Origin of the sequence: Photobacterium frigidiphilum, assembly GCF_003025615.1 — a bacterium.
GTDB lineage: Bacteria > Pseudomonadota > Gammaproteobacteria > Enterobacterales > Vibrionaceae > Photobacterium > Photobacterium frigidiphilum.
Genome location: NZ_PYMJ01000001.1, coordinates 173,015 through 230,685, shown reverse-complemented (window position 1 = coordinate 230,685; position 57,671 = coordinate 173,015). Strand labels below are relative to the sequence as shown.

Here is a 57,671-nt window from a genome sequence, read left to right as displayed (position 1 = left end):
ATAACGAGTTGTAGGTATTAGCGACTCTCAACTCGTTATTGATTCTGTGATAATTATATTGGCTTACTAAAGAATGACTGTTCTATTGCCATGGACAAACACATGATCATCAACCACTAACCCCAGTGCTTTACTGAGTACTGATTTTTCAACATCACGGCCAGATCGTGCCATGTCTTTGGCACTGAAATTATGATCAACAGGGATCACGTTCTGCGTAATAATTGGGCCTTCATCTAGGTCATTAGTGACAAAGTGGGCTGTTGCACCAATAATTTTCACGCCTCGCTCAAAAGCTTGTAAGTAAGGTTTTGCACCAATAAACGCTGGCAAGAAACTATGGTGAATATTAATGATTTGGTGTGGGAATGCAGCTACGAACTCAGGCGTAAGTATGCGCATGTATTTGGCAAGTACGACATAATTCGGTTCATATTGCTTAATGCATGCGAGCAATTTATCTTCATGCTCTTCACGCGTTAGCCCTTCATGGCTCACATGGTGAAAGGGGATATCAAACTTTTCTGTTAATTTACCTAATGTATCGTAATTACCCACAACAGCGGCGATGTCGATATCAAGCGTACCGTCATAGGCTTTTACCAGAATATCACCAATACAATGTGCTTCTTTAGTGACCATAATTACAATACGTTTACGTTCTGAACTGACTAAACGGCGGTGACTACCTATTGGAAGTGCATGATCTAGATCGGCTAAGAAGGTTTTATCGTTAAAATATCCTTCTAATTCGGTACGCATGAAGAACTGCTTGTTTGTGTTATCGACAAATTCATTGTTGTGCACAATGTTGAGTTGATGCTTATAACAGATGTTCGTGATTTTTGAGATAAGACCTATCGCATCGGGGCAATCGGTGAGAAGCGTTTTCTTTTCCATGGTCATCCTTGAACGGTATTTTTAAATTACACTCCCTTCTATGTACCGTGTATTTATAACAGGGTCAAAAGATAATTGAATTATCACGCCAGTGAATAGCCTTTGATATGCATTTGATTTCTATATTCCTTATGGCTTTACACTGGCAACAACGAATACTTGTATTAATTAATCATGGTCGCAGATTAACAAAGTTGGCATAATGCTCAATCTTATACTGTATAGATAACCATGAATGATAAAGTCATTTTTTGCCGCCAAAGGCGCTCTAGATAAAGCGATTCCGGGCTTTCAGGCACGACAACCTCAGATTGATATGGCACAAGCTGTAGACGATGCTATCTGTAATAAAACACAGTTAGTGGTAGAAGCCGGTACGGGAACGGGAAAAACATTTGCTTATCTTGTTCCTGCTTTAGCGCGTGGTAAAAAAACGATTATCAGTACAGGTTCAAAAAATTTACAAGAGCAGTTATTCCACCGTGATTTACCTTTAATGATGCGTTCATTAGGCTTTACGGGGCGTGTGTCGTTACTAAAAGGGCGTTCGAACTATTTATGTTTAGATCGTCTCAGTCGTCAAATGACAGAAAGCCATGGGGTACATGCCGATCCCACGCTGCTTAGCCAACTAATCAAAGTGCGTAGTTGGTCTTCTGCGACAAAAAGTGGTGATTTGGGTGAGTGTGATAGTGTGGCAGAAGATAGCCCTGTTATCCCAATGATCACCTCTACCAACGACAATTGTTTAGGGCGTGATTGTCCGTCTTTTGATGATTGTTTTGTTGTACGAGCTCGTCGTAAGGCGATGGAATCAGATGTGGTGGTGGTAAACCATCATTTATTTTTGGCCGATCTTGCGATAAAAGAAACCGGTTTTGGTGAGTTAATTCCCGAGGCTGAAGTATTTATTTTTGATGAAGCCCATCAAATGCCTGATATCGCGAGCCAATATTTTGGTCAGAGCTTATCGAGTCGCCAACTTCAAGAATTAGCCAAAGACGTTGAAATTGCTTACCGTACTGAAGCAAAAGATATGCGGCAGCTACAAAAGACGGCTGATAGATTAACGCAAGCAGCCTTTGATTTACGAATTGTGTTAGGTGAGCCCGGCTTTCGAGGAAACTGGCGTGATGCGATGAAAGCCCCTGCAGTACAACGTGAATTAACCCGTCTAAACGATGCGTTAGATCTCACCTACGATGTCTTAAAATTAGCCCTAGGGCGTAGCCAACTATTAGATGCAGCATTTGAACGTGCCACATTATTAAAAGCGCGCCTTAATCGTTTGTGTGATACCTCGATTCCAGGCTATTCCTATTGGTTTGAATGTACTCCGCGTCATTTTACTTTGCACATTACCCCGTTATCAGTAGCTGAAAAATTCAGAGAACAAATGGCGCTTCAAAAAGGGGCATGGATTTTCACATCGGCAACACTGGCCGTTGATGATGACTTCAGTCATTTTAGCCATCGCTTAGGACTTGAACCTAAACAGCAGTTCTCGTTAGAAAGCCCATTTGATTATCAACAACAAGCGTTGTTGTGTGTGCCCCGGTTTTTACCCGAACCCAATAGCTTTGGCACCGCAGATAAGCTGGTGGAGATGCTTACGCCACTGATTGAAGCCAATAATGGGCGTTGTTTCTTTTTATGTACTTCTCATCAAATGGTGCGAGACTTAGCAGAAGGCTTTCGTGCGAAGTTAGATTTACCTGTTTTAGTACAGGGGGAGACAACGAAGCAAAAGCTTTTAGCTGAATATTTAGAACGGGGTAATGCACTTTTAGTGGCGACAGGTGCCTTTTGGGAAGGCATTGATGTTAGAGGGCAGGCGCTTAGCTGTGTTATTATCGATAAATTGCCTTTTACTGCACCGGATGATCCGTTGCTAAAAGCACGTATTGAAGATTGCCGCTTACGTGGTGGTGATCCTTTTTCACAAGTACAAGTACCTGATGCTGTTATTACCCTAAAGCAGGGTGTGGGTCGTTTGATCCGCGATAAGCAGGATAAAGGTGTGCTCGTTATTTGTGATAATCGCTTGGTCACGCGTCCTTATGGCGCTGTCTTTTTAAGAAGCCTACCACAGATACCACGTACGCGTGATATCAGTCGTGTTGGGCAGTTTCTGTCGGAAGTTAACGGTGTTGATACGCCGTTAAATGATGACCACTAGCATTCAGAGGCTTGAATGAGCACCAAAATACTTGCAGTTGATACATCAACTGAAAACTGTTCTGTAGCCCTTATGATGGGTGATGAAATTATTTCACGTTGTGAATATGCACCACGTGAACATACAACTAAAATATTACCTATGGTCGATACTGTTCTGGCTGAAGGTGGCGTGAAGTTGACTCAACTTGATGCGCTAGCCTTTGGTCGAGGCCCAGGAAGTTTTACTGGCGTTCGTATTGGTATTGGTATTGCTCAAGGTTTAGCATTTGGTGCTGATTTACCTATGGTGGGTATTTCAACATTGATGACAATGGCACAAGGCACGTACCGTACACATCAATCAGAGCAAGTGTTAACGGCTATCGATGCCCGCATGGGTGAGATTTACTGGGGACAATACCGACGTCAAATCGACGGTGATTGGTTACTACAGGGTAAAGAGCGAGTTCTTGCTCCTGATGCTCTAGTACAAGAACAGAATGCAAATCAAACCGATTCAGGTATCTGGTTAACGGCAGGTACAGGTTGGGAAAGCTATGCTGAATTACGTAGTCAGCTGAATCTTAATGCTCAAAAGGGCGAGATTCTTTATCCTGACTCACAAGATATGGTTGTGCTTGCTCAATATGCATTAGCACGTGGTGAAGCGGTTTCTGCTGAAAACGCGAGTCCTGTGTATGTACGTGATACCGTGACTTGGAAAAAGCTACCAGGTCGAGAATAAAGCGTCTTTAGTAGCAGGCGAAATATGAAGTAATAAATAAGAAACGAACATTAACAGCAATCAGTACAACTGGTTAAATTATACATGTTAGCGCTCGTTTCTTTGTTTATCGGAGGCGTATTATGGTGTCAATTACTCGTTTACCACCTTCCATTCATCCACAACAAAAACCTCAGGCTTCAAAGCCTGCTGCAGTGGTGAATAATACACAATCTGCTGTTATTGCTAGTGGCGTTTCAAAGCTAGCTACAAGCCCTGATGTTATTCTTAATGCACGTGCCAATATTCAATATGATCAACCTGAAGGCATAAATCGAGAAGCGCTGGATTCATACCTCGGTGTGATGCATCAAAATAAGAGAGATGAATTATCAAATCTCGTTGGTGTCGATCTTTATGCGTAGTTATATCGACTCAAAGTCCATATAAAGTCGATTCACTATAAAATGCTACTGCTTATACCTATCGACGATTTTATGTCATTTTACTTACGATAAACTCTCTGTTTACTGATGTTATTAGTTGTTGAGCGTATATTGAACGTTATGACGGAGAACCTAATGTTTAGAAAGCTATTTCTTGGGCTGTTTATCTTCTTTGTGGTAGGCTGCGCCAGCTTACCAGATAGCCTGAAAACGCAGACTGAAACCCCAATAACTGACTTTGCGACGATCGTTGATGATCCCGCATCTGTACAGCATAAAGAGGTACGTCTTGGCGGAATTATTGCCTCGATTACCAATGAAAAGCATCGGACACGCATTGAAATGGCAAGCTTGCCTTTAACCTCTGATGGTCGTCCAAAATTGGATGAGAAGCCACAAGGTCGATTCGTTGCTTATGTTGATGGGTTTCTTGAACCACTAGAATATACCCAAGGGCGTTTATTAACGGTTGTCGGTACGCTAGATGGTAATGAGAAAGGTAAGGTTGGGGAATTTGAATATACATTTCCCGTAGTGACGGTTTCTGGTTCTCAAATCTGGCAGATTAAACAAGAAATACGCATTGATAATTTCGATGCGTATCATAGTTGTATAGGTACTCGCTGTTCGTTTATGAATTATGGTTTTGGTTCGACACGAGGTGAAGTAAAGCAACGTGTAACTAAGTAACCGGATATCATCAGTCATTAGAGACTTAAACTTGATGCACAATATTTTTATTCAGCTAGCTGAAAAACAGTTGGCTGGGCTTTGTTCGTTTAAAAACAGCAATAATAGCTTATCAGTGCCGATAGAAAAAAATAACGGTACAGAGAAACCAACGTTATTAATGCTGCATGGTTGGCAAGACAATGCCGCTAGTTTTGACGTGTTATTTACAGATTTAATTAAACACTATCATGTTGTGGCGCTTGATTGGCCAGGGCATGGCTTATCTGACCATCGTCATAGCGATAACTATTATCACTTTGTTGATTATATTGATGACTTGCATCAGGTTGTTGAGCTTCTGTCAGTACAAAATCTTTATTTGGTTGGGCATTCTTTAGGGGCTATTGTCGCGGGCTGTTATGCTGCTGCGTTTCCTGAAAAAGTACAAGGTATTGTGTTGATTGAAGGGCTAACACCACTTTATGAAATAACAGACAATGCCGCTTTACGATTAAAGCAAGGCATTACGAGTCGTCAACGTTATCGTCAACGAAATGCTACGCGTCCCAAACGAAAAATGGTGTCCTTTGAAGAGGCGTTAAATTTACGAAGTGTTGTTAACAAGCTATCAAAATCTGATCTGTATCCGTTAGTGAAACGAGGAACAGAAACGGATGGCGAACATTGGTATTGGCGTCATGATGAGCGATTGCGGTGTGATTCACTGTATCGAATGGCTGAAGAGCATGCACAAGCATTAATGTCGCAGATTGAATGCCCAGCTTTATCAATTGTTGGTCATAGTGGTTTTCAACAATTACAACGAAAAACCCCAGAAAGAACTTGGTTTCAGCAGCTTAAGCAGGTGAAAGTGACGGGGGGTCATCATTGTCATATCGACAGCCCAAATGATGTGTACCGTCATATTTTGACCTTCACGCAAGGTTTTTGATGTTGACTTCAAACTTCATATGGCTGGTTTAATCAGTCTATGTTAATTAATTATTTGTTGGTTGTGTTGTAATACTGAGCATAAACAATTGTTTAATGTGCTCATACAGCAGAGTTAGTGGCGAAATGCCATAGAAAAGAAGGAGAATACAATTGGATAAGGTTTGGCTTAACCGCTATCCGGAAGATGTGCCGGCTGAAATTAACCCGGATGCATACCCGTCACTGGTTGAAATGTTTGAGCAATCTGTACACAAGTTTGCAGATCAAACCGCATTTATTAATATGGGCCAGGTAATGACTTTCCGTAAGTTGGAAGAGCGCAGCCGTGCTTTTGCTGCTTATTTGCAAAATGACCTGAAACTAAAGAAAGGCGATCGTGTAGCGGTAATGATGCCTAACTTGTTGCAGTATCCAATTGCTTTATTCGGTATTCTTCGTGCTGGTTGTGTCGTTGTTAATGTTAACCCACTTTACACACCCCGAGAATTAGAACATCAACTTAACGATTCAGGCGCGAAAGCAATTGTGATCGTTTCTAACTTTGCACACACCTTAGAAAATGTGGTCAAGAAGACATGTGTAAACCATGTTATTTTAACCAGCCTTGGTGATCAGCTTTCTCGTCCGAAAGGTACATTGGTTAATTTCGTTGTTAAGTATGTGAAAAAGATGGTGCCTAAATATCATCTTCCACATGCTACATCAATGCGTGCAGCCTTAAAGAAAGGTCGTCGTATGCAGTACGTCAAACCCTTCTTATCAGGTGAAGATACCGCATTCCTTCAATACACAGGCGGTACGACAGGCGTAGCAAAGGGAGCCACTCTGACTCATCGCAATATGTTGGCTAACGTGATGCAAGCGAAAGGTGCTTACGGACCAGTGTTAACCGATAGTCGAGAGTTAATTGTTACGGCACTGCCTTTGTATCACGTGTTTGCTCTGACGGTTAACTGCTTACTGTTTATTGAAATTGGTGGTCAGAACTTATTGATTACTAACCCACGAGATATCCCGACGTTTGTTAAAGAACTGCAACGTTATCAATTTACAGCGATTACCGGTGTGAATACGCTGTTTAATGCATTATTGAATAATGAAGATTTCCATGAGTTAGACTTCAGTAATTTGCGTTTATCTGTTGGTGGTGGCATGGCTGTTCAGCGTGCGGTTGCTGAAAAGTGGAAAGATATTACAAAAACGTATTTGCTTGAAGGTTATGGTTTAACTGAATGTGCACCACTGGTGGCGGCTTACCCTCATAACTTAGTTGACTATAATGGCTCTATTGGCTTACCTGTACCTTCAACAGATGTGCGTATTGTTGACGACGAAGGAAATGTACTTCCGAATGATCAAACGGGTGAACTACAGGTACGTGGCCCTCAGGTGATGAAAGGTTACTGGCAACGCCCTGAGGCGACGAAAGAAGTCTTGACTGATGATGGTTGGCTTTCAACTGGTGATGTTGTTCGGTTTGATGATGAAGGTTTCCTGCACATTGTTGATCGTAAGAAAGACATGATCCTTGTTTCTGGATTTAATGTTTATCCGAATGAAATTGAAGATGTTATAGCACTTCACCCTAAAGTGCTTGAAGTTGCAGCAATCGGGCAAGAGCACGAAGTGTCAGGCGAAATTGTGAAAGTGTGCGTTGTTCCTCGTGATTCGAGCCTAACGCGCGATGAGCTTTTAACGCACTGCCGTGAGTATTTAACAGGGTATAAAATTCCTAAAATTGTTGAATTCCGCGAAGAGTTACCAAAGACCAGCGTAGGTAAAATTTTACGTCGTGCTTTGCGTGAAGAGTCGGAAAATGCAGCTAAATCTCAAGATGCATAACGAAGCTTTTGCTTTTGATGAAGCCTTTGTTTCTGATAATGTATTCGGGAGTTAAAAACCGAAATACGCTAGAGTTAAAAAAGGTTACAATTAAGTGCTGGCTATTATAGTTGGCACTTTTTATTTGAGATGATGATTGTTATACCCAGTTACTATAGTCTTAATTCGTTAAGGCGCTTAATAGTAAATTATCCATATCATTGGGTGTTGGCTCATTGCTATTTCGTATAGTAGCGATTAAATCGTAGTGAATAGCTCTTTTTTATATGGCTATTAATATCACTTCTATTTTTCGCTCTTGTACGAAATAGCTGTGGGCATAACATGACTGAATATCGTGATTCATTTGTGATAATGAATGAGTAGATATGACTGCCAGCTAAATAAGGTTTGCTGTGAATTTTGAAATAATAACGACAACTCAACGTTTAGACACAATCTGTGATCATGCCCGCACACATTCGGTAGTTATGCTTGATACCGAGTTTGTTCGCACTCGCACGCTTTATCCTAAGCTGGGTCTCATTCAAATGTTTGATGGTGATAATCTTGTATTGATTGATCCTATTGAAATTGAAGACTTAACACCGTTTTGGGATTTGCTGCGTGATCAATCTGTTATAAAAGTACTTCATGCTTGTGGTGAAGATTTGGAAGTATTCCAGCACCACGCAGGCTGCTTACCAACACCAATGATCGATACACAATTAATGGCGGCATTCTTAGGCCATGGTGTTTCAGCAGGTTTTGGCTCTTTAGTCAGTGAGTATGTTGGTGTCGATCTAGAAAAAGGCGAAGCACGTACTAACTGGTTAGCCCGCCCACTTACAGATAAGCAACTCGACTATGCTGCTGCAGATGTATTTTATTTACTGCCTTTGTATGAAACGTTACTTGAAAAAGTAAAAGCGAAAGGCTGGATGGATGCATTAGAGTTAGAGTGTGCAGCTTTGATGCAGAAGCGTACGAAAGGGATTGATTTAGATAAAGCTTATCGTTTAGTGAAAAATGCTTGGCAATTAAATCCTAAGCAATTAGCGGTATTGCAACAAGCTGCGAAGTGGCGAATTTTAGAAGCTCGTAAGCGTGACATCGCATTGAACTTCGTGGTGAAAGAACTACATATCTGGAAGCTGGCTAAATATAATATTCAGTCAAAATCGGTGATGTCGACTGAAGGTTTCGATAGTATGGAAATTCAGCGCCATGCTAATCGACTTTTAAGGATTGTTCAGGATGTAGAAGATATTCCAGTTGAACAGTACCCAGAAAAAATTATCCGTTTGGTCGATCTATCTGGTTATAAGCAGGTGGTGAAACATATCAAAGATGTGGTCACTAAAGTCGAGGTAGAAACTGGTCTTGCACCTGAGTTCCTAGCATCTAAAAAGCAGATAAATCAGCTAATTTCATGGGCGTGGAAATACCAAAAATCAGACGATAAGTTACCTGATATACTAAAAACATGGCGTAAACCATTGTTTGAAGAGCGCGTATTACCGTTACTGAATAAGAAATAGACAGTACGTTTTATTAGTTTTAAAAAAGCCCTGAAAGTGTCTTTCAGGGCTTTTTTATTATTTGTCTTCAGGCAGCGTAACGTTCAGCTCAAGAACAGACAAGTCCTCGTCTTTCTGATCGAGATTGACACTCACTTGATCTGGATTGATATTCACGTATTTTCTAATTACCTCTAGAAGATCAAGCTTCAGTTGAGGTAAATAGGATGGAGCACCTTGACCAGCAGAGCGACGTTCAGCAACAATTATTTGTAGCCTTTCTTTCGCTACGCTTGCCGTAGTTGTCTTCTTTGGACGGAAGAACTCTAGCAAAGCCATAATAAATTAGCCTCCAAATAAGCGTTTAAGGAAGCCTTTTTTCTCTTCCTCTAAGAAACGGAATGGGCGTTCTTCACCCAGTAAACGTGCAATAGTATCGCCATATGCCAACCCAGCATCAGATTCTGTATCAAAGATAACGGGTTCACCTTTGTTTGATGCGTTGAGTACTGCTTGGCTTTCAGGGATAACACCTAAAAGTGGAATGTGCAGAATGTCTTCGACATCTTGAACACTCAGCATATCGCCGCTAGCAACGCGCGCTGGGTTGTAACGTGTCAACAACAAGTGTTGCTTAACTGGCTCTTCAGCTTGTTCTGCTCGGCGAGACTTCGAATCTAGAATACCTAGAATACGGTCTGAGTCGCGAACTGAAGATACTTCAGGGTTTGTTGTAACGATGGCTTCATCGGCAAAATACAACGCCATTAAGGCGCCTGTCTCGATACCTGCTGGTGAATCACAAATAACAAACTCAAAACCCATTTCATCAAGATCATGTAGAATGCGCGCTACACCTTCTTTTGTTAGCGCATCTTTATCTCGTGTTTGAGAGGCCGGAAGCACAAAAAGGTTATCAACACGTTTGTCTTTTATTAGAGCTTGATTCAGGCTAGCTTCGCCATTTATGACATTGACAAAATCATATACAACACGACGCTCGCAACCCATGATTAAATCAAGATTACGTAAACCGATATCAAAATCGATTACAGCCGTTTTTTTTCCAGCTAAGGCTAAACCGCATGCGATTGCCGCACTGGATGTGGTTTTACCAACACCACCTTTGCCTGAGGTAACAACGATAACACGCGCCATCTATTAAATTCCTTATCAAACGTTATAGAGTTAAATGCTCTATGTTTAAATTATTTTCTGCAAGTGAGATAACGACACCTTTACCCCAGAACTCTTCCTTGATTTTATCACTAAGCCAGTAGTTACCAGCAATAGATATCAATTCAGACTGTATATTCTGACAAAAAATTTGCGCTTGATGCTGACCGCTAGCGCCTGCAATTGCACGGCCTCGTAGGTTGCCATAAACATGAATACAACCATCAGCAATAATTTCGGCACCAGCGCTGACATGGTTCATAACAACGAGGTCACAATTTTTCGCATATATTTGTTGTCCAGAACGTACCGGGGTACGAATAATTCGTGTTGGTTCGACAGTAACAGGCATATCCTTAGCCTGTCGTGCAGCATTCATAATAGCAAAACCTGCTGATTTTGCTTCATTTTGCATGCGAGCGTCTTTACAGCCACTAACACCAACAGGAATCATCCCTGCATCTTTTACATCATCTTTTAACTGCTTAAAATTAATTTCACGTCCTGCTTGGGTTATATCAATTACAACAGGTGCAGACGCAAAGAAGTTAGGTGCTTGATTTACTTTTTCTTTTAAGTAATCAGTCGCCTTTTTTATATCCCCATCAACTAAGTGTAGGGCGGAGAGCGTAAAGGAGCTCCCTTTTAATTCTGCCATTTTGGTCATGTTCATTATATGACTTAAACTGAATTAGCCAATTAGATACGTTATCACAAAGGTACTTGCATGGTATATTCCTATAGGTATATCGGCAAGCTATCCTTGCCTTAGCGTTGGAAATTCAGACAAGCTTCTCATCCGATACCTTATCAAATCGGTATTTCATGGAATGATTAAGCAAAATAGTTGTCCGAATTGAGTGAAGCTTTAACAAACAGGCGGTTTTTGATGTTGTGTTCAATTTATAAAAGTTCAAAAAAAGAAAATACGTACTTATATATTAATAAAAAAGACGACTTTTCAGATGTGCCTGATAGTTTAATGGGAACCTTTGGAGCGCCACAGTTTGTTATGGTGTTAAAGCTTGAAGGCCGTAAGTTGGCATTGGCTGATGTAGAAAAAGTGAAGGAATCACTTGTTACTGTCGGTTATTATTTACAAGTACCACCCCCAATAACCAATTTATTACATCAATATAAGGCAGAGAAAGCCTCACAAACTTCGTAAAGGTGAATATGCACAAGCGACTGATATCGGCCATGGTGGTCATTGGATTAGGGATATCTTCATCAGCTTTTTCTGCTAATGAAGGTTTTGATGAATATGTGAGTGGATTAAAAGTTGAAGCTCGTAGTAATGGAATTTCAGAGTCGATTATCAATTCAGCTTTCGACAATATTCAATATACGGAACGTGCGGTAAAGGCTGATAAAAATCAGCCTGAGAAAAAGTTGACGCTTGATGAATACATTCCTCGTGCGGTACCTGATTGGAAGGTAAAGCAAGCGAATCGTTTATATAACGAGCACAAAGCGGCCCTAGACCGAATTGGTCGTGAATATGGCGTTCAGCCACGATTTATTGTTGCCTTATGGGGGGTCGAAAGTAATTTTGGTCGTCTTATGGGGGATTATAATGTTGTTGAAGCACTTTCTACTTTAGCTTATGACGGGCGTAGAGAAGCTTTCTTCCGTAAACAAGTTATGGCTGCATTACAAATATTGAATGAAGGCCATATCGCGCCCGAGAATATGAAAGGTTCTTGGGCTGGTGCAATGGGACAGCCACAATTTATGCCGACTTCTTTCCTGACTTATGCTGTAGATGGAAATAATGATGGCAAGATTGATATTTGGCAAAATGTTGATGATGTCTTTGCCTCCGCTGCCAATTACTTGAAAATGTCTGGATGGAATGATGAATATACATGGGGACGACAAGTTAAATTAGTCTCTCCTATGAGTTCAGATTTAAAAGGCGTTGAACGGGAAAAAGGTAAATCATTAGCCGATTGGCAGAGCATTGGTGTTCGAAAACTTAATGGCGAACCATTACCTGATGTTGCAATTAATGCTTGGTTGGTTCAACCAGATGATAATCATGGTCGAGCGTATCTAGTTTATGGTAATTACCAAACATTGTTAAAGTGGAATCGATCGCATTATTTTGCTTTGGCCGTTAGTCATCTAGCAGATAAAATTCGATAGTCGACGTTATTAGTATTAGGTTAATTTCTTACTTATAATCGCTTTTCAAAGCCAGACATTAATGTCTGGCTTTTTTGTGTTGAATTGCCGTAACACTATATAGGTAGATCCTACCCTGCGTATTTTGTAATGTAATCGAAACTGAAGATTACATCTTTGTTGTTATTTTGTATTGGGATAATGACTTAGATAGGGAACTATAAATAAGAATATTGTTATAATCTTAGTATAGATGAAGCTTTATGTATTCCCTATCGCCCTTGGGTTTAATTGATTTAAAACAGTAACTTACTGCGATCGCTATTGGTTTGGTTGTCATTGGGTTACATTGGGTTACATTAGGTTGTGAAAGTGTTTTTATTACTATAGATTTAACAGGGAAGAGTGTCGAAATGGTATATGGCGAGAATAAGATTTATGTTTATTTCTTATATTGAAGGGTATAATGTTTTGGATTAAGTATAAAAAACCCAGCGTTAACTGGGTTTTATTCAGCTTAAGTTCAGCTAAATTATAATTCGAAATCTTCTAAAGATTTACCGTCATCTAGTGCTTTCTTAAGTGCACTTGGAGTACGGCCTTGACCTGTCCATGTTTTTTCTTCACCGTTTTCATCGATGAATTTATATTTAGCAGGACGAGCAGCACGTTTAGCTTTAGGTGCTTTAGCTAGGCTAGATAATAATTCTTCAGGATCGATACCGTCAGCCATTAGCAATTCACGGTAATGGTCGAGTTTTTCTTTACGCTCTGTTTCTTTAGCTAAATCTTCAGCTTCAGCATCAGTACGTTCTGAAACGACACTTTGTAGCTTTTCAAGAGCTTCTTGTAGTTGTTCTACTGTATATTCACGAGAAAGTGCGCGAAGGCTACGTAGGTTTAATAGTACTTTCATTACGTCAGACATTTTTATTTCCTGTTAGTTTTAAACTAGCTGTAAATAATAATAGCAGTCAAAATTCATTTACAGCAATAGTAATACTTTTATATGTAATGTGCCAAACAATTTATTTAATTACTAATTAAATAATGATTGTTTTTCAAAGATGTTCTCATTTTTGAAAAATGTAATGGAAGATTTTGATGAGAAGCCATAATACATTTTCAGTTCATATCTATTTATTAATGTGTGTGATTTCATAATAAAGAAGAGAAGCATTCAGATTTAATGGTTAAAAAATCACCATGCTGGCAATATTATTCACTATTTCTGTTAAAAAATGCACTAGAACTTGTTGCAAATGAATTGTCAGTCCGTAGAATGAACCATTCCTTAACTAAGGGTAGAGGCGCATTGTCTATAAGTAACAAGCTGGAGGGTGATTCCTATGATTGCTTGTGAAAGGAGCCAGTGCCGAAGTAAGAAGGCGTTAATCGAACGTTCTTGCTGGGGTTGTATCGAATAGGTGCAACACTGCCATAGTATATAATGACATTAACTATGGAGCGCTACTGTGAGGGTGGGAGAGGGTTTACCTTCTTTCCTTAAACTCTTCTAACTGCGGTATTACACCGTATTAACAGTAGATCTCCGACCAGAACTGGTGTAGTAGAGATCATGAGTATTGTAGATTTTTCCCATTCAGCTATATCACTTTTACCACCATTGGTGGCACTAGGTTTAGCTATTCTTACACGTAAAGTACTTGTTTCGTTGGGTGTAGGTGTTCTTTTAGGTGCTGTATTACTTACAGACTTCTCCGCAGGTGCAACTGTCGGTTACTTATCAACGACAGTATCAAGCTTATTCATCGATGATGGCGCAATTAATAGTTGGAATATGAGCATTGTTGCCTTCCTTCTATTACTTGGAATGATGACAGCACTTCTTACACTATCTGGCGGTACTCGTGCTTTTGCTGAGTGGGCGCAGACTCGAATTAAAAGCAAACGCGGTGCAAAATTACTAGCAGCATTTTTAGGTGTTTTCATTTTTGTTGACGACTACTTTAATAGCCTGGCTGTTGGTTCGATTGCTCGTCCAGTAACAGATCGTTTTTATGTGTCTCGCGCTAAACTTGCTTATATCTTAGATTCTACCGCTGCCCCTATGTGTGTTCTTATGCCTGCGTCAAGCTGGGGTGCGTACATTATCACCCTTATTGGTGGTATTTTAGCTTCACATGGTGTGACTGAATATTCAGCGCTGAGTGCTTTTGTTCAGCTAGCGCCAATGAACTTCTATGCAGTCTTCGCACTTGCAATGGTATTTGTTGTTGCATGGTTCCAAATTGATGTTGGTCCAATGAAGAAGCATGAAATTCAGGCAAGCCAAGGCCGCGGATTTGATGAAGGTGATGATGATAGCCGAGCAAAAGACTTAAATGATGAGCTTGAAATTGACGAGAGCAGCAATGGTCGTGTTGCTGATTTGGTTCTGCCTATCATTGCGCTAATATTTGCTACATTCTTCTTTATGATTTTCACTGGTTATCAAGTGCTTGTCGAAGATGGTATTGCGTTTAATATTCTTGGTGCTTTTGAAAATACCGATGTTGGCGTATCGCTTTGCTACGGTGGTTTGATCGGTCTGATTTCAGCTCTAGTATCTGTGATTCGTCAGAAGATCCCAATGGCCGATGTTGCGAAGACAATGTGGATTGGCGCTAAATCGATGTTTGGTGCGATTCTAATCCTTCTATTTGCATGGAGTATTGGTAGTGTTATTGGCGACATGGAAACCGGTAAATACCTGTCTACCCTTGTGCAAGGCAATATCGACCCAATGCTATTGCCTATGATTCTATTTGTGCTTGCTGGCATTATGGCTTTCTCGACAGGTACTTCATGGGGCACATTCGGTATTATGCTTCCGATTGCCGGAGACCTTGCTGGTGCAACGGATATCGCATTAATGTTACCAATGTTGGGTGCAGTATTAGCCGGTTCGGTATTTGGTGACCACTGTTCACCGATTTCTGATACAACGATTCTGTCTTCAACGGGAGCTCGTTGTCATCATATTGATCACGTTTCAACGCAGTTACCTTATGCGTTATCTGTCGCGTTTGTATCAATTATTGGCTTCTTAATACTTGGTATAACGGATTCATTACCCGTTGCCTTCATGGCTGCAACGATTACCTTTATTCTTGTATGCGTATTCTTGTCTTGGTTGTCTCGACGCCCTAAAGGCACAATAGCTAACGCATAACGAGTGCATACTTAAAGTAAAGAAAATGCGAAAGCCTGTGATATTTTCACAGGCTTTTTTCGTTTTGATGCTTCACACCAATTTAGATAAATATCTGACCATTTACTTATCCCGAATGGTATTTATCAGCGCTACACGCCATTAATCGTATTTCTCTTTGGTCGAGACTTTCAATTTACAGGGGTTTTCTGTAGCATCTCGGCTGATTTTGAACCAAGCTAATCGTCTTTTTAGGGGAGCCACATGGCCCAGATGTATTTCTATTACTCTGCAATGAATGCGGGTAAATCGACAACATTATTGCAGTCATCTTTTAATTATCGCGAACGCGGTATGAGACCAGTGATTTTTACAGCTGCAATTGATGACCGATTTGGTACGGGGAAGGTGAGTTCTAGAATTGGCTTGGAAGAAGACGCTGAGCTATATAATAAAAGCGACGATCTTTGGTCTAAATTGAGCATGATGCATGCAGATACACATATTGATTGTGTATTAATTGATGAATGCCAATTTTTAACGAAAGAACAAGTTTATCAATTAACAGAAGTCGTTGATAAGTTACATATCCCTGTTCTATGTTATGGCTTACGCAGTGATTTCCGTGGCGAGTTATTTGACGGCAGTCGATATTTGCTTTCTTGGGCTGATAAGCTCGTAGAGTTAAAAACAATTTGTCATTGTGGTCGTAAGGCTAATATGGTTATTCGTCAAGATGAAGCGGGTCATGCCATTGCTGATGGCGATCAGGTCGAAATTGGTGGCAATGATCGTTATGTTTCAGTTTGTCGAAAGCATTATAAAGAAGCATTAGGTCGTTAATAACGATACCAACATAGTGATATAACATGAATTTAAAAAGGGAGCATACGCTCCCTTTTTATTTATTTGTTATGGCGTTCTTGCAGTTTTTCAGTAACGTCAGATAAGCTTAGTCCCTGATCTTGTAGCAAAACAATCAAGTGATAGATCAGATCAGCGGATTCACACACTAATTCCGCCTTGTCACCCGACGTTGCCGCAAGCGCGACTTCAACGCCTTCTTCGCCCACTTTTTGCGAAATACGTTTGGTGCCACGGGCGTATAAGCTGGCTGTGTAAGAAGATTCGGGATCTGCACCTTTACGATTAGCCAAGACTTGCTCAAGTTGATGAAGAAACACCAATGCAGGTTGTTCTTGTTTGCCTTCTGCATCGTTGTCGAAGCATGTTGGTGTACCTAAGTGACAAGTTGGCCCTACAGGCTTCACTTTTACTAATAATGTATCTTGGTCACAATCAAGGTTGATACTTTTAAGCTCAAGTACATTGCCAGAGGTTTCTCCCTTCGTCCAAAGGCGCTCTTTGGTGCGAGACCAGAACGTGACTTGTTTTGTTTCTAGCGTCTTGTTCAAGGCATCTTGGTTCATGTACCCTAACATCAGTACTTGACCACTGGTGTTATCTTGAATGACAGCTGGGACTAATCCGTCTACTTTTTCCCAATTAATTGTTGTTACAAGGCTCATAGTCGGATCTCCACATTCTGTTCTTTTAAGTACTGCTTAAGTTCACCAATATTGATGATTTGTTTGTGGAATACGGAAGCAGCAAGTGCACCGTCCACATTGGCTTTTTGATAGGCATCTGCAAAGTGAACCATTTCACCTGCACCACCAGAAGCAATTAAAGGAACATGGCAAACTTCACGTACCATGTTCAATTGCTTTAGATCGTAACCGTTACGAACGCCATCTTGGTTCATCATGTTTAATACTATTTCGCCTGCGCCACGTTTTTGAACTTCCTGAACCCAATCTCGGGTTTCCCATTGGGTGGCTTTAGTACGTGATTCATCACCAGTAAATTGATACACCTGATATTTACCTGTTTCAGCATCAAAGTATGAATCAATACCCACCACGATACATTGCACGCCAAACTTATCAGCAAGTTCTGTGATAAGCGCAGGGTTGGCAAGGGCGGGGGAGTTTATCGAGACTTTATCTGCACCAAATTGCAATATACGGCTCGCGTCTTCGACAGATTTAATACCGCCAGCAACACAGAAAGGAATATCAATAACTTCAGCAACACGAGCGACCCAGCTTTTATCAACCACGCGCCCATCACTTGATGCGGTAATATCATAAAAAACCAGCTCGTCAGCGCCTTCTTCTGCGTAGCGTTTGGCTAAAGGGACAATATCACCAATAATTTCGTGATTACGAAACTGCACCCCTTTTACTACTTGACCGTCTCGAACGTCTAAACAAGGAACGATTCGTTTAGCTAACATAATTGTTTGACTCCTTGTTCTAGCTATTCCAGCACTGGAAAGCATCTTCAGCGGTAAATTTACCGTCTAATAAAGCACGACCTACAATGACGCCTGCCACACCGCTGCCTTTTAAGGCTGCAATATCGTTTAAGTCACCGATGCCACCTGAAGATTGAAATTGGACTTGTGGGTACTGAGTACAAAGGTCGACATACAGCTCAACATTCGAGCCAGCTAAGGTACCGTCACGTGAAATATCAGTACACAAAACGTGTTTTAGACCAACAGTTAGGAAGTCTTCAAGCAATGCTTCAATGCTAACACCTGAATCTTCTTGCCAGCCAGAAATCGCTACGTTGCGATTTCCGTCTTTATCAATATTAACGTCTAGCGCTAAAACAATGTGCTCTGGTCCGTATTTTTCCATCCAGCCTTTCACCATTTCTGGTTGCTTTACGGCAGTTGAACCAATAACGACACGTTGTGCGCCTGCTTCCAATAGATCAGATACATCTTTCTCTGACCGTACACCACCACCAATTTGTATATTTGCCGGCGTGCTTGCCAATAATTGACTGATTAGGTCTAGTTGACGAGCTGATGTGTCTTTTGCACCGGTAAGATCGACTAAATGTAGCCAGTTAGCACCAGCTTGGTTATACAGCTTAAATTGCTCTGCTGGGTCTACTTTGTATTCAGTGACTTGGCCGTAATCGCCTTGAAACAAACGAACGACTTGACCATTAATTAAATCGAGTGCGGGAATAATCATCCTAAATCCTTTTGATGCATATAAATCAATTTCTTCATAAATTGTAATTTTTATTAGCAGGCTACATCTCTAAAAAATTCTTAATCAGTTGAGAGCCTGCTTTGCTCGAACGTTCAGGATGAAACTGCACACCGTAATAATTGCCACTTTGAATTGCCGCACTAAAAGGTTGACCATACTCACACTGGGCGATGGTGTAATCGTTGACCTCTGTTGAAACCGGCATGGCGTAACTATGTACAAAATAGAAGTAGCTGCCTGCTGGAATACCCTTAAATAATGGGTGATTGTCAACGGGAGTAATCGTATTCCAACCCATGTGTGGCAAGGGTAAATTACCTGTTTTTAATTTTTTAATGGGGGCACCGCAAAGGTTTAAACAAGGAACAAGCTCTTTACCGTTTTGTCCTTGTTCTTCAGATAACGCACCCAGTAATTGCATCCCTAAACAGATGCCGAGTAATGGCTTATCAACTTGCTTGACGAGTTCAACTAAATCTCGCTCTTGCAGGTTTTTCATGGCTTCACTTGCCGTGCCTACGCCGGGAAGAAATAACTTATCAGCATTTAGTACCACGCTTGTTTCTTTACTTATCGTAACGGTATAACCCAAACGTTCAATCGCAAAGCGAACAGAAGATACATTGGCGCAGCCGGTATCAATGATGACAACTTTTTGATTTGTACTCGCCATTACAGCACTCCTTTACTGCTTGGTAGCTCATTACCGTCAACACGAATTGCTTGGCGTAATGTGCGACCAAATGCTTTGAACAAGCTTTCTACAATGTGGTGATCGTTATGGCCTGTCGATGAAAGGTGCAAGGTACACGCCAGCGTATCAGTAAGAGATCGGAAGAAGTGCGATACCATTTCAGTTGAAAGATCGCCAACCTGATCGCGTCCAAACTCTGCTTCAAACTTTAAATAAGGGCGACCCGATAAATCTAATGCACATTGCGCTAAGCATTCATCCATTGGCAAGCTAAAGCCAAAACGACCAATACCGCGCTTATCACCCAGTGCTTCTTTGAGTGCTTGGCCTAATGCGAGGGCTGTATCTTCAATGCTGTGGTGATCATCGATGTGTAAGTCACCTTTCACAGTAACCTGCATTTGAAAACCGCCGTGTGTCGCAATTTGATCGAGCATGTGATCAAAGAATCCCAAACCTGTTTCGATAGAGTTGCCGCCAGTTTCATCTAAATTCACTTTAACCCGAATGTCAGTTTCTTTAGTGGTACGAACAACTTCAGCAATGCGAGGGTTTGTTGTTAGGTCTTTTACAATCTGTTGCCAGTTCAAGCTGCTCTTATCGGTAGGTAGTGGGTTGTATTGAATACCTTTGATGGCCATATTTTCAGCCAACTGAAGATCAGTTTGACGATCGCCAATTACTGCAGATGTTGCGAAATCAACCCGACCTTGCTGTAGGTAACTTTTCACTAATCCTAGCTTTGGTTTACGGCAGCTGCAGTTATCTTCATTGAAGTGTGGGCAAATTAATACATCATCAAACTTAACACCTTGCGACTCGAAGATTTCCATCATCATATTTTGCGGTGCATCGAAATCTGCTTGTGGGTAGCTATCTGTTCCCAAACCATCTTGGTTAGTCACCATTACAAGTTTATACCCTGCATCTTGCAGCGTTAACAGTGCTGGTATAACAAACGGTTCTAGCTTGAGTTTATCTAATCGATCAACTTGAAAATCAACGGGTGGCTCAACAATTAAGGTGCCATCACGATCAATAAATAGAATTTTTTCTTTGCTCACAATGTACTTCCTTGTGTTTAATTAGATGCGTTTAATTCGTCATTATTTGCTGATGTATTGCTTTTTGATGCATTGCTTTTTGATGCATTGCTCTGTGATGCACTGTCTTGTGATGTATTGCCTTGAGATGCGACATGCGCACGAATAAAGGCGAGTGTTTTTTCACATTCGTCACGATTACCGACGCTGATACGAATGCAGTTTTCGATAGGAGATCGTCGTAAAATAATACCGTGATTCCATAATGCAGTGAATAAGGCATCAGCATGCGTAAATTTCACCAGTAAATAATTACCGTAGCCATCATAAACCGTTACACCAGACAGCATTCCTAAGCCAGCTTGTAGGTAAGCGCGATTTGCACTGATGTCGAGTACTTGGAATTTAGTTCTAGCACGACCAGCGCCAGACAAGGCTTGAACGGCGATATCCGCAACAGGTACTGGTACTGGGTACGGCGCAATAACTTTCAACAATAAGTTAATTACATCGGTGTTGGCTAACGTAAAACCACAACGTAAGCCAGCTAATGCAAATGCTTTTGATAGCGTGCGAAGAATCACTAAGTGTGGATACTTCGCAAGAAGATCTACCGTCGAAGTTTCAAGGCAAAAATCGATATATGCTTCATCAACGACCACAAGTGCTTTATCTGTGGTCATATCAAGTAGCTTTTCGATATCTCGGCGTTTCATGACGTTACCAGTAGGGTTGTTAGGGCTGCAAACGAACACTAACTTAACCCCATCGAGGTTGTTTTGAATTGAAGGTAGGTCTAATTGCCATTCTGGTGTTAACGGCACTGTTTTCGTTTTGATATCAAACGTTTCTGCGCTGATAGCATACATGCCGTATGTTGGTGGACAGTAAAGAATACTGTCTTGGTTTGGTTCACAGAATGTGCGGATTAATAATTCGATACCTTCGTCGGCACCGCGTGATGTTAATACTTGCTTGCTATCAATACCCGCATAATCAGCATAAGCTTGAATCAGATCTGCTGGTTGGCATTCACTATAGCGGTTTAGTCGACCACAAGTGACGCTATATTCATTAGCAAAAGGGGATTCGTTTGCGTTTAGCCAAATATCACCACTACCGCCTAAACGACGTGCTGATTGGTAAGGCGTAAGTTCGCGTATTGTTTTACGCGCTAATTCTTCAATGCTCATTATTACGCCTCCTTTTCTTCAACTTGCTGTGCTTTTAATATTTCTTGCTGTTGTAACTTTTCGATACGGATAGTAACAGCACGTTTATGTGCATCTAGCCCTTCAGCTTCTGCCATGGTAACCACAGTAGGCGCTAAGATTTTCAGGCCATCAGCGGTAAGTTCTTGTACTGTCATACGCTTAGAAAAATCGGCAAGACCTAAGCTTGAATAGGTGCGCGTGTAGCCATAGGTTGGTAACACATGGTTAGTGCCAGAGGCGTAATCACCCACCGACTCTGGCGACCAATCACCGAGAAAGATTGAGCCTGCATTATCCAATAAAGGCACTAACTCTCGTGGTTCACGCGTTTGTACAATTAAGTGTTCAGGACCGTAGTGGTTAGAAATAGAGATACACTGTGTGATTGTTTCCGTAACGATTAAAATACTAGAGCCTAAGGCTTGGCGCGCAATATCGGCACGAGGTAATACTTTCAGTTGCAGTTGAATCGCATCGGCTACACGATCAGCAATGCTTGGTTCTGGTGTTAATAAAATAACTTGAGAATCAGGACCGTGTTCTGCTTGGCTTAATAAATCAGCGGCAATGAAATCAGGATCTGCTGTTTTATCTGCAATAACTAATACTTCTGAAGGGCCTGCTGGCATATCAATAGCCGCACCACGGAAATCATTACTGACTTGGCGTTTAGCTTCTGTAACGAATGCATTACCGGGGCCGAAAATCTTGTCGACTCTTGCGACTGATTTTGTGCCATAAGCCATAGCTGCAATGGCTTGAGAGCCGCCAATATTATAGATTTCTGTAATGCCACATAGCTGGGCCACATATAAAATCTCATCGGCAATCGGTGGCGGTGAGCATAAAACGACCTGACGGCATCCTGCGATTTGTGCGGGAACACCAAGCATTAATACTGTCGATGGTAATGGTGCACTGCCACCAGGTATATATAAGCCAACAGAATTAATCGGACGTGTTACTTGTTCACATACCACGCCAGGTTGTGTTTCAACACGTAGTGGCTTTGTTTTCTGTGCTTTGTGGAATGTCGCGATATTTTGATAAGCCTGTTGCAGCGCCTGTTTCATGTTATCACTAAGTCGTGATGTAGCAGCCGTTACTTCTTGTTCTGACACTCGGATTGAATCAGGGCGAACACGATCAAACTTTTCAGTGAGATCTAATAGTGCTTCATCACCACGTTGACGGACATCAGCAACCACATCAGCGACAATGGCGGTAATATTTGCACCTTCAGTTATTGCTGGACGCTGAAGTAAAGATTCTTGCTGGTTTTCACTGAGAGATTGCCAAACAACCGTTTTCATTGCGTTACTCCATCATTTTTTCAATTGGCAGTACTAGAATAGAGCTTGCGCCTAATTCTTTTAATTGTTCCATCGTTTCCCAGAACAAGTTTTCAGTACTGACAAGGTGAACGGCTACGCGGTTGTTATTTTGCGATAGTGGTAATACTGTTGGGTCTTCAGCACCAGGTAATAGCATTTTAATTTGCTCAAGACGATCTGTTGGTGCATGTAGCATGATGTATTTTGATTCTTTTGCCTGAATGACACCTTGCATACGTGTTAACAAACGGTCAATTAGCGCTTGTTTTTCAGCAACTAGATCGGCAGTACATTGAATAAGTACGGCTTTAGAACGAAGAATAACAGCGGCTTCTTTTAGTCCATTGGCTTCAAGTGTTGCGCCAGTTGATACGAGGTCACAAATCGCATCGGCTAGGCCAGCGCGAGGAGCGACTTCAACAGAGCCGTTTAGCATACAAGGGCTGAATGTAACGCCTTGTTCGTCCATATAACGCTTAACAAGTTGAGGGTAGGTCGTTGCGATACGCTTACCTTGAAGATCTTGTGGTCCGTTATATGTTGCATCTTTGTCGATAGCAATAGATAAGCGACAGCCACCAAAATCTAAACGACGAAGCTTTTTATAATCAGAAGGTTCATTGCGAGCAGCACGTTCTAGTCCCACTTCTTCTAGTTCATTCTCACCAATAACACCAAGGTCAACAACGCCATCCATAATAAGACCGGGAATGTCATCATCGCGAACAAGGAGTAGGTCGATAGGCATATTTTCAGAATGAACCACTAGGCGTTCACCCATCATGTTGAATTTAACACCGCAACGCTTAAGTAAATCTTGGCACTCTTTACTCAGACGTCCTTTCTTTTGAATCGCAATTCTTAATCGTTGTGTTTGCATGGTCATATTCCTTAATCCAATTCTGTAAAGTTAATCTTTTAAAGCTCTAAAACGCAAAAAACCCTCGGAGTGTTGCTCTCCGAGGGTTTGAATTCTTTATTTTATCAAACACTGGAAGAGTTTTTGGTTGTCTTCCAGAGTGAGGCGTATCCTCCCGAAAGACTAGTCAGGATGATGATGGTGATGTAGGTTTACCATTGGGATACGCATAATTATTTACTCTGTATAGTATAGTTACTTAATGCATTAGTGTGTAATGCTTGGTATTCACACTAACGAAGCTCATTAGAATTTGCAACATTAATTTTATGTAAATAGTGAATTCATTATTGATGCTGGCTAAAGTGCCTATTTGTACCCGCTTTCTCACGAAGATGCAGAGTATCCCGTGAGGAGGTTCTAGATTGTATTAACAAAAATGTAGCAGTGTGTCTGTTAGTTAACGAGCCTATCAAACATAAATATCTAATAACCCTTTTTTATGTTTATTTGCTTGTTGTTCCTCGGGTTCTTCGGGGGTGTCTTGTTGTTGTTTGGGCTCGACCCGCTGATGGCGATCAATGAGCATGGTTGATTGGGTCACTTTTTTGAGTTGTTTCTGTGCAGTTCGCGGCAGATTATTGTTGGTATTGATCATGTCTTTCCCTCCACGTTTATTATGAATCTAAAACCGTGTCGGCATATTAGTGAACAACTTGAGCGTTTTTTGTTCTGTTTTTTTGTGTGTATGATCAACGATGAAATGCAGGTGGCTTTTATGCAGAGAAGTGTTGAGGGCGGGATAAGCAAAGCAGCAAGCTAAGAGAGACCAGCTAACGCTGACCTCTGGGATTTCTTAAGACGGATAATGTATTTAAGTTGCTGGGGTTATCCGCAACACTTTTTGAATTTTTTACCACTGCCACAGGTGCAAGGGTCATTGCGCCCGATGGTTTTGGTGCTGACTGCTGGTTGAATCGCTGGTGGTGTTTCTACAGTTTCTTCCGCAATGTGGCTTTCAGGGTAATCGCCATCGATATAGAACCATTGCAGTTCTCCGTTGACTGTTTCTTGCAGAAAACGAGATCGTTCATGAAGCGTATATTGATCTTTTCCATCTTGGTACATGGCTCTGAATTCAACAAAGCCTTCACCATTGTCTGCAATCTCACTGTTTATCACTTGAAGCCCAAGCCATTTTGAGTGAACTGAATCTGCAATTGCTTCGCGGTGTTGCTCTGCTTCACAACTTGGGTGGTAGGTAGCAACAACAAAATCAACAAGACCTAGAACATGTGCACTGTAACGCGCGCGCATAATTTGTTCAGGGTGTGTTGCTAATGCTGCTGATTGATGTATTGGCTGACAACATTCAGCAAGTTGTTTTTTGCTACCACATGGGCATAACGTGATTGGGTTAGACATGATTATTTGGTCGCTGATGATTTCTCAATAATTGCTGCCCATTTTAATGACTCAACATAGACCTCTGCAACGTTTGTTTCATCAATACCCAGTTCTTTGCTGTAGAGAGAGACTTTACCCCAGTCTGCTTGGTCATAAGCCATAGCCAATTTTAGCATTATACCGAGAGATCCTGTTTTACTCACTAGCGCAGCTTGAATTCCAGCGCTTAAAGGCAATTGTTCAATTAACTCTTCAATTGACTGATCAAGTAATGAATCAAGGAGTGAAAATAAGCCCGTTAAAAAAGCCTGATTACTCACTATTTTTGGGGTTACGAGCACACTTAAACGCTCACAAAAGTTAGCCCTTTGTAAGGATAGGCTATATAACGATTGAGGTTTCTCTGCCAAAGCATGAGACGCAGCGACAAAAGAAATAAAGCGGCGTAATTTTTCTTCACCTAAATAGACTAATGCCTGTTTGAACGATGAAATAGGCTTCGACTTTGACGATGTAATAGTGTTTACATGGCGAAGCAATTTGTATGACAGTGATACATCGGTAGCTATAATTTTTTCAACGTTATCAAAGTTAACTTGCGGTAAGCATATTTCTTGATAGAGCTGCATTGTTGTTAAAGCCGATGGTGTCAGCGACCTACTTTGTATCATTTCGGGCTTACTGAAAAAGAAGCCTTGAAATAAATCAAATCCAGCATCACTAGCTTCAATGAATTCAGCATACGTTTCGACTTTTTCTGCTAAAAACTTAATATTATTTTTCTTATATTTTTGTATAAAAAAGCGCGTTCTACCTATTGGTATCGCACGGATATCAAATTTAATAATATGGATAAAAGGTAAAAAACGTAGCCAATCTTTACTTGGAACAAAGTCATCCAATGCCAGCGTGTAACCTTTTTTATGGAGCTCAATTACCGCTTCTAGTAATGCATCCGAAGGGGTGCAACTTTCCAGTATTTCAATCACAAAACTCTGCTTGGGAAAAAGAAGAGGCGTTCTTTGAAGAAGGCTTGATTCTGGGAAATTAACGAAGGCTTTTTTACCCGCAGTGACTTGTGATGACCCTGAAGTGAAAAAATTATTGATCAATAAACGATTGGTTGCGAGCTCATCTTCAACATCAGGGAAGCAGTTATTTGGGCCATCACGAAAAAGTAATTCGTACCCGACGGTTACTTTGTCTTTATTTAGAATAGGTTGCCGTGCTAGGTATGAATGCATGTGCTTTTCGTATAACCAATATGAAGGAAATGAATAGGAAAACAATGCCAATTGTACCCATTAATAATGCTAGTGAATAGAATCATTTGATTAGTTATATTACAAATTACTATCAATACCCAATGTGATGTTCATTACAAATTAAGACAATGATATAGGACAAAGACTGATTACAGGCATTAATAGATAATATTTTTCCTTTTTCAACATATTGTACTTTAAATGAATATATTTACCTTGCTACAAGCGGGATTGCTTGTAGGAGGAGGCGTGTTTATTGCTATGCTTTTTTTATCATGGCGAAAAAACCGAGCGCATGAGGCGCAAACAAGAATACTTCCTATTGCTTTTATTGGTGGCTTTGCCAACTTTTGCGACACATTAGGTGTTGGTAGTTTTGCTATAAAAACGGCAGGTTATAAACAATTTAAGCTTATTGATGATCAGCTGTTACCCGGCACGCTGAATTGCCAAGCTGTTTTAGCAACCGTTGTACAATCGTTGATCTTTTTAACGGCTGTAGATGTTGATCCAACGACCTTAGTTAGCCTTGTTATTGCTGCTTGTTTAGGCGCAACGTGGGGGGCTCGTTTAGTGTCGAGTTGGGATCGACAAGTCATTCGCCTTGTAATGTGCATTGCTTTACTCATTGTTGCAGGGTTAATGCTTGCGGGGCAGTTAAAGCTGTTTCCTTTAGGTGGGATGAGCTTGGGGTTAACTGGCTGGAAATTAGCCATTGGTATTATTGGTAACTTCTTATTTGGTGCGCTAATGACCGTTGGTATTGGTTTATATGCACCGTGTATGGTAATGGTTTATTTACTGGGTATGCACCCGCTGGCAGCTTTCCCTATTATGATGTGTTCTTGTGCATTTTTGAGTTTTTTCTCTGCCGGCAGCTTTATTCGTATGAATCGAATTAATAGCCGTGCAGCGATTGTAGTGGCCATTACAGGACCGATTGGTGTGGTTATTGCGGCGTATTTAGTGAAGTCATTAGATATGCATGTGTTGGCTTGGTTAGTGACTGCTGTTGTACTTTATACTTCAGCGACGATGTATCGCTCATGGGCAAAAGAGCGAGTCAGTATGCGTACTGAACCTTCTGTTAGCTAGTTTTAACCGTCTAATATAAAAAGCTAAATGAGAAAAGGTACGTTTTGGCGTACCTTTTTTATTGGTTTATCGTTGGGATACCACACGCTATTGGTTTTTTTCACTGAAATCACGCGTTTCAAGTTTACAGCCATCAGGAGTACACACTAAAACGGAACCATGATGATACCAATCACCTAAAACCGTACGGGTTGCGGCTTTTCCATTAACGTCAATATGGTGTACATCAGGACGGTGAGTATGACCATGGATCATATCAACGACGTTTTGTTCTGCCATTAATCGTATGACTTCATCTGGCGTTACATCCATAATACTGGTTGTTTTTTCTTTATTATTTTTACTGCTACCACTACGAATCTTATCCCCAACCTTTTGGCGATACGTTAAAGGTAAACAGAAAAATAGCCACTGAATGAAACGGTTATGTACTCTTTTTCGATAACGTAGATAATCTTCATCTTCAATGCAAAGTGTATCGCCATGAAGGATTAACGTGGGTGTACCGTACAGGTCGATAACTGTGTGTTCAGGTAATAATGTCATGCCTGTTTCTTGGCAAAAGCGCGATCCAATTAAAAAATCACGGTTACCATAAATGAAGTAGCAAGGTACGCCTGAGTCTGTGAGCTGTTTGAATGCGTGCTTTATCTGTTGCAGGAAAGGTGAGTTATCGTCATCTCCAATCCACATTTCAAATAAATCGCCGAGTACATAGAGCGCATCAATGTTTCTTGCTTCTTGTTGCATGAAGTGAAGAAAACAATTGGTGATATCTGTACGTTCAGCGCTGAGGTGCAAATCTGCAATAAAGAGAGTCGTCATAATAGAAAGAGGGTGAGCAAACGCTCACCCTAATCAAAGATTATTCTTCGATTGTTACGTTGTTGATTGCAACATCTTCAACAGGTACGTCTTGGTGAACGTAACCGCTGTTACCAGTAGAAACAGCTTTGATTTTGTTTACAACATCCATACCTTCAACAACTTCAGCAAATACACAGTAACCCCAACCATCAGGCGTTTCTGATTTAAAGTCTAGGAATTTGTTATCGTTAACGTTGATAAAAAACTGAGAACTTGCAGAATGCGGTTCCATTGTACGTGCCATTGCAAGTGTACCCACTTTGTTGCTTAGGCCGTTGCTTGCTTCGTTCTTGATTGTTTCACGTGTTTCTTTTTCAACCATACCAGAAGACATACCGCCGCCCTGGACCATGAAACCATCAATTACACGGTGGAAAATCGTATCGTTGTAGAAACCGTCACGGCAATATTGTAGGAAGTTTGCACACGTTTCAGGCGCTTTTTCTGTGTTAAGTTGGATCTTGATGTCACCAAAAGTTGTGTGAAGCGTTACCATGAGATTGTCCTTTAATGGATTGTATATGCTTAGACTTTGAAGTCTAACTTACTAGTACCTATTCATACAAATTTTGATGTTTGAAATAGCGGTAATAATACGATGCACCATTGTACTAGAAGTCAATAAATTCTCTCTGAAACTCGCATCTTGACGATGTTTGGGTATAATTACTTCTCTTATATCGACACCCATTAAATGAGTACGTACGAAGCATGTTGAAGATCTATAACTCACTGACAAAACAGAAAGAGGAATTCAAACCCATTCAGCCTGGTAAAGTAGGCATGTATGTCTGTGGGGTAACCATTTACGATTTATGTCACATTGGGCATGGTCGTACATTTGTGTCTTTCGATGTTGTTTCTCGTTACCTGCGATACTCTGGTTACGATTTAACGTTTGTTCGAAATATTACGGATATCGATGACAAAATCATCAAGCGTGCGGCTGAAAATGGCGAAAGCTGTGATTCATTAACAGAACGTTTAATTGGTGAAATGCATAAAGACTTTGATGCTTTAGGCATGAAGCGTCCTGATATTGAACCGCGTGCCACAGAATTTATTGCTGAAATTATTACCATGTGCGAACGCTTAATTGAGCGCGGCTTTGCATACGTGGCGAGTAATGGCGATGTTATGTTCGAAGTGAGCAAGTTTGAAGAGTATGGTCGCTTATCTAAGCAAGATTTAGATCAACTTCAAGCGGGCGCTCGTGTTGATATTGATATGGCTAAGCGTAGTCCTCTTGATTTCGTATTGTGGAAAATGTCTAAGCCTGGTGAGCCTACTTGGGAATCACCATGGGGTGCTGGTCGTCCAGGTTGGCACATTGAATGTTCAGCAATGAACTCTGCCATTTTAGGTGATCATTTCGATATTCATGGTGGCGGTTCAGATTTACAATTCCCACATCACGAAAACGAAATAGCACAATCATGCTGTGCAACGGGTTCGCAATATGTGAACACATGGATGCACAGCGGCATGGTAATGATCGATCGCGAAAAGATGTCTAAATCATTAGGTAACTTTTTCACGATTCGTGATGTACTCGGACATTATGACTCAGAGAGTGTGCGTTACTTCTTGATGTCGGGTCATTACCGTAGCCAATTGAACTACAGTGAAGATAACCTTAAGCAAGCTCGTTCAGCACTAGAGCGTTTATATACGTCATTACGTGGTTTGGATTTGACTGCGCAAGCAGAAGGCGGCGAAGAGTTTGTGACGCGCTTTACTGCATCAATGAATGATGACTTTAATACCCCTGAAGCGTATTCCGTATTATTTGATATAGCACGAGAAATCAACCGTCTAAAAGCTGATGAAACAATTGCTGATAACATTACGCAAGCATCAGCATTAGGTGCTCGTTTACGTGAATTGGCTGATATTTTAGGTTTATTGTCACAAGACCCAGAAGCTTTCCTTCAAGGCGGTGCTGGTCAAGATGATGTGGCTGAAATTGAAAGTTTAGTTCAACAACGTCTTGATGCTCGTGCTGCAAAAGACTGGGCTGCTGCCGATGCTGCTCGTGATAAGTTACTTGCCATGAAGATTATTTTAGAAGATGGTCCGCAAGGAACAACGTGGCGTCGCAAGTAATTGCAGATTGTCAGTTTACACACTCTGTAAGTTACAGTGTGTAAACGTACGCTAATGATGAGTTAGCAGGAAAATTAAAAGCCGAAGTATGAACTTCGGTTTTTTTGTGTCTTTTTTTTATTTTCATCGCTGTTTTTATTGTTGTTTTTGATAAACGGAAGATAAAGGCGATCATGAAAAAAACAGGATAGAAAAATTTAGGTGCACTTTTTTGCATCAAAAAGAGATTTTGATTATGGATCCGGTGTCACCATTCGAAGTGTAAATGTTCGATTTCGAGCGAAATCGATCACAGTTAGTATAATGAGTCGAAGCTAAATAGAAAGAAATCTTTATTATTCTTTTCGTGGTTTATCTTACTCATACTTGTTCCCCCCTTTTAATATCATGAAGGGTAAGTATTGATTATTAAGGAAAATAATAATGAAAAAGCTATGGCTTACCGCTGCTGTTAGTAGCACCTTACTTATGTCCCCATTTTTTGCTCACTCAGCTTCTGAAACAGATAAAGTCGTTGTTGCCCACCGTGGCGCATCGGGGTATCTGCCTGAACACACCTTGGCTGCAAAGGCGATGGCATATGCTATGAAGCCAGATTACATTGAACAAGATGTCGTTATGACAAAAGACGATAAACTTGTGGTGCTTCATGATCATTATCTTGATCGTGTTACAAATGTCGCGCAAAAGTTTCCAGACCGAGCACGTACAGATGGTCGATATTACGCGATAGACTTTACTCTTGCTGAAATCAAGCAGTTGAGTGTAACCGAAGGCTTTAATGTTGATAAAGAGGGTAAACAGGTTCAAGGTTTCCCTGAACGCTACCCAATCTGGAAGTCTGATTTTAAAGTCCCGACTTTTGAAGAAGAAATTGAAATGATCCAAGGTTTGAATAAATCGTTGGGTTATGACATTGGTATCTACCCTGAAATTAAAGCTCCTTGGTTCCATCGTCATGAAGGTAAAGATATCAGTAAAGCGGTATTAAAAGTGCTGAAAGAGTATGGCTATACCGATAAAGGCAGCAATGTGTATCTGCAAACGTTCGATTTTAATGAGCTAAAACGTATTCATGAAGAATTGATGCCAGCCATGGGTATGGATCTGAAGCTGATACAGTTAATGGCGTATACCGATTGGAATGAAACCATGGTGTATGACAAGAAAGGCAATTCACAGCCTTACAGCTATGATTGGATGTTTGAGAAAAAAGGGATGGAGCAAGTTGCGAAATATGCTGATGGTATCGGACCATGGAAGCCAATGGTTGTATCAGACAAATCCTCTAAAGGTAACATTCAGTTAACAGGGTTGGTTAAAGCAGCACATGCTGAAGGCATGAAAGTACACCCGTACACATTCCGCGCAGACCAAGGCAGAATTCCAACGTATGCCAATAACTTTGATGATATGTTAGATATTTTCTATAATACAGCCAATGTTGATGGTGTATTCACTGATTTTCCAGACAAAGCAGTCAATTATCTCGCCACTGAAAAGTAGAGAATAAATACGCTTGTTTTGATACAAACTGAAAGCTCAGTTTCGTTAACATTTACGGTATAAACTTGAGTGACAAAATCAAAAAGGCAATATCGCAGCTGTGTTTTAGTGAACAGTAAGCGTATTGTCTTTTTTTTTGTTGCGCTTGTGTTGATTGAATTCTATTTAATTTTAGCTGTAAAATAAATCACAGCCAAACAAACATGTAACATTCACTTCATAGATGTTCCGGTAGTCTCGTCCCACACTTTTTACAGTATTCCGCATCTGTTTCATGGCCGCTGGTGGCACAGTTTGGACAGCGAATAAACTCACGATGCGTCTTCATTTCTTGGCTGAGCTCAGCTGTAATGATGCCTGTAGGTACCGCAAGGATTGAATAACCTAATAGCATGGTAAGAGAAGCCAACGCTTTTCCCATAAAGGTGTGGGGGATCATGTCACCATATCCTACGGTGGTTATGGTCACTATTGCCCAGTAGATACTCTGTGGAATGCTGGTGAAGCCATTGTCGGGCCCTTCGATAACAAACATTAACGAACCAAATACTATCACTAGAATGAGTACTGAACTAAAAAAGACGAATATCTTACGTTGTGCTTGTCTTAAAGAACGTAGCAAGATGTTGGAATCTCTTAGATAACGCGCCAATTTAAGTATTCGGAATATTCGCAATACTCTTATAAGGCGAATAATCAGTAGGTAATTAGAGCCGGGTATGAAAAAGGCAACATAGGCCGGAATAATTGCAAGTAAATCTATGATGCCGTAAAAACTACGGGCATAAGCAACTGGCTTAGGGGAGCAATACAATCGAGTAATATATTCAATCGTAAACAATATAGTAAACAGCCACTCTGCATATAATAACGTATCAGGAAAGCGTGTTTCTACTGCTGAGACTGACGATAAAATGAGTATGGCTTCAGAGCTTAATATCGCAATGATTAAGGCTATATCGAAGTTTTGACCAGCTCGCGTACTAGTACCAAAAATGACTTGATATATCTTTTGTCGTTGAGTAAATGTGGCCATGGTCATTCTTCACTAAGCGTTAAAAAATGATGTTTTATTACGAAAGGCTATTTATCGCCTACGGTAAGGCATCATTAAAAGGGGGAGGTTAATATAGTATAATGAATAAGTTAGAATTCACCATATACAAAAAGGACTACGCTAATCGGTAGCCCTTGTTTGAATCAAACTTCTGGCGATTCAACGCCCGTACTGCACTAACTATTAACTTAAGCCTGGAAACAGTGCTCTTAAGCCTGTAGCTATAAATTCAATGCCTAAAGCCGCTAATATCAAGCCCATAATACGGGTAATAACGTTGATACCTGTTTGACCTAAGAATCGAACAATGATGGGTGCAGCTCTAAACAACATCCAACAGCAGAATGCAAACGCGATAATTGTAGCGGCAATACCAAGCGTATTAGGGATTCCAGGAAAGCGAGAGCCGTATACGATTGTTGAACTAATCGCACCAGGACCTGCCATTAACGGCATGGCGAGGGGGACTACGCCAATCTGCTCTCTGCTAGCGGATTCTGATTTTTCTTGCTTATTCTGTTTATCTTCACCGAGCTTACCACTCATCATTGAGAAGGCTATTGATAGTAATAATAAGCCGCCAGCTACCCGAAAGGAATCGAGCGAAATACTGAACATATCAAGTAGTAATTGCCCGGCAAGTAAAGACACGGTCAAAATAACGGTGACAGCTATATTAGCCGTAAGCGCGGTTTTATTTCTTTCTTCAGGGCCCATATGAGCCGTTAAAGTAACGAAAATTGGCATAATGCCTATCGGGTTTACCGCCGCAATTAAACCGACGAAAAATTGTAAGAAGATGGCGAATTCTAGTGACTGCATTGTTTGACCATTAGACAAACGTTAATAAAAAAGAAGCGTACTTCTTGCTCACGATTTGCATTTACATTCCCTATTCACATTCATTAATTCTGGTTTGATAACAGTTAATTGAAGGCATAAAACACAAGAACATAAAGGGAGAATGAGAAATTAATCATTATTGTCTAATGATGACTTATCCGAGTCCCTGCCAATCAGCGACACTTTAAGCTAAAGAAGATGAATCCACCAATTAAAAATTGTTATATCTAACAATAAACATTCTAATGATTTTGTTCGTTGTTAATGAGCTGTAAACTTAGGGCTGGCTGTATTACTCTAAGTGGGTAATGCATGTGCTAGTAAGTATGAAACAAAGTTTAATCGATTAGTGGTTAAAAACGTGATTATTGTCACAACTGATAACGTTTTTTACATATTGTGTAAAAAAATTACGTAATATTTCCGCGTGTTTTAACGGTTTATTTTATTTTACTTACCTTAAAAGTGGTTACATGTCGTATATTTGGCTGTAAGTTGTTGATTAAAACTTTTTGAGATCAAATTTTGACAATTTTTACTCCTTTTGGATTACAAGTGATCTAAATCAAATTAATTCGGGGTGTGAAATTTTATAATCAGTTTTGAAAGCAATTTACTAAGTATGTGTGTTGCGGGATTGTAGGAATTATAAATTTCCATCCAGCCGCCTTAAAGGATTTAAGACGTATTCTTACTAAAGAATTTTCAATATTAAGTTAGGAGTTAACTATGCCTGTTACAAATATGGCTGAACTAGATGCAATGGTTGCCCGCGTTAAAGCTGCTCAACAAGAGTTTGCAACTTTCTCTCAAGAGCAAGTTGATAAAATCTTCCGCGCTGCTTCTCTAGCTGCGAACAACGCACGTATTCCTCTAGCTCAACAAGCTGTAGCTGAGTCTGGTATGGGTATTGTTGAAGATAAGGTTATCAAAAACCACTTCGCTTCAGAATTTATCTACAACAAATACAAAGACGAAAAAACGTGCGGTATTTTGGAAGAGAACGAAGAGTTCGGCACCATGACTATCGCAGAACCAGTAGGTATCATTTGCGGTATCGTACCAACTACGAACCCAACATCTACTGCAATCTTCAAATCTCTTATCTCTCTTAAAACACGTAACGCAATTATCTTCTCGCCACACCCACGTGCTAAAAACTCTACTAACGATGCTGCTAAATTAGTGCTTGATGCTGCTGTTGCTGCTGGTGCACCAAAAGACATCATTGGTTGGATTGACCAACCTTCAGTTGAACTTTCAAATGCATTGATGAAGCATGACGACATTAACCTTATTCTTGCGACTGGCGGTCCAGGTATGGTTAAAGCGGCTTACTCTTCAGGTAAACCAGCTATCGGTGTTGGTGCAGGTAACGTACCTGTAGTTATTGATGAAACTGCTGATATTAAGCGTGCTGTAGCATCTGTGCTTATGTCTAAGACATTCGATAACGGTGTTGTATGTGCTTCTGAGCAAGCAGTTATCGTTATGGACGAAGTATACGACGAAGTGAAAGCACGTTTTGCTTCTCACAACGGTTATGTATTGTCTAAAGCTGAAGCTGATAAAGTACGTAAAATCTTGCTTATCAACGGTAACCTAAACGCAGACATCGTCGGCCAGCCAGCAACTAAAATTGCTGAAATGGCAGGTGTTACTGTTCCTGCTGATACAAAGATCCTTATCGGTGAAGGCGTTGAAGTTAAGCACGAAGACGAATTCGCACACGAAAAACTATCTCCAACGTTAGGTATGTTCCGCGCAACTTCTTTTGAAAATGCGGTAGAGCAAGCTTGTACTATGGTTGATATCGGTGGTATCGGTCACACATCTGGTCTATATACTAACCAAGATGTAAACAAAGATCGTATCAAGTACTTCGGCGACAAGATGAAGACTGCACGTATTCTTGTAAACATCCCGACTACTCACGGTGGTATCGGTGACCTTTACAACTTTAACGTTGCACCTTCTCTAACTCTTGGTTGTGGTTCATGGGGTGGTAACTCTATCTCTGAGAACGTAGGTCCTAAGCACCTAATCAACAAGAAAACTGTAGCGAAGCGAGCTGAGAACATGTTGTGGCATAAACTACCTAAGTCAATTTACTTCCGTCGTGGTAGCCTTGCTATCGCAATGAGCGATCTTGAAGACAAAAAACGTGCATTCCTAGTTACTGACCGTTTCTTATTCAACAACGGTTATGCTGATGATGTAGTTAAACTACTTAAAGCACAAGGTATTGAAGTTCAAACTTTCTTTGATGTAGAAGCGGATCCAACACTGTCTATTGTTGAGAAAGGCGCAGAAGCGATGAAGAGCTTCCAGCCTGACGTAATCATCGCGCTTGGTGGTGGTTCTCCGATGGATGCTGCGAAGATCATGTGGGTTATGTACGAGCACCCAGAAACTCACTTTGAAGAACTAGCAATGCGTTTTATGGATATTCGTAAGCGTATTTACAAGTTCCCTAAAATGGGTAAGAAAGCTGAGCTAGTATGTATTACTACTACATCAGGTACGGGTTCTGAAGTAACACCTTTCGCTGTTGTTACAGACGATAAGACAGGTGCTAAGTACCCATTAGCTGATTACGAATTAACACCTCAAATGGCTATCGTTGATGCAAACTTAGTAATGAATATGCCTAAGTCGCTAACAGCATTTGGTGGCTACGATGCAGTAACTCACGCATTAGAAGCTTACGTTTCTGTTCTTGCTAACGAATACTCTGATGGCCAGGCTCTTCAAGCGCTTAAGATGCTTAAAGAATACCTACCATCAAGCTACGCAAATGGTGCAGCTGACCCAATCGCTCGTGAGAAAGTGCACAATGCTGCAACTATCGCTGGTATTGCGTTTGCGAATGCTTTCCTAGGCGTGTGTCACTCAATGGCTCACAAAGTGGGTGCAGAGTTCCACGTACCACACGGCTTAGCTAACGCATTGTTGATTTCTAACACAATTCGTTACAACGCGAACGATAACCCAACGAAGCAAACTGCGTTCTCTCAGTATGCAAGCCCACAAGCTCGCCGTCGTTATGCAGAAGTTGCTGATCACTTGAGTCTATCTCAAGCTGGCGACCGTACTGCTCAGAAGATTGAACGTCTACTAACATGGTTAGAAGAGCTGAAAATTGCACTAGATATCCCGCTATCAATTCAAGCGGCTGGTATTCCAGAAGCTGACTTCCTAGCGAAACTAGATCAACTATCAATTGAAGCGTTCGATGACCAATGTACTGGTGCTAACCCACGTTACCCTCTTATCAGCGAGCTGAAAGAAGTACTAACGTCTGCTTATTACGGTACTCCGTATATCGAAGGTGAAACTTTCGAAGGTACGACTGTAATTAAGAAGTCTGAGCCAGTAGTAGTTGCTGAAAAAGTAGAAAAAGTGAAAGCAAAGAAAGAAGCAGCTAAAGCTTAATTCTTAAATAGCGAATCATAATTATAGAACCCGTCAATTTGGCGGGTTTTTTTATCCCACTTCTGCCTCGATCATTCTTCCATTAAAATAATCATTTGCCACTATATATTCAGCGCTTCTTACTATTTCGTATTGAAGGTGCTGGTTTAATAAATTACCTTGTGGGTTATTTGCTTCGTGGCTGAAGCTCATAGGTACAACCCCACCAACCCGAATATTAAATTCAGCAAGTTCTGATGCCCAACTTTGTGTTAAACCAGAAATCATCGCTTTTGATCCAGAGGTGATGGTGGTTTGAGTATTGAATTGATGAGCTGCAAGGTTAATAATTAGACCTTTGCTGTTGTTTTTTCGCATGTAGTTAGCGGCTTGTTTACCAAAAATAAAAAAAGTTGTCGCCCCTTTTGTTATCGAACGACTGAATTTATCAACAGAACCATCACTGAATAAGCTTGGAAGATCTTCCCCCAACCAATAATTGACGAGTATATCGATTGCCCCAAAATGATTATGCACATCATTGATGATATGCATAATGGTATTTTCATCTTTACTGATTAGTAAAAATTGTTCGCAGGAACCACCAATTGCAAGGCATGCCTCATAGGTTTGTTTGAGTGTAGATGGATTAGTATCAAGTAAAGCAAGTTGTGCCCCTAGGGAGGCAAAGTGCATTGAAATTGCTTTTCCCATCGGACTGCCTGCTGCTGTTATTAAAATAACTGAGTTCGCAATATCCATTCCTACCATCCAACTTATAAATTACTAACGTTATTTGAATATATTGACGCCTTTTCAATTGATTGAATGTGAAAAGACACGCATATAATGAGACTCTGTTAATAAATGTTAGTAAAGTGTGAAGATGCTTCCTTTGGAAGGTATCAAAGCTATGATGACTGTCACGAAATAAATATTTATCTAACGAATGCTGGAAGAGTAGGTAGCATTATGCTGAATGATACATCTCTGCATAGCGTTTTGATTGTATCAATGATAAATACAAATCTTGTGGTGACGCTTGAATGGTTGCATCTTCCGTTGGCGGTAATTTGCGGCGTTCGTGACCTGAAAGGTTGTGGTACAACTCTTCGGGCATACCTTTCGTACCTAGCGGGGGGAAAGTAAGTGCTGTTGGCTTTAATTCATGAAGAAATTGCGAACTACTTAAACCACCTTTATGAAAAACATCTGCTTGAGCGGCTCCGCGGCTATAACAATGCTCGGTACTCGTTAGTGGTTGTGGTTCGGGTAGTTCAAAGTATGCACGTAGATCTGCTTCTGTCTGTTCTGACGCTGAGTCTACGGGGGTTGTCTCTAGATGATCCGGTGATAGAAAAGCCAGCATTAACGCAAAGTCAGCACGGCGACCACCTTCAACCGCATGGTTGAGTTGGTTACCAAGCTGCACTTCGTTAATTAGCAGTGCTTTATCTAAAGTATGGACTTGCATCGTTATAAAGAGATTCCTTATTAAAGTATCTCTTTATCGGTCTGTAATAGCAGAACTTTAGTCTAAATATTCATTATTGATGAAATGATTCAAGCGTATCTTTTTCTAATGTATCAATGGCGACGTGCATACGGCGTAAGGCTTCAACAAGCGTTTCATGGGTACAGCCAAAGTTTAACCGTACAAATTTGGGATCACCAAAATCGGCTCCAGGAGAAAGACCAATACCTGCCTGCTCAAAGAATTTAAAAGGGCTTGTGACAGGTAACGCTGAAGCATCAATCCATGCTAAATAGGTGGCTTCAATGTGCTGAATCGTTAAATAAGGCATGCTGTTGATGGCAGCTGTTAGCGTGCCACGGTTTTGCCGTAAGTAGGCAAGTTGTTGCTCTAACCATGGCTGTCCGCTTTCATAAGCCGCTTGTGCAGCGGTATAGGCGAGTACATTAACATCGGGTACTATTCCCGCTCGCACTTTATTGAATTTATGACGCAGAGCAGAATTTGGAATGATAGCCATTGATGCTCCAAGACCTGCGATATTGAAGGTTTTGCTGGGTGCTATTAACGTGACAGACCGTTGCTCGGCGCTTTTATTCAAACTTGCAAACGGTATGTGTTTTACATCCGTATCTAGAATTAAATCGCAATGAATTTCATCGGAACATACGTATAAGTCATTTTTTTCAGCGAACGTTAATATTTGTTCTAATTCGTTGCGACGATATACCGTTCCACCAGGGTTTAATGGGTTACAGAACAAGAGAAGCTTGGACTCTGGAGCGGTTTCCACTTGTGTAAAGTCGATTAACCAGCGTTTATCTTGCAATGTGACTGGCGCGTATGAAGCAGTACGTTGCGCTAGTTTAATGGATGATACAAATGGAGGATAAATTGGCCTTGGCGTAATCACACTTTGATGTGCTTCTGTTAGTGAACGCACTGCGAGATTAAGGCCACATACTAGACCGGGTAAGAATACAATCCACTCGGGTTGAATATCCCAGTTGTATAACGTTTTCATACGCTCAACGAGTAATTCAGTTAAACGAGCAGGGGGTTTACCATAGCCAAAAACACCATGACTGATATGTTCTTGTAATGCTTCTGTTATTTCTTTAGGTACACGAAAATCACTGTCAGCGATCCACATGGGTAAGATATCTGCATTCTGATACTTATCCCACTTTATGCTATTGGTTTGTTTGCGGTCGACATGTGAGTCAAATAACGCATTAGATATAGTTGCTGACATAGTGAATTCCATTTGTTTTGAAAGCTAGATGAATAATTGCTTAGGCTTTGTTGAAAGTAATATTATTCGCACATTTTTGAGATATAAAAAAGCCCCAGATAGTCTCTGAGGCTTAGATATTACTCTTAACCTAAATTCAGGTTATCTTGTTCAATTAGAACGTTGGTTTAGTGCCAAACTGATCGGCGGCATAAGCAACACGTTCTTCTGGTGGTGGCATTTTAAACGTTGTACCTAAATGCTCAATATGTTGTAGGCGAGGTAGCAAACCGCAGCCATTGGCAATTTGAATGGCCAAACCTGGTCGTGCATTGAGTTCTAACACCATAGGACCTTTGCTTTTATCAAGTACCATATCAGTACCCAAATAGCCTAACCCTGTCATTTCCCATGCACTGGCTGCAAGTGTTAATAACTTACTCCAATTAGGTACCGCTAATTCGCTTAGCAATCTATCGGTATCTGGGTGATGTTCAATCGGTTGATTAAATTGCACTGCCCGTACCGCTGTGCCTGTCGCAATATCGATACCGACCCCAACAGCACCTTGGTGTAAGTTTGCTTTACCATCTGATGCTGCGGTTGAACAACGCATCATCGCCATTACAGGGTAGCCCTTAAATACGATGACACGTACATCAGGCACACCTTCAAAACTGAAACCATCGAACACATTATCAAATTGGATCAGGTTTTCAATCATTGCTACGTCATTCTTACCACCCAGAGAGAACAACCCCGCCAGTGTATTGGTAACGTGACGCTCAACATCTTGTTTATTTATTTGTGCACCAGATGGCTTGGTATAAATACCATCTTTATGATTAATAATAACAAGAATACCTTTACCACCAGAGCCTTGTGCTGGTTTGATAACAAATCCCGGCCAGTTTTTAACCATGTCGTGAACACGTTTTACGAACACTTGGCTATCAATGACGCCAATCAGATCGGGGACTGTTGCACCGGCTGCTTGTGCGATAATTTTCGTTTTTAACTTGTCATCAACTAACGGATAAAGCGTCCGGTCGTTATAGCGACCAATATAGCTATGATTCCGCTTATTCATGCCCATAATACCGCGATCACGCAGCTTAAACGGTGAGGTGAACTGTGACAATATAGACATAGTTTAGTCCTCCGTTAATGGTTTGAATCGACGAAGTTCGCTTAAACGATAGCCTGTGTAATTACCGAGCACTAGAATGACAGCCATGATAATAAGCTGCATACCGATAAAGTTAAATGTTAGGTGACGAACAATCTCATTGGTCATTGCGAGGTAGACTAAAACCGCTGTTAACAATGAACCACCACCTTGAATGAAGACTTCTTTTGCGCCTTCTTCTTCCCATAGAATTGACATACGCTCTACAGTCCACGATAGGATGATCATCGGGAAGAATGTAATCGTCAGACCTTCAACCAAACCAATCTTAAAGGCAACAACGGTAAATACTGAAATAATCAATATTACCGAAATAATGACCGTGGATATTCGGGCGACGAGAAGTAAATTGAGCTTTGAGAGGTAACTACGAATTATTAGCCCCGTCCCCACAATCAATAAGAAGCCGATAATACCGGTGATCAACTGTGTTTGTACAAATGCCACTGCGATCAATACAGGCATGAATGTACCTGATGTTTTTAGCCCGATGATAACGCGAAGAAAAACAACAATCAGCGCACCAATAGGCACGAGCATGATGGTTTTGAACATCGCTTGTTCTTCAACTGGCAGCGTATGAATCGAGAAGTTTAAGAGGTCTTCTGCTTGTACTTTTTCTCTTGTTGCCTGTTGAGGAGTAATATCTTGTGCAATGATTGAGAAACTAATGTGTGAGTTACGACCGCCAACAACATCCAATAATGAATGACCTTGCTGATTCCATACTAATACGTTATCAGGGCGACCTTCGTTACCTGTTAGGGGATCAAATAGCTCCCACTTTTCAGAGGCGGTATCCCATACTTCAACCATAGGATTAATGCTTTGGCGGCGACGACCGTCTTCAAGTTGAAGCCCTCCTACTACACGGCTATGAATTTTTTCTAAAGAAAGTAGCCCAGTAATGGCTTCTTCACGGCTTAGGTTGTTGAGAAGCAAACCTGCATTCTGATTTTGTTTATCGTTAAATTGTTTAATCAATTCACGTGTCAAAGTCAGGTTGTCAGAAGAACGAGTGCGGGCTTGGTCAAGCAATGCTGTGGCAGCGGTTTGTTGCGGGTTATCTAAGCTAACCATCATTGGCTCACCCTTGGGAGGGGTGTCTTTATAATTGGCCTGATCATCGATAAGCATCTGCGTTTTGTAATACAGAATTTGTTGTCCCATTGCTTCACGAATAGACCATTCAGTACGGCGACCTTTATCGGTATCAATTAACGCAACACCGTAACCTGGTGATGACGTACTTTCATCAATTAATGTGAAGCCCTGCTGTGTTTCAGGTGCTGCCATTGAGATTTTAACCGGATCACCAATCGCATCGAATTCAACGCGTGCTTCCACTTCCCAAACGGCACGTTCTGCACCTGGCGTCCAAGGTACGCCATACACATCATGACGGTACATGCTTAGTGCAATACCCGCAAAAACGAGTAATGAAACTATAAAGTAAAAAGGTATTCTTGACGTCATGACATCCTCATCATTTAATTATTAGTCTTTGATGCCGCTTCGGGCTGACTCTTTCCTTGGATAAACTGTTTGCCAACATCAACCAATGCAATGTCTTTAAAAAATTCACGACCGAGCAATACGGGGTAGGTCATTTGAGTACGATCTGCCAATGTGAATTGTACTTTCTCGTGTAATGATCCTAATTGAATCCATGCTTCGATAACGGGACGTCGAGCTGCTTCTTCTGAAGTAGATTGACGAACTTTAACCCAGCGTACCACTGGCGCTTCAATGATTTCCGGCTTTTTGCTTGTTTCATCGTTAAGGTGACTTAAGTTAAAGCGAACCCATTCTTTACCATCACGTTCGAAAACTTGCAGATCAACAGCATTCAGTGACGATGTTGTTGCACCAGTATCAATCCGAGCTTTAAAATGCTGTTTAACCGAATCTAGCCAAATCCATTCTTCTTGACCTAAAACAGCTTTGCCATTAGCGACTTTAATATCAATAGGTTTAGCTTCTGCTGGGATCGTTATGACTTGTTTCTCTACAACCAGTTTAGGTTGAGTTAATACTTTATGTTTAACGAACTTCACATCTTTGGATACTGATGATAATTCATTTTCCAAATTGGCAATATGTTCATTTTGTTCATTAATTTGCTGAGTCATGGTCTCAAGCTGAATATTGACACTCTTTTCCATTGTATTAATGGCAATTAAGGTTTCTTCGTGATTTTTTGACTGTGTAAGTGTACAGCCTGAAAGCATGGTTAAAGTGAGTAATGTTAAGCTGCGGCGAAGCATGGTCTCTCCCAGAAGAACTTCTATTTTTCTATAAACGGCGATAGTTTAGCGTAAAAAAAGGGATGCGAAAAGCATCCCTTTGTCAGTGGTTAGTCAGGATTCCGAGCAACTAAAATAGCGCGCTTAGGTGCAGGGTAACCCTCAATGGTTTTTGTTGGATCATCTGGGTTTAAGTATTCCGGTAAGGAATTATTGGTCATCCAATCTGTCGATCGCTGCTCATCGGTGGTTGTGACACTTTCATCAACAATACGAACATCAACAAAGCCACATTTTTCCATCCAGACTTTTAACGCTTTTGCTGATGGAAAAAAGTATACGTTGTGCATTTGCGCGTAACGGCCTGTTGGCACTAATACTGCGTTTTCGTCACCTTCAATCACTAAGGTTTCCAGAATCACTTCACCATCTTTACGAAGTTGGTTCTTTAGCTGAATGATATGATCTAATGGCGAACGGCGGTGATAAAGTACGCCCATGCTGAAAACGGTATCGAATGCCTTTAACTCTGGCAGTTGTTCAATACCTAAAGGTAATAAAAACGCGCGGTTATCATCACCCATTAAGCGACGTATTGCTTCAAATTGGATTAAGAAGAGGTTTGATGGGTCAATTCCGACGGTTAATGCCGCCCCTTCACCTAACATACGCCACATGTGGTAGCCGTTACCACAACCGACATCTAACACTGAACGACCTTGCAGTGGTGAGATATGCGGTAATACGCGATCCCATTTCCAATCTGAACGCCATTCAGTATCAATGTGGATACCGTGCATGTTGTACGGGCCTTTACGCCACGGGTGCAATAAACGTAACAAACTGTCTAAACGTTTTTGTTCACCGTTGGCAACGCCATCTTCATAACGAACACTCACTTCGTTTTTGATATCGATAATATCTGGCTTATCTGTGGGGAATTTTTTCAATGCACGGATCCAACGACCCATGTCGCCGTGCTCTGCTTCTTCCCAATCACTTAATTGCTTTGGTAAGGTATTTAGCCAAGGACGAAGGGTTTCGTGCTGGGCGATTAGCTTATAAAACTCAGAAAAACTAAACATAGTAAAAACAAAATACCTTATTTAATAGCGAACATAGAACCGAAATTAAAGCACTGGAACCATACTTCAGTACTACTGAAGCCAATCTCAGTTAAGCGTTTTTTATGCGTATCAATGCTATCGGGGCGCATCACGTTTTCAATTGCGCTGCGTTTTTGACTGATCTCTAGCTCGCTGTAACCGTTGGCTCGTTTAAAATCGTGGTGAAGGTCGATGAGTAATTCATGTGCTTGCTCATCGTCAAAAATATATTTTTCAGACAGGATTAAAATGCCACCTGGACGCAACCCTGCATAGATTTTCTCTAGTAGCATTTGACGATCTTCTGGCACTAGAAATTGCAAGGTGAAGTTCAAGACAACCACAGAGGCATCGGCAATATCGATATTACGGATATCGGCTTCGATCACCTGTACAGGGGTATCTGAACGGTAGGCATTAATATGAAGTCGGCAACGCTCAACCATGGCCGCTGAATTATCAACAGCGATAATTTCACAGCCTTCTTGCTGAATAGAGCGACGCATAGACAGCGTGGCGGCACCTAAAGAACAACCCAAGTCATATATCTTTGAGTGTGGTTTAGCAAAGCGTTCCGCTAACATACCAATGGCAGAGATGATATTGCTGTACCCGGGAACCGAGCGCTGAATCATGTCTGGAAAAACTTCTGCAACTTTTTGATCGAAAGTAAAATCACCAAGTTTTTCAATTGGCGCAGCAAAAATATTGTCTTGGCCTGCCATTCTCACGAACCTCTTAATTGATAAAGAACATGGATCCTGCTGTTCAACGCAAAGCGTGTTCCATCACCCTCTGAAAGGTCGCGTATTGTAGAGAAAATGAGGTCATTTGTCTTTAGTGAATTAATAATAAACAGCCCTGGTTCATTACGTAATTAAACAGAATAAACTGTCGCTGCTAGAGTAATGTAATTTGAGGGCTTGCTTCTGGTTCCGGAGGAAGCGCGATATCAGGCAACGATAATGCGCTGTTCGCAATGCGTTGCTGTAATTTTTGATACAGACGAATGGCTAATTCAGGGGCTAAAACATTGTCAGGAGTGTGGATGAACAAGTACGGTTGTTTCCCATCGGCCATCCACTTGGGTAACCGAGTTAGCCAGTTATCAAAGAAAGGGTCGTTACTTAAATCTTCAGGATGGCCAATAAAGCGAATCATTGGCTGCATAGCCGTTGCGATGGCATGAACAGGCACATGCGGTTTCTTTTGGTGGGCGTCAATTACCGCTTCAGAGGTCGGCGGGGCGGCAAATACTGGGCGGCTATCCATAATAATACGGTTGGCTTGGTGCTCGATCAGTAATCCATTTAAGGTTTTTTCAGCGTCGCCTTTATTAAAGAAGGCGTAATGCCTCACTTCAACACCATAAGTAAGGTGCTTAGGGATCTTTTGTAGAAACTTTTTGAGTGCGGGTAATGCATCAGGACCAAAATTGGCAGGTAATTGAATTTTCCATAACCCCACTTTACTTTCCAGGGGAGCCATCACATTTAAAAAATCAGCTAAAAGTTGATCGCAATGCATTAGTTGATTTTGATGAGTAATGGTGCTGGGTAATTTAAAGGTAAAACGAAAATCACTCGGGGTTGCATCATGCCATTTTTTTACCGTGGTAATTGCAGGCGTTGCATAAAAAGTGGTGTTACCCTCGACAGTATTAAATACCTCTGCGTATCGCGCTAAACGATCACTATTTTTACAGCCAGAGCCATATAAACTTTTCTGCCATTGGTTATGAGACCACATAGCTAGGCCGAGAAAAAGAGGCCTATTAGTTGGAATTGTCATAACAATCCTCTCTCATTGAATGATTTTTGAACGTTGATACATTACGTATTAGTGCTGTAAGTCTTTATTGTGAATACAGAATTTACGTTTGGTCAACGTTATCTGCAAAGAAGTGAGTATTTTTCCTTGATTTAGGGGGCGGATTTTTCCTACATTGGTTTTTTTGCTTTATAATGTTTCGTCATTTTTGCATCTTGGCCACACTTAACTTCCTAAATTGGATAAAGATTGAGCGGTTAGTGGTCAGGAATGAATCAGCCTGTGCAAGGTAAGTGATTAGCTTGCTGAAATCGCTCACAGGATATTAGTAAACAGATCAGGAATTTCTTATGCGCACCCAATATTGTGGTCACCTGAACAAGTCCCTTGAAGGACAAACAGTAGAATTATGCGGCTGGGTTAACCGTCGCCGTGATTTAGGCGGTCTAATCTTCATCGACATGCGAGATCGTGAAGGTATTGTTCAGGTGGTTGTCGACCCGGATATGAAAGATGTATTCGAACTGGCTAACCAACTGCGCAACGAATTCTGTATCCGTCTTATCGGTGAAGTACGCGTTCGTCCAGAAAGCCAAGTAAACAAAAAAATGGCAACAGGTGAAGTTGAAATCTTGGCAACAGGCCTTGAAATTATCAACCGCTCTGACGTGTTACCACTAGATTTCAATCAGAATAATTCTGAAGAACAACGTCTTAAGTTTCGTTACCTAGACCTACGTCGCCCTGAAATGAGCGATCGTATTAAACTACGTGCTAAAGCATCTAGCTTTGTTCGTCGTTTCCTAGACGAGAATGCGTTCTTAGACATTGAAACACCTGTATTGACTAAAGCGACACCAGAAGGTGCACGTGATTACTTAGTACCAAGTCGTGTGCACAAAGGTAGCTTTTACGCATTACCACAATCACCACAGCTATTTAAGCAGTTGTTGATGATGTCGGGCTTCGATCGTTACTACCAAATCGTTAAATGTTTCCGTGATGAAGATTTACGTGCAGATCGTCAGCCTGAATTCACACAGATCGATATCGAAACTTCTTTCATGAGCGCCGAGCAAGTGCGTGGAATGACAGAGAAGATGATCACTGAAATGTGGAAAGAGCTGCTAAATGTAGATCTAGGCACATTCCCAATCATGCAATTTGAAGAAGCGGTGCGTCGTTTTGGTTCCGATAAACCAGATCTACGTAACCCTCTTGAGTTGGTAGACGTTGCTGACATCTTAAAAGATGTAGACTTCAAAGTATTCTCTGGCCCTGCTAACGACGAAAAAGGTCGCGTAGCGGTTATTCGTGTTCCCGGTGGCGCGTCACTATCGCGTAAGCAGATTGATGAATACACTAAGTTTGTGGGTATCTACGGTGCTAAGGGCTTAGCATGGATGAAAGTGAACGACCGTGAAGCTGGCTTTGCAGGCGTTCAATCTCCAGTTGCTAAGTTCCTTAACGAAGACGTGGTTGCTAACCTATTAGATCGTACTCAAGCAGAAACGGGTGACATCATCCTATTCGGTGCTGACAGCAAGCGTGTTGTTACTGAAGCACTGGGTGCATTACGTCTTAAGCTAGGTGAAGATCTTGAATTGACTGACAAGTCAGTATGGAAACCACTGTGGGTTATCGACTTCCCTATGTTTGAAGAAGATGGTGAAGGTAACCTACATGCAATGCACCACCCATTCACATCTCCATTAGGCATTACGGCTGAAGAATTGGCTGTTAACCCTGCGGCTGCAAATTCAAATGCATACGACATGGTTATTAATGGCTATGAAGTGGGCGGTGGCTCTGTTCGTATCCACAACGCAGATATGCAATCAGCAGTATTCAATATTTTAGGTATTGAAGAAGGTGAGCAGCAGTCTAAGTTTGGTTTCTTACTTGAAGCGTTGAAGTACGGTACACCACCACACGCTGGTCTTGCGTTTGGTCTTGACCGTTTGGTTATGTTGTTATGTGGTACCGATAACATTCGTGATGTTATCGCGTTCCCTAAAACAACAGCTGCATCTTGTTTGTTAACGAATGCACCAAGCTTAGCGAACCCTGAGTCGCTAAAAGAGCTTTCTATTGCAGTTGCGATTGCAAAAAAAGAAACCGCTAAAGAAGAAAGTGCTGAATAAAGACCTCGTTCTTTAATTTATCACCGTAATCTATTTGGCCAGTGATTCCACTGGCCAATCTTTCATCCTCGTGAAACCTTAAGCCAACAGGCTGACTAAAATTCGGAGTATTCATGGCTGGTCATAGTAAATTTGCCAACATTAAACACCGTAAAGCTGCGCAAGATTCTAAACGTGGAAAAATTTTTACCAAATTAATTCGTGAGATTATTGTTGCGACTAAAGATGGTGGCCCAGAAGCTGAAAATAACCCTCGCTTGCGTGCGGCAGTGGATAAAGCCTTATCGAACAATATGACGCGCGATACGATTAACCGTGCTGTTAAACGTGGTGCTGGTGGTGATGGAGAAGCAGACTTAGAAACGGTTATCTACGAAGGGTATGGCCCTGCTGGTACGGCTGTTATGGTTGAATGCATGACAGATAATCGTAATCGTACCGTTTCAGGTGTACGTAATGCATTTAGTAAATCAGGCGGTAACTTAGGCACTGATGGCAGTGTGAATTACCTGTTTGATAAAAAAGGTGTTATTTCTTATGCCGCAGGTCTTGATGAAGATGTAATGATGGAAGCGGCGTTAGAAAGTGGTGCAGAAGACATTGAAACCAATGATGATGGCTCTATTGATGTATACACAACACCATCAGATTTTGGTGCGGTAAAAGATGCATTAGATATAGCAGGTTTTGATGCCGTGAATGCAGAAGTAACACTAGTGCCTTCTACGAAAGCCGATTTAGATCTAGAAACAGCGCCTAAATTACTGCGTCTTATTGATGCGTTAGAAGATTTAGATGATGTTCAGGAAGTTTACCATAATGGTGAAATTACAGATGAAATTGCTGAACAACTATAATGGTTGTTGCATTTATCGCTAACACAGTGACAAGTAAATGACGATTATTTTAGGGATAGATCCAGGTTCTAGAATTACAGGCTATGGTGTTATTCGTCAGGTTGGTCGAAACCTTGAATATCTCGGTAGTGGTTGTATTAGAACGTCTTTTGAAGATATTCCTGGTCGATTAAAGCAAATTTATGCGGGTGTTTCTGAAGTGATCACCCAATTCCAACCCGATATGTTTGCGATTGAAGAAGTCTTTATGGGGAAGAATGCTAGTTCTGCGTTGAAACTGGGACAAGCACGAGGTAGTGCTATTGTCGCAGCGGTCAATGCTGACTTACCTGTAAGTGAATATGCTGCTCGTCTAATAAAACAGGCCGTGGTTGGTACGGGAGCCGCAGATAAAGCTCAAGTTCAACATATGGTGTGCTCGGTGCTTAAATTGTCCAGTAAACCACAAGCAGATGCCGCCGATGCTTTAGCCGTTGCCATTTGTCATGCCCATACACATAAAACATTAATTGCTATGTCTGGTAAAGCAAGTAGTGCCCGCCGTGGCCGTTATCGTTAAGTGATTAATATAAAGCAATAATAAGTATTTGCTTGCATAGTGTTAGCCCGATCATAAAAGCAGCCATTGGCTGCTTTTTATTTTGTGAGTGTATTGGTAATTAGCATATATTGGTCAGAGGTCATACTAGCAATCAGTTTCATAATACGTTAGTTACCTTACTTAGCATGATTAAATAAAAACCTATGGTTCAACAAATCAAATTATCAAAGGAAAGGTTTCATGACTCCCATCTCAATATGGCGACATTTGTTTTTGCCGCCTTCGCATCAGTGGAATACCGAACAAGCTCGTTATGTTGATACGCTTGTGTTTTTTACACTGCTTTCTTTTTTTGTTGGCATGTATAGCTTGATCAAATGGTATAAGCACGACCATTCATTGTTGATAATGACATCACTGCTATTAATTGCTTGCGAAGTGTTTGCTGGTTTGATGCTAAGAGTATTCAAAGCGCCTGAATTAGCTCTCAATATTGGTTTTGTTGGCATGGTAGTACATGCATTCAATATCGTTTATCAAAGTGGTGGTATCGTCAACTCCACTCAATCCTTTTGGATGCCATTATTGCTGATCGCTTTTTTTCTTACTGCCAGACCTTTGATGGCGACATTGTGGAGTGTGTTCGTTATTGCGAGTTCAGCATGGATGGTTAACGTCACCTTAAGTGGTTATGTATTTCCAGAGTTAATACTGACTGATAGTGCGCACATTGTTGAAACGTGGTCAGGTATTATATTACCGCTGGTGGTTATCGGTATAGCGCAAGCCTACACGGTGAAGCAACGACAAGCTGCGCTTTCTGCGTCTGAACAAGCTCAACAAACCAGTCAAAAAATTGCTGATAATGCTCAACAAGGCGAGCAAAAACTATCCATTGTATTGCAACAAGCAAATGCAAATGCTAGCCAGTTATCAGATGTTGCCAATCAATTGGAACAGCAATCAGGTGAGCTTTATCAGCAAGTTAATCATTTAAATATTAATTGCGAATCGCAGGCCAGTTCAGCTGAAGAAATGAGTCAGCAATTGATTCATATGACATCAGGTATTGATGAATCAGACCGATTTGTTACTGAGCTAAAACAACGCAGTCAATTGGTGGGTGAACAAGCGCAAAAAAGCGTCGAATCACTAGAAGCATCAACCAATGCTATCGACCGTATTTTAAGCAGTAATGCAGAAGTTGTCTCTGTCGCTGATTTGATCACAACGGTTGCTGATCAAACTAACTTGCTAGCATTGAATGCTGCGATTGAAGCAGCGCGAGCAGGAGAGCATGGACGAGGTTTTGCTGTCGTGGCTTCACAAGTGCGAGAGTTGTCTGCTAAAAGTAATGAATCGGCACTCGAAATTCGTACATTATTAGATAAAAGCCGTAAAGAAGTGCATCACGGTCAAATGATTATTAAAGCAACAGCCCAAGAGTTGACGGCTATTATCGAGCAGGTAAGCAGTATTTCTGGTGATGTAAATCAGCTAGCAGATATTATGAGCCATCAAGTTCATGCATTAAAAGAGTTAAATACGGCAAGCCATGAAGTAGCAACGGGGGTTGTTGAAACAAATAAAGTATCAGATTCCGTGGCGATACAAGGGGCGCAGTTAGCACAACGTGTTGAAGCATTAAAAGGTTTAGCCGACAGCTTAAACGCAGTCGTATCCCCACCGAAAGTGAGTTGATTTTTTAATACGTAAATAGAATGAATATCATCTCCGCTTTTCTACTCACCTAAAGACATAAAGTGCTGGATATCCATCCAGCACTTTACTATCCTAGAGCCAATTTCAACTCATACAGAGATAGTGCAGTGATTGGCCGACTTAGTGGAACAATTTTAGAGAAACAGCCACCAGAAGTATTAATAGATGTTGGTGGTATCGGTTATGAAGTTCAAATGCCAATGAGTTGTTTCTATGAGCTACCTGAGGTAGGTCAGGCTGCGGTCATTTGTACGCATTTTATTGTCCGTGAAGATGCACAATTACTGTATGGCTTTAATAAAAAAAGCGAACGAGAGCTTTTTCGTGAAGTTATAAAAGCCAATGGGGTTGGCCCGAAGCTTGGTTTAGCCATTCTTTCAGCGATGACGGCAAGCCAGTTTGTTTTGAGTGTTGAAAATGAAGATATTACGACATTGGTGAAAATTCCCGGTGTTGGCAAGAAAACAGCAGAGCGTTTAGTGATCGAAATGAGAGATCGCTTGAAGGGGTGGGGTGAAGGTGATCTATTCACACCAGCGTCAGATGCAGCAGCATCAAATGCAGAAGTACAAAAATACTCGAGTGCACGTGCTGAAGATGAAGCGGTAAGTGCGCTTATTGCTTTAGGTTATAAAGCGCCACAGGCAGCAAAAGTGGTATCCCAAGTGGTGAAGCCTGAGATGAGCAGTGAAAACATCATCCGTGAAGCATTACGTTCGATGGTATAAGGCTAAACAGGCAAACGCATTATGATTGAAGCTGATCGATTAATATCAAATAGTTTTGAAAGCCGCGATGACGAAGTCATTGATCGAGCAATTCGTCCTAAGTTATTAAATGACTATCAAGGGCAAGACCATGTTCGAGGTCAGATGGAGATTTTCATCAAAGCGGCTCAGCTTCGCGAAGAAGCCCTTGACCATTTATTGATTTTTGGTCCTCCTGGGTTAGGTAAAACGACGTTAGCGAATATTGTTGCCAACGAGATGGGTGTCAGTATTCGCACTACCTCTGGACCGGTATTAGAAAAAGCGGGTGATTTAGCTGCGCTACTGACCAATCTTGAGCCAAATGATGTTCTCTTTATTGATGAAATCCATCGATTAAGCCCGCATGTAGAAGAAGTGCTATATCCAGCAATGGAAGATTATCAGTTAGATATCATGATTGGTGAAGGGCCTGCCGCACGTTCTATTAAAATTGATTTACCGCCTTTTACTCTAATCGGTGCGACAACACGTGCGGGTTCTTTGACCTCGCCGCTGCGCGACCGATTTGGTATTACCCAGCGTTTAGAGTATTACAAAGTTGACGATCTGAAAGATATTGTACAACGCAGTGCTAATTGCCTTGGTCTTTCTATGGAAGAAGAGGGCGCGTTAGAAATGGCGCAACGTGCTCGTGGTACACCACGTATTGCTAACCGCTTATTACGTCGAGTACGTGACTATGCTGAAGTGGTGGGTAACGGCATTATATGTTCAGATACCGCAAAGAAAGCCTTAGATATGTTAGATGTTGATAGTAGCGGTTTTGATTATATGGATCGAAAACTACTTTTAGCCATTATTGATAAATTCATGGGTGGGCCAGTAGGGTTAGATAACTTAGCTGCCGCGATCGGTGAAGAAAAAGATACGATTGAAGATGTATTAGAGCCCTACTTGATTCAACAAGGCTTCTTACAGCGAACACCGCGTGGACGTATTGCAACTCACCGCGCATATTTGCATTTTGGGCTTGATATACCAGAAGCTCGTTGAGGTATCTTGGGTATACATAAATGAGGCTAGTGAACATTTCTCGTTAATGACTAGCCTCGTTTTACACCACACTGTATGAAAATCAAGCACTGCTGATTAATTTGATTTTTTTGTAAAAAAATCTTGATTTTCTTTACCCCTATCCGCACAAGGCTTTACCTTAGTTATCCACGGAAACTGTGGATAACTGTGTTGATGGACACTAGAAAAGTACCTTCGATGTATAAAATGATTTTCAATGTGAATTTTTATCAATATGAATAATGCTGGATAAATACTTGTTATCAGTGCGATTGAAAAATAAGTATTAAGTTTGAATAGATTATTAGAATAAATGGTTTACATTATTTTTATTATAAACATAACTGTGAATTGATTTGAAACAAAAAGAGGAAAAGCTGTGGATGGATTTTTTTATCAAAAAATAAAAAAGGGAATATCAATGTTTATTTTCAGCAGGAAGCTGAGTAAAGGCTAGCATGAGAAACTCTGTGGGCGAGAATAATACGCCGATAAGAAATATCGGTCAATCCCTTGCGATTATTATTTAGGTCTTTTTTTCCTCTTATTCAAATGTCGCCATTAGCATTGACTTTACAATATCTCAACGCAAAATGGAGGCCTATTGTCTTGTTTTGGACGCGCAATTATGAGTAAAGTCTTCTCTCTATCTTCTGGTTTCTCACCAGCAGGTGATCAACCGACAGCGATTAAGCAATTATTAGAGGGGCTTGATTCAGGGCTTGCTCATCAGACTTTACTGGGCGTTACAGGTTCAGGTAAAACCTTCACTATTGCAAATGTGATTGCAGAATCCAATCGTCCTACGTTTATCATGGCGCCGAACAAGACGCTAGCAGCGCAACTCTATGGCGAGATGAAAGAATTCTTTCCTGATAATGCTGTTGAATATTTTGTTTCTTATTATGACTACTATCAGCCTGAAGCGTATGTGCCGACAACCGATACTTTTATTGAAAAAGATGCCTCTGTAAACGCACATATTGAACAAATGCGGCTATCTGCTACCAAGGCGTTATTAGAACGTCGTGACGTTATTATTATTGCTTCTGTATCTGCCATCTATGGTCTGGGTGATCCTGATTCCTACCTGAAAATGATGCTACATGTACGCCGTGGAGACATGTTAAATCAACGTGATATTCTCCGTCGTCTCGCTGAGTTGCAATATACGCGCAATGACGTTTCTTTTGAACGTGGGCATTTCCGTGTAAGAGGGGAGGTCATCGACGTTTTTCCTGCGGAATCAGAACATGATGCTATTCGTATTGAGCTATTTGACGATGAAGTTGAGTGTATCAGCGTATTTGATCCTTTAACTGGCGCTATACTTGAAAAAGATTTACCGCGCTGCACGATTTATCCAAAAACGCACTATGTAACTCCCCGAGAAAAAATTCTGGAAGCCATTGAAAAAATTAAAGATGAGCTGGTTGTTCGACGCAAGCAGCTTATGGATAACAATAAGCTTGTAGAAGAGCAACGGATTTCACAGCGTACGCAGTTTGATATTGAAATGATGAACGAATTAGGCTTTTGCTCGGGTATCGAAAACTATTCTCGTTACTTAAGTGGCCGTGAGGAAGGTGAGCCGCCTCCAACGTTATTTGATTATTTACCGGCTGATGGTTTGCTCATTCTTGATGAATCACATGTTACTGTGTCGCAAATTGGTGCTATGTATCGAGGTGACCGCTCTCGTAAAGAAAACTTGGTTGAATACGGGTTTCGTTTGCCATCAGCTCTTGATAATCGTCCTATGAAATTTGATGAGTTTGCATCATTAGCCCCACAAACTATTTATGTCTCAGCAACACCGGGTAAATATGAAATAGAGCAATCGGGTAATGATATTGCCGAACAGGTTGTTAGACCTACAGGTTTACTCGATCCTATTATTGAGGTGCGTCCGGTTGCAACACAAGTTGATGACCTTTTGTCTGAAATTCGGATTAGAGAAGCGAAAGGTGAGCGTGTGTTAGTAACGACACTGACTAAACGTATGTCTGAAGATTTAACCGAATACCTTGCAGAGCATGGTGTCAAAGTGCGTTATCTTCACTCTGATATCGATACGGTAGAGCGTGTAGAGATTCTTCGTGATTTACGGTTAGGTGAGTTTGATGTGTTGGTCGGTATCAACTTGCTTCGAGAGGGCCTCGATATTCCAGAAGTATCTTTAGTCGCTATTCTTGATGCAGACAAAGAAGGTTTTTTACGTTCAGAACGATCGTTGATTCAAACTATTGGTCGTGCGGCACGTAACCTTGAGGGCCGCGCTATTCTTTATGGCGATAAGATCACGGGCTCAATGGAACGGGCAATATTTGAAACTAATCGCCGGCGTGAGAAGCAAGCTCTCCATAACGAAAAAAACGGTATTACTCCGCAGGGGCTGAATAAAAAAGTGGGTGATATTCTTGAGCTGGGTAAGCCAAGTTCTCGTTCTAGAACGAATAAAGCTGCGCAGCTCAATCGTGTTGCTGAAAGTAAAGGCACTTATGTAAATCTGTCTCCTCAGCAGTTAGAACTTGAAATACAGCGGCTAGAAACAGAGATGTATGATTTAGCGCAGAACTTAGAATTTGAAAAAGCAGCCGAAGCCCGTGACAAAATACATACGTTACGCCAGCAATTTATCATGAACAGTTAACGATATACCCAATTTCTTTTACCAAATTACAGGTAAAAAAAAACCAACCGTAATAGTTTCGGTTGGCATCATTGTTTTAGTGAATTCATTCCACAAACAACGTCAGTTGGCTAGGTTGACTCTACATTAAGAGTCATTTCTATTAATGCATGTCCTATGCCAACTTTTTTATTATGTCTATTTTGCCATAAATACAGCGTATAGCGATTAATTTGTCATAAATTACTGCTAACCTTCCTAGGGCTTTCGCATTTTGCGAATCGTTTTGCGAATTAAAATGCAATAATCGTAAGTTTTTTGCAAAAATACAAAAATAGACACTACATAAATTTATGTATTGATTACAATTAGTTCAGGGAAAGATAGCGTGGAGTGGCAATGGAAAGCGGAATAAAGCAAAGACAAGTCCTAATGGTCGAAGATACTGCATCGGTAGCGGCATTGTATAAATCTTATCTAAACCCATTAGGATTAAATGTCACGATTGTCGGAACAGGAAGGGATGCACTGAACTTCATGAAAGAGACAGTGCCTGAACTTATCCTACTAGATCTTCGTTTACCTGATATGACAGGTATGGAAGTACTTGAATCTGTACGCCTGAACCATAAGAATTTACCTGTTGTTATTATGACCGCTCACGGCTCCATTGATGTTGCGGTAGATGCGATGAGACACGGCGCCCAAGATTTTCTGATCAAACCCTGCGAAGCTGATCGTTTACGCATTACGGTGAATAATGCTTTAAAAGATAATAGTAAAAGTCAGCAATCATCTAAATCTAAACAAGGTGGAGCGCAATATCAGGGATTCATCGGTAATAGTATACCGATGCAAGCCGTATATCGTGTTATCGAATCTGCAGCGTCGAGTAAGGCGACTGTTTTTGTTACGGGTGAAAGTGGTACGGGTAAAGAAGTGTGTGCAGAAGCGATTCATGCAGCCAGCCCGCGTAATGATAAACCGTTTGTCGCATTAAATTGTGCCGCTATTCCTAAAGAACTCATTGAGAGTGAGTTATTTGGTCATGTTAAAGGTGCATTTACAGGTGCATCGACAGAGCGGCAAGGTGCTGTTGAAATGGCTCATAAAGGAACATTGTTTCTTGATGAACTTTGCGAAATGGATTTGGATTTGCAAAGCAAGTTGCTACGTTTTATTCAAACAGGAACATATCAAAAAGTAGGCTCTTCTAAAACGAGTACTGTTGATGTACGCTTTGTATGTGCTACAAATCGTAATCCGTGGATTGAAGTTCAAGAAGGGCGCTTCCGAGAAGATCTCTATTATCGCCTACATGTTATTCCTATTGCCTTGCCCCCACTGCGTGATCGTAGTGACGATATGATTGAAATAGCACATGCTTTATTGGCATTAATGTCTGTGGAAGAAGGAAAAAACTTTAGTCGTTTTTCTTCAGACGTTATTGATTTGTTTAAGTTCCATACTTGGCCGGGCAATGTTCGTGAATTACAAAACGTTATTCGTAATATTGTCGTTTTAAATTCTGGCGAAGAAG

At 41.1% G+C, this 57,671-nt stretch carries 52 protein-coding genes, 1 riboswitch and 1 other annotated feature (1 of these 54 cut by a window edge); of the genes, 23 read left to right on the top strand and 29 right to left on the bottom strand.

Annotated elements, in window-relative coordinates:
* Nucleotides 1–66: 66 nt before the first annotated feature.
* On the bottom strand, nucleotides 67–906 hold the full coding sequence (gene purU, locus C9J12_RS00970; protein ID WP_193944631.1) for a formyltetrahydrofolate deformylase: 840 nt from the start codon (nucleotides 904–906) through the stop codon (nucleotides 67–69).
* A gap of 229 nt (nucleotides 907–1,135) precedes the next feature.
* Here purU and C9J12_RS00965 point away from each other — a divergent pair, with 229 nt between their 5' ends.
* The 7 genes from C9J12_RS00965 (at nucleotide 1,136) to rnd (ending at nucleotide 9,218) form a co-directional block, all read left to right on the top strand.
* On the top strand, nucleotides 1,136–3,079 hold the full coding sequence (locus C9J12_RS00965; RefSeq protein ID WP_107241005.1) for an ATP-dependent DNA helicase: 1,944 nt from the start codon (nucleotides 1,136–1,138) through the stop codon (nucleotides 3,077–3,079).
* 15 nt (nucleotides 3,080–3,094) lie between these two features.
* Nucleotides 3,095–3,805, top strand: coding sequence for a tRNA (adenosine(37)-N6)-threonylcarbamoyltransferase complex dimerization subunit type 1 TsaB (tsaB, locus tag C9J12_RS00960; RefSeq protein WP_107241004.1), 711 nt, complete (start codon nucleotides 3,095–3,097; stop codon nucleotides 3,803–3,805).
* 122 nt (nucleotides 3,806–3,927) lie between these two features.
* Complete coding sequence (locus tag C9J12_RS00955) at nucleotides 3,928–4,209, top strand: hypothetical protein (RefSeq protein ID WP_011217816.1); 282 nt, start codon at nucleotides 3,928–3,930, stop codon at nucleotides 4,207–4,209.
* A gap of 156 nt (nucleotides 4,210–4,365) precedes the next feature.
* On the top strand, nucleotides 4,366–4,920 hold the full coding sequence (locus C9J12_RS00950) for a Slp family lipoprotein (protein WP_107241003.1): 555 nt from the start codon (nucleotides 4,366–4,368) through the stop codon (nucleotides 4,918–4,920).
* A gap of 34 nt (nucleotides 4,921–4,954) precedes the next feature.
* Nucleotides 4,955–5,854 (top strand): alpha/beta fold hydrolase, encoded by a 900-nt coding sequence (locus tag C9J12_RS00945; RefSeq protein ID WP_107241002.1) that lies wholly within the window; start codon nucleotides 4,955–4,957, stop codon nucleotides 5,852–5,854.
* A gap of 152 nt (nucleotides 5,855–6,006) precedes the next feature.
* A complete protein-coding gene (gene fadD / locus C9J12_RS00940) occupies nucleotides 6,007–7,698 on the top strand; it encodes a long-chain-fatty-acid--CoA ligase FadD (protein ID WP_107241001.1) in 1,692 nt (563 codons plus the stop codon).
* 395 nt (nucleotides 7,699–8,093) lie between these two features.
* On the top strand, nucleotides 8,094–9,218 hold the full coding sequence (gene rnd / locus C9J12_RS00935; protein ID WP_107241000.1) for a ribonuclease D: 1,125 nt from the start codon (nucleotides 8,094–8,096) through the stop codon (nucleotides 9,216–9,218).
* A 57-nt stretch (nucleotides 9,219–9,275) separates the two neighbouring features.
* Here rnd and minE read toward each other — a convergent pair whose 3' ends face one another.
* Genes minE through minC form a run of 3 tightly spaced genes read right to left on the bottom strand, consistent with a single transcriptional unit; the run spans nucleotide 9,276 to nucleotide 11,040 of the window.
* Nucleotides 9,276–9,536: a cell division topological specificity factor MinE gene (gene minE, locus C9J12_RS00930; protein WP_107240999.1), complete on the bottom strand. Its 261-nt coding sequence runs from the start codon at nucleotides 9,534–9,536 to the stop codon at nucleotides 9,276–9,278.
* Between the two features lie 6 nt (nucleotides 9,537–9,542).
* Nucleotides 9,543–10,355: a septum site-determining protein MinD gene (minD, locus tag C9J12_RS00925; protein WP_011217822.1), complete on the bottom strand. Its 813-nt coding sequence runs from the start codon at nucleotides 10,353–10,355 to the stop codon at nucleotides 9,543–9,545.
* A 22-nt stretch (nucleotides 10,356–10,377) separates the two neighbouring features.
* Nucleotides 10,378–11,040, bottom strand: coding sequence for a septum site-determining protein MinC (gene minC, locus C9J12_RS00920; protein ID WP_107240998.1), 663 nt, complete (start codon nucleotides 11,038–11,040; stop codon nucleotides 10,378–10,380).
* Nucleotides 11,041–11,262: 222 nt separating this feature from the next.
* Between minC and C9J12_RS00915 the strand changes: the two genes are divergently transcribed.
* Nucleotides 11,263–11,541, top strand: coding sequence for a YcgL domain-containing protein (locus C9J12_RS00915; RefSeq protein ID WP_107240997.1), 279 nt, complete (start codon nucleotides 11,263–11,265; stop codon nucleotides 11,539–11,541).
* Between the two features lie 8 nt (nucleotides 11,542–11,549).
* On the top strand, nucleotides 11,550–12,521 hold the full coding sequence (locus C9J12_RS00910) for a lytic murein transglycosylase (RefSeq protein ID WP_107240996.1): 972 nt from the start codon (nucleotides 11,550–11,552) through the stop codon (nucleotides 12,519–12,521).
* Between the two features lie 511 nt (nucleotides 12,522–13,032).
* Here C9J12_RS00910 and C9J12_RS00905 read toward each other — a convergent pair.
* Nucleotides 13,033–13,428 (bottom strand): H-NS family histone-like protein, encoded by a 396-nt coding sequence (locus tag C9J12_RS00905; protein WP_107240995.1) that lies wholly within the window; start codon nucleotides 13,426–13,428, stop codon nucleotides 13,033–13,035.
* A gap of 369 nt (nucleotides 13,429–13,797) precedes the next feature.
* Nucleotides 13,798–13,981: riboswitch (Lysine riboswitch) on the top strand.
* A 98-nt stretch (nucleotides 13,982–14,079) separates the two neighbouring features.
* On the opposite strand from C9J12_RS00905, the gene C9J12_RS00900 reads away from it, so the two are divergent.
* The gene (locus C9J12_RS00900) at nucleotides 14,080–15,675 is read left to right on the top strand and encodes a Na+/H+ antiporter NhaC family protein (RefSeq protein ID WP_107240994.1); all 1,596 of its coding nucleotides are present in this window, start codon (nucleotides 14,080–14,082) and stop codon (nucleotides 15,673–15,675) included.
* A 243-nt stretch (nucleotides 15,676–15,918) separates the two neighbouring features.
* Nucleotides 15,919–16,497, top strand: a complete 579-nt coding sequence (locus tag C9J12_RS00895) for a thymidine kinase (RefSeq protein ID WP_011217828.1) — start codon at nucleotides 15,919–15,921, stop codon at nucleotides 16,495–16,497.
* Nucleotides 16,498–16,559: 62 nt separating this feature from the next.
* Here C9J12_RS00895 and hisIE read toward each other — a convergent pair whose 3' ends face one another.
* From hisIE to C9J12_RS00840, 11 genes are all read right to left on the bottom strand, one after another.
* Entirely contained in the window at nucleotides 16,560–17,183 is a 624-nt protein-coding gene (gene hisIE, locus C9J12_RS00890; RefSeq protein ID WP_107240993.1) for a bifunctional phosphoribosyl-AMP cyclohydrolase/phosphoribosyl-ATP diphosphatase HisIE, read from the bottom strand.
* On the bottom strand, nucleotides 17,180–17,953 hold the full coding sequence (hisF, locus tag C9J12_RS00885; RefSeq protein ID WP_107240992.1) for an imidazole glycerol phosphate synthase subunit HisF: 774 nt from the start codon (nucleotides 17,951–17,953) through the stop codon (nucleotides 17,180–17,182). Before hisF ends, hisIE begins: the two co-directional genes overlap by 4 nt.
* Nucleotides 17,954–17,972: 19 nt before the next feature.
* Nucleotides 17,973–18,707 carry a 1-(5-phosphoribosyl)-5-[(5-phosphoribosylamino)methylideneamino]imidazole-4-carboxamide isomerase gene (hisA, locus tag C9J12_RS00880; RefSeq protein ID WP_107240991.1) on the bottom strand — a complete coding sequence of 245 codons (735 nt, stop codon included), beginning with the start codon at nucleotides 18,705–18,707 and terminating at the stop codon, nucleotides 17,973–17,975.
* A gap of 61 nt (nucleotides 18,708–18,768) precedes the next feature.
* The gene (gene hisH / locus C9J12_RS00875) at nucleotides 18,769–19,401 is read right to left on the bottom strand and encodes an imidazole glycerol phosphate synthase subunit HisH (protein WP_107240990.1); all 633 of its coding nucleotides are present in this window, start codon (nucleotides 19,399–19,401) and stop codon (nucleotides 18,769–18,771) included.
* The gene (hisB, locus tag C9J12_RS00870; protein ID WP_407675666.1) at nucleotides 19,401–20,486 is read right to left on the bottom strand and encodes a bifunctional histidinol-phosphatase/imidazoleglycerol-phosphate dehydratase HisB; all 1,086 of its coding nucleotides are present in this window, start codon (nucleotides 20,484–20,486) and stop codon (nucleotides 19,401–19,403) included. The genes hisH and hisB overlap by 1 nt, the downstream gene beginning before the upstream one ends.
* A 17-nt stretch (nucleotides 20,487–20,503) precedes the next feature.
* Complete coding sequence (gene hisC, locus C9J12_RS00865; protein WP_107240988.1) at nucleotides 20,504–21,658, bottom strand: histidinol-phosphate transaminase; 1,155 nt, start codon at nucleotides 21,656–21,658, stop codon at nucleotides 20,504–20,506.
* A 2-nt stretch (nucleotides 21,659–21,660) separates the two neighbouring features.
* On the bottom strand, nucleotides 21,661–22,992 hold the full coding sequence (gene hisD, locus C9J12_RS00860; RefSeq protein WP_107240987.1) for a histidinol dehydrogenase: 1,332 nt from the start codon (nucleotides 22,990–22,992) through the stop codon (nucleotides 21,661–21,663).
* A gap of 4 nt (nucleotides 22,993–22,996) precedes the next feature.
* Entirely contained in the window at nucleotides 22,997–23,893 is an 897-nt protein-coding gene (gene hisG / locus C9J12_RS00855) for an ATP phosphoribosyltransferase (protein WP_107240986.1), read from the bottom strand.
* Nucleotides 23,894–23,948: 55 nt separating this feature from the next.
* Nucleotides 23,949–24,080: a sequence feature (His leader region), on the bottom strand.
* A 264-nt stretch (nucleotides 24,081–24,344) separates the two neighbouring features.
* The gene (locus tag C9J12_RS00850; RefSeq protein ID WP_107240985.1) at nucleotides 24,345–24,530 is read right to left on the bottom strand and encodes a hypothetical protein; all 186 of its coding nucleotides are present in this window, start codon (nucleotides 24,528–24,530) and stop codon (nucleotides 24,345–24,347) included.
* Nucleotides 24,531–24,760: 230 nt separating this feature from the next.
* Nucleotides 24,761–25,297: a YchJ family protein gene (locus C9J12_RS00845; RefSeq protein ID WP_107240984.1), complete on the bottom strand. Its 537-nt coding sequence runs from the start codon at nucleotides 25,295–25,297 to the stop codon at nucleotides 24,761–24,763.
* Between the two features lie 2 nt (nucleotides 25,298–25,299).
* A complete protein-coding gene (locus C9J12_RS00840) occupies nucleotides 25,300–26,523 on the bottom strand; it encodes an EAL and HDOD domain-containing protein (RefSeq protein ID WP_107240983.1) in 1,224 nt (407 codons plus the stop codon).
* Between the two features lie 222 nt (nucleotides 26,524–26,745).
* Here C9J12_RS00840 and C9J12_RS00835 point away from each other — a divergent pair, with 222 nt between their 5' ends.
* Nucleotides 26,746–27,639 (top strand): sulfite exporter TauE/SafE family protein, encoded by an 894-nt coding sequence (locus C9J12_RS00835; RefSeq protein ID WP_107240982.1) that lies wholly within the window; start codon nucleotides 26,746–26,748, stop codon nucleotides 27,637–27,639.
* 87 nt (nucleotides 27,640–27,726) lie between these two features.
* On the opposite strand, the gene lpxH is transcribed toward C9J12_RS00835, so the two are convergent.
* Nucleotides 27,727–28,464 (bottom strand): UDP-2,3-diacylglucosamine diphosphatase, encoded by a 738-nt coding sequence (gene lpxH, locus C9J12_RS00830; protein WP_107240981.1) that lies wholly within the window; start codon nucleotides 28,462–28,464, stop codon nucleotides 27,727–27,729.
* Nucleotides 28,465–28,504: 40 nt separating this feature from the next.
* The gene (locus C9J12_RS00825; RefSeq protein WP_011217841.1) at nucleotides 28,505–29,002 is read right to left on the bottom strand and encodes a peptidylprolyl isomerase; all 498 of its coding nucleotides are present in this window, start codon (nucleotides 29,000–29,002) and stop codon (nucleotides 28,505–28,507) included.
* Between the two features lie 215 nt (nucleotides 29,003–29,217).
* On the opposite strand from C9J12_RS00825, the gene cysS reads away from it, so the two are divergent.
* Both cysS and glpQ read left to right on the top strand, forming a co-directional pair.
* On the top strand, nucleotides 29,218–30,612 hold the full coding sequence (gene cysS, locus C9J12_RS00820) for a cysteine--tRNA ligase (protein WP_107240980.1): 1,395 nt from the start codon (nucleotides 29,218–29,220) through the stop codon (nucleotides 30,610–30,612).
* A 423-nt stretch (nucleotides 30,613–31,035) separates the two neighbouring features.
* A complete protein-coding gene (gene glpQ, locus C9J12_RS00815; protein WP_107240979.1) occupies nucleotides 31,036–32,118 on the top strand; it encodes a glycerophosphodiester phosphodiesterase in 1,083 nt (360 codons plus the stop codon).
* Between the two features lie 217 nt (nucleotides 32,119–32,335).
* Here the strand turns inward: glpQ and C9J12_RS00810 are convergent, their stop codons facing one another.
* Both C9J12_RS00810 and C9J12_RS00805 read right to left on the bottom strand, forming a co-directional pair.
* Complete coding sequence (locus C9J12_RS00810; RefSeq protein ID WP_107240978.1) at nucleotides 32,336–33,154, bottom strand: ion transporter; 819 nt, start codon at nucleotides 33,152–33,154, stop codon at nucleotides 32,336–32,338.
* Nucleotides 33,155–33,358: 204 nt separating this feature from the next.
* On the bottom strand, nucleotides 33,359–33,997 hold the full coding sequence (locus C9J12_RS00805) for a YchE family NAAT transporter (protein ID WP_107240977.1): 639 nt from the start codon (nucleotides 33,995–33,997) through the stop codon (nucleotides 33,359–33,361).
* Nucleotides 33,998–34,747: 750 nt separating this feature from the next.
* On the opposite strand from C9J12_RS00805, the gene adhE reads away from it, so the two are divergent.
* Entirely contained in the window at nucleotides 34,748–37,453 is a 2,706-nt protein-coding gene (gene adhE, locus C9J12_RS00800; protein ID WP_107240976.1) for a bifunctional acetaldehyde-CoA/alcohol dehydrogenase, read from the top strand.
* Between the two features lie 51 nt (nucleotides 37,454–37,504).
* Here the strand turns inward: adhE and C9J12_RS00795 are convergent, their stop codons facing one another.
* The 9 genes from C9J12_RS00795 to C9J12_RS00755 all read right to left on the bottom strand — a co-directional run bounded on the left by C9J12_RS00795 (nucleotide 37,505) and on the right by C9J12_RS00755 (nucleotide 46,472).
* Complete coding sequence (locus C9J12_RS00795; protein ID WP_227876239.1) at nucleotides 37,505–38,194, bottom strand: SDR family oxidoreductase; 690 nt, start codon at nucleotides 38,192–38,194, stop codon at nucleotides 37,505–37,507.
* 208 nt (nucleotides 38,195–38,402) lie between these two features.
* Nucleotides 38,403–38,906, bottom strand: coding sequence for a VC2046/SO_2500 family protein (locus tag C9J12_RS00790; RefSeq protein WP_107240974.1), 504 nt, complete (start codon nucleotides 38,904–38,906; stop codon nucleotides 38,403–38,405).
* A 73-nt stretch (nucleotides 38,907–38,979) separates the two neighbouring features.
* Nucleotides 38,980–40,161, bottom strand: a complete 1,182-nt coding sequence (locus C9J12_RS00785) for a MalY/PatB family protein (RefSeq protein WP_107240973.1) — start codon at nucleotides 40,159–40,161, stop codon at nucleotides 38,980–38,982.
* Nucleotides 40,162–40,315: 154 nt separating this feature from the next.
* Nucleotides 40,316–41,290: an alpha-L-glutamate ligase-like protein gene (locus C9J12_RS00780; RefSeq protein WP_107240972.1), complete on the bottom strand. Its 975-nt coding sequence runs from the start codon at nucleotides 41,288–41,290 to the stop codon at nucleotides 40,316–40,318.
* 3 nt (nucleotides 41,291–41,293) lie between these two features.
* Entirely contained in the window at nucleotides 41,294–42,805 is a 1,512-nt protein-coding gene (locus C9J12_RS00775) for an inactive transglutaminase family protein (protein WP_107240971.1), read from the bottom strand.
* A gap of 14 nt (nucleotides 42,806–42,819) precedes the next feature.
* Nucleotides 42,820–43,596 carry an ATP-dependent zinc protease family protein gene (locus C9J12_RS00770; protein ID WP_107240970.1) on the bottom strand — a complete coding sequence of 259 codons (777 nt, stop codon included), beginning with the start codon at nucleotides 43,594–43,596 and terminating at the stop codon, nucleotides 42,820–42,822.
* A gap of 89 nt (nucleotides 43,597–43,685) precedes the next feature.
* The gene (cmoB, locus tag C9J12_RS00765; protein WP_107240969.1) at nucleotides 43,686–44,660 is read right to left on the bottom strand and encodes a tRNA 5-methoxyuridine(34)/uridine 5-oxyacetic acid(34) synthase CmoB; all 975 of its coding nucleotides are present in this window, start codon (nucleotides 44,658–44,660) and stop codon (nucleotides 43,686–43,688) included.
* 17 nt (nucleotides 44,661–44,677) lie between these two features.
* Entirely contained in the window at nucleotides 44,678–45,406 is a 729-nt protein-coding gene (gene cmoA, locus C9J12_RS00760; protein WP_107240968.1) for a carboxy-S-adenosyl-L-methionine synthase CmoA, read from the bottom strand.
* Between the two features lie 175 nt (nucleotides 45,407–45,581).
* Nucleotides 45,582–46,472 (bottom strand): DUF72 domain-containing protein, encoded by an 891-nt coding sequence (locus C9J12_RS00755; protein ID WP_107240967.1) that lies wholly within the window; start codon nucleotides 46,470–46,472, stop codon nucleotides 45,582–45,584.
* Between the two features lie 329 nt (nucleotides 46,473–46,801).
* Between C9J12_RS00755 and aspS the strand changes: the two genes are divergently transcribed.
* The 8 genes from aspS to luxO all read left to right on the top strand — a co-directional run.
* Nucleotides 46,802–48,595 (top strand): aspartate--tRNA ligase, encoded by a 1,794-nt coding sequence (gene aspS, locus C9J12_RS00750; protein ID WP_107240966.1) that lies wholly within the window; start codon nucleotides 46,802–46,804, stop codon nucleotides 48,593–48,595.
* 113 nt (nucleotides 48,596–48,708) lie between these two features.
* Nucleotides 48,709–49,452 carry a YebC/PmpR family DNA-binding transcriptional regulator gene (locus C9J12_RS00745; protein ID WP_107240965.1) on the top strand — a complete coding sequence of 248 codons (744 nt, stop codon included), beginning with the start codon at nucleotides 48,709–48,711 and terminating at the stop codon, nucleotides 49,450–49,452.
* Between the two features lie 37 nt (nucleotides 49,453–49,489).
* Nucleotides 49,490–50,011, top strand: coding sequence for a crossover junction endodeoxyribonuclease RuvC (gene ruvC, locus C9J12_RS00740; RefSeq protein ID WP_107240964.1), 522 nt, complete (start codon nucleotides 49,490–49,492; stop codon nucleotides 50,009–50,011).
* A gap of 222 nt (nucleotides 50,012–50,233) precedes the next feature.
* Nucleotides 50,234–51,694, top strand: a complete 1,461-nt coding sequence (locus C9J12_RS00735; protein WP_107240963.1) for a methyl-accepting chemotaxis protein — start codon at nucleotides 50,234–50,236, stop codon at nucleotides 51,692–51,694.
* 128 nt (nucleotides 51,695–51,822) lie between these two features.
* A complete protein-coding gene (gene ruvA, locus C9J12_RS00730; protein WP_107240962.1) occupies nucleotides 51,823–52,443 on the top strand; it encodes a Holliday junction branch migration protein RuvA in 621 nt (206 codons plus the stop codon).
* 21 nt (nucleotides 52,444–52,464) lie between these two features.
* A complete protein-coding gene (ruvB, locus tag C9J12_RS00725) occupies nucleotides 52,465–53,478 on the top strand; it encodes a Holliday junction branch migration DNA helicase RuvB (protein WP_011217860.1) in 1,014 nt (337 codons plus the stop codon).
* A 649-nt stretch (nucleotides 53,479–54,127) separates the two neighbouring features.
* Nucleotides 54,128–56,152: an excinuclease ABC subunit UvrB gene (gene uvrB / locus C9J12_RS00720; protein WP_107240961.1), complete on the top strand. Its 2,025-nt coding sequence runs from the start codon at nucleotides 54,128–54,130 to the stop codon at nucleotides 56,150–56,152.
* Nucleotides 56,153–56,530: 378 nt separating this feature from the next.
* Nucleotides 56,531–57,671 carry the 5' portion of a quorum-sensing sigma-54 dependent transcriptional regulator LuxO gene (gene luxO / locus C9J12_RS00715; protein ID WP_193944630.1) on the top strand. The gene runs 311 nt beyond the window's last position, so only the first 1,141 of its 1,452 coding nucleotides appear in the window; the start codon lies at nucleotides 56,531–56,533; its stop codon lies off the right edge, out of view.

Coding starts and splice junctions, on each gene's coding strand:
- purU (WP_193944631.1), bottom strand. CDS start 906: ATGACCATGGAAAAGAAAACGCTTCTCACCGATTGCCCCGATGCGATA.
- C9J12_RS00965 (WP_107241005.1), top strand. CDS start 1,136: ATGATAAAGTCATTTTTTGCCGCCAAAGGCGCTCTAGATAAAGCGATT.
- tsaB (WP_107241004.1), top strand. CDS start 3,095: ATGAGCACCAAAATACTTGCAGTTGATACATCAACTGAAAACTGTTCT.
- C9J12_RS00955 (WP_011217816.1), top strand. CDS start 3,928: ATGGTGTCAATTACTCGTTTACCACCTTCCATTCATCCACAACAAAAA.
- C9J12_RS00950 (WP_107241003.1), top strand. CDS start 4,366: ATGTTTAGAAAGCTATTTCTTGGGCTGTTTATCTTCTTTGTGGTAGGC.
- C9J12_RS00945 (WP_107241002.1), top strand. CDS start 4,955: ATGCACAATATTTTTATTCAGCTAGCTGAAAAACAGTTGGCTGGGCTT.
- minE (WP_107240999.1), bottom strand. CDS start 9,536: ATGGCTTTGCTAGAGTTCTTCCGTCCAAAGAAGACAACTACGGCAAGC.
- minD (WP_011217822.1), bottom strand. CDS start 10,355: ATGGCGCGTGTTATCGTTGTTACCTCAGGCAAAGGTGGTGTTGGTAAA.
- minC (WP_107240998.1), bottom strand. CDS start 11,040: ATGACCAAAATGGCAGAATTAAAAGGGAGCTCCTTTACGCTCTCCGCC.
- C9J12_RS00915 (WP_107240997.1), top strand. CDS start 11,263: ATGTTGTGTTCAATTTATAAAAGTTCAAAAAAAGAAAATACGTACTTA.
- C9J12_RS00910 (WP_107240996.1), top strand. CDS start 11,550: ATGCACAAGCGACTGATATCGGCCATGGTGGTCATTGGATTAGGGATA.
- C9J12_RS00905 (WP_107240995.1), bottom strand. CDS start 13,428: ATGTCTGACGTAATGAAAGTACTATTAAACCTACGTAGCCTTCGCGCA.
- C9J12_RS00900 (WP_107240994.1), top strand. CDS start 14,080: ATGAGTATTGTAGATTTTTCCCATTCAGCTATATCACTTTTACCACCA.
- C9J12_RS00895 (WP_011217828.1), top strand. CDS start 15,919: ATGGCCCAGATGTATTTCTATTACTCTGCAATGAATGCGGGTAAATCG.
- hisIE (WP_107240993.1), bottom strand. CDS start 17,183: ATGAGCCTTGTAACAACAATTAATTGGGAAAAAGTAGACGGATTAGTC.
- hisF (WP_107240992.1), bottom strand. CDS start 17,953: ATGTTAGCTAAACGAATCGTTCCTTGTTTAGACGTTCGAGACGGTCAA.
- hisA (WP_107240991.1), bottom strand. CDS start 18,707: ATGATTATTCCCGCACTCGATTTAATTAATGGTCAAGTCGTTCGTTTG.
- hisH (WP_107240990.1), bottom strand. CDS start 19,401: ATGGCGAGTACAAATCAAAAAGTTGTCATCATTGATACCGGCTGCGCC.
- hisC (WP_107240988.1), bottom strand. CDS start 21,658: ATGAGCATTGAAGAATTAGCGCGTAAAACAATACGCGAACTTACGCCT.
- hisD (WP_107240987.1), bottom strand. CDS start 22,992: ATGAAAACGGTTGTTTGGCAATCTCTCAGTGAAAACCAGCAAGAATCT.
- hisG (WP_107240986.1), bottom strand. CDS start 23,893: ATGCAAACACAACGATTAAGAATTGCGATTCAAAAGAAAGGACGTCTG.
- C9J12_RS00850 (WP_107240985.1), bottom strand. CDS start 24,530: ATGATCAATACCAACAATAATCTGCCGCGAACTGCACAGAAACAACTC.
- C9J12_RS00845 (WP_107240984.1), bottom strand. CDS start 25,297: ATGTCTAACCCAATCACGTTATGCCCATGTGGTAGCAAAAAACAACTT.
- C9J12_RS00840 (WP_107240983.1), bottom strand. CDS start 26,523: ATGCATTCATACCTAGCACGGCAACCTATTCTAAATAAAGACAAAGTA.
- C9J12_RS00835 (WP_107240982.1), top strand. CDS start 26,746: ATGAATATATTTACCTTGCTACAAGCGGGATTGCTTGTAGGAGGAGGC.
- lpxH (WP_107240981.1), bottom strand. CDS start 28,464: ATGACGACTCTCTTTATTGCAGATTTGCACCTCAGCGCTGAACGTACA.
- C9J12_RS00825 (WP_011217841.1), bottom strand. CDS start 29,002: ATGGTAACGCTTCACACAACTTTTGGTGACATCAAGATCCAACTTAAC.
- cysS (WP_107240980.1), top strand. CDS start 29,218: ATGTTGAAGATCTATAACTCACTGACAAAACAGAAAGAGGAATTCAAA.
- glpQ (WP_107240979.1), top strand. CDS start 31,036: ATGAAAAAGCTATGGCTTACCGCTGCTGTTAGTAGCACCTTACTTATG.
- C9J12_RS00810 (WP_107240978.1), bottom strand. CDS start 33,154: ATGGCCACATTTACTCAACGACAAAAGATATATCAAGTCATTTTTGGT.
- C9J12_RS00805 (WP_107240977.1), bottom strand. CDS start 33,997: ATGCAGTCACTAGAATTCGCCATCTTCTTACAATTTTTCGTCGGTTTA.
- adhE (WP_107240976.1), top strand. CDS start 34,748: ATGCCTGTTACAAATATGGCTGAACTAGATGCAATGGTTGCCCGCGTT.
- C9J12_RS00795 (WP_227876239.1), bottom strand. CDS start 38,194: ATGGATATTGCGAACTCAGTTATTTTAATAACAGCAGCAGGCAGTCCG.
- C9J12_RS00790 (WP_107240974.1), bottom strand. CDS start 38,906: ATGCAAGTCCATACTTTAGATAAAGCACTGCTAATTAACGAAGTGCAG.
- C9J12_RS00785 (WP_107240973.1), bottom strand. CDS start 40,161: ATGTCAGCAACTATATCTAATGCGTTATTTGACTCACATGTCGACCGC.
- C9J12_RS00780 (WP_107240972.1), bottom strand. CDS start 41,290: ATGTCTATATTGTCACAGTTCACCTCACCGTTTAAGCTGCGTGATCGC.
- C9J12_RS00775 (WP_107240971.1), bottom strand. CDS start 42,805: ATGACGTCAAGAATACCTTTTTACTTTATAGTTTCATTACTCGTTTTT.
- C9J12_RS00770 (WP_107240970.1), bottom strand. CDS start 43,596: ATGCTTCGCCGCAGCTTAACATTACTCACTTTAACCATGCTTTCAGGC.
- cmoB (WP_107240969.1), bottom strand. CDS start 44,660: ATGTTTAGTTTTTCTGAGTTTTATAAGCTAATCGCCCAGCACGAAACC.
- cmoA (WP_107240968.1), bottom strand. CDS start 45,406: ATGGCAGGCCAAGACAATATTTTTGCTGCGCCAATTGAAAAACTTGGT.
- C9J12_RS00755 (WP_107240967.1), bottom strand. CDS start 46,472: ATGACAATTCCAACTAATAGGCCTCTTTTTCTCGGCCTAGCTATGTGG.
- aspS (WP_107240966.1), top strand. CDS start 46,802: ATGCGCACCCAATATTGTGGTCACCTGAACAAGTCCCTTGAAGGACAA.
- C9J12_RS00745 (WP_107240965.1), top strand. CDS start 48,709: ATGGCTGGTCATAGTAAATTTGCCAACATTAAACACCGTAAAGCTGCG.
- ruvC (WP_107240964.1), top strand. CDS start 49,490: ATGACGATTATTTTAGGGATAGATCCAGGTTCTAGAATTACAGGCTAT.
- C9J12_RS00735 (WP_107240963.1), top strand. CDS start 50,234: ATGACTCCCATCTCAATATGGCGACATTTGTTTTTGCCGCCTTCGCAT.
- ruvB (WP_011217860.1), top strand. CDS start 52,465: ATGATTGAAGCTGATCGATTAATATCAAATAGTTTTGAAAGCCGCGAT.
- uvrB (WP_107240961.1), top strand. CDS start 54,128: ATGAGTAAAGTCTTCTCTCTATCTTCTGGTTTCTCACCAGCAGGTGAT.